General features: G+C 38.7%; 27 protein-coding genes (2 of these 27 cut by a window edge). 5 read left to right on the top strand and 22 right to left on the bottom strand.

What is annotated here, in order from left to right:
* The 8 genes from QE450_RS07960 to QE450_RS07925 all read right to left on the bottom strand — a co-directional run.
* Window positions 1–2,845 carry the beginning of an SDR family NAD(P)-dependent oxidoreductase gene (locus QE450_RS07960; RefSeq protein WP_307298326.1) on the bottom strand. It extends 7,790 nt beyond the left edge of the window, so only the first 2,845 of its 10,635 coding nucleotides appear in the window; its start codon is at window positions 2,843–2,845; its stop codon lies beyond the left edge, outside the window.
* A 27-nt stretch (window positions 2,846–2,872) separates the two neighbouring features.
* Window positions 2,873–18,445: an SDR family NAD(P)-dependent oxidoreductase gene (locus QE450_RS07955; protein WP_307298324.1), complete on the bottom strand. Its 15,573-nt coding sequence runs from the start codon at window positions 18,443–18,445 to the stop codon at window positions 2,873–2,875.
* A gap of 41 nt (window positions 18,446–18,486) precedes the next feature.
* A complete protein-coding gene (locus QE450_RS07950) occupies window positions 18,487–20,244 on the bottom strand; it encodes a methyltransferase (RefSeq protein ID WP_307298322.1) in 1,758 nt (585 codons plus the stop codon).
* Between the two features lie 39 nt (window positions 20,245–20,283).
* Window positions 20,284–26,055 carry a type I polyketide synthase gene (locus QE450_RS07945; RefSeq protein ID WP_307298321.1) on the bottom strand — a complete coding sequence of 1,924 codons (5,772 nt, stop codon included), beginning with the start codon at window positions 26,053–26,055 and terminating at the stop codon, window positions 20,284–20,286.
* Window positions 26,056–26,074: 19 nt separating this feature from the next.
* Complete coding sequence (locus QE450_RS07940; protein ID WP_307298320.1) at window positions 26,075–31,222, bottom strand: SDR family NAD(P)-dependent oxidoreductase; 5,148 nt, start codon at window positions 31,220–31,222, stop codon at window positions 26,075–26,077.
* Between the two features lie 20 nt (window positions 31,223–31,242).
* Window positions 31,243–32,484 carry an FAD-dependent oxidoreductase gene (locus tag QE450_RS07935; protein WP_307298318.1) on the bottom strand — a complete coding sequence of 414 codons (1,242 nt, stop codon included), beginning with the start codon at window positions 32,482–32,484 and terminating at the stop codon, window positions 31,243–31,245.
* 34 nt (window positions 32,485–32,518) lie between these two features.
* A complete protein-coding gene (gene fabD / locus QE450_RS07930; protein WP_307298316.1) occupies window positions 32,519–35,779 on the bottom strand; it encodes an ACP S-malonyltransferase in 3,261 nt (1,086 codons plus the stop codon).
* Window positions 35,780–36,234: 455 nt separating this feature from the next.
* On the bottom strand, window positions 36,235–36,474 hold the full coding sequence (locus QE450_RS07925; protein WP_273616142.1) for a YkuS family protein: 240 nt from the start codon (window positions 36,472–36,474) through the stop codon (window positions 36,235–36,237).
* Window positions 36,475–36,644: 170 nt separating this feature from the next.
* Here QE450_RS07925 and QE450_RS07920 point away from each other — a divergent pair, with 170 nt between their 5' ends.
* Window positions 36,645–37,376, top strand: coding sequence for a spermidine synthase (locus QE450_RS07920; RefSeq protein ID WP_307298314.1), 732 nt, complete (start codon window positions 36,645–36,647; stop codon window positions 37,374–37,376).
* A gap of 145 nt (window positions 37,377–37,521) precedes the next feature.
* Here the strand turns inward: QE450_RS07920 and QE450_RS07915 are convergent, their stop codons facing one another.
* From QE450_RS07915 to QE450_RS07900, 4 genes are all read right to left on the bottom strand, one after another.
* Window positions 37,522–38,649: a 5-methyltetrahydropteroyltriglutamate--homocysteine S-methyltransferase gene (locus QE450_RS07915; RefSeq protein WP_307298313.1), complete on the bottom strand. Its 1,128-nt coding sequence runs from the start codon at window positions 38,647–38,649 to the stop codon at window positions 37,522–37,524.
* Between the two features lie 23 nt (window positions 38,650–38,672).
* The gene (locus tag QE450_RS07910) at window positions 38,673–39,605 is read right to left on the bottom strand and encodes a LysR family transcriptional regulator (RefSeq protein ID WP_307298311.1); all 933 of its coding nucleotides are present in this window, start codon (window positions 39,603–39,605) and stop codon (window positions 38,673–38,675) included.
* Between the two features lie 194 nt (window positions 39,606–39,799).
* A complete protein-coding gene (locus QE450_RS07905; RefSeq protein ID WP_307298310.1) occupies window positions 39,800–42,205 on the bottom strand; it encodes a putative bifunctional diguanylate cyclase/phosphodiesterase in 2,406 nt (801 codons plus the stop codon).
* A 261-nt stretch (window positions 42,206–42,466) separates the two neighbouring features.
* Window positions 42,467–43,201, bottom strand: coding sequence for an SDR family oxidoreductase (locus QE450_RS07900; RefSeq protein ID WP_307298307.1), 735 nt, complete (start codon window positions 43,199–43,201; stop codon window positions 42,467–42,469).
* Between the two features lie 136 nt (window positions 43,202–43,337).
* Here QE450_RS07900 and QE450_RS07895 point away from each other — a divergent pair, with 136 nt between their 5' ends.
* On the top strand, window positions 43,338–44,174 hold the full coding sequence (locus tag QE450_RS07895) for a helix-turn-helix transcriptional regulator (protein ID WP_307298306.1): 837 nt from the start codon (window positions 43,338–43,340) through the stop codon (window positions 44,172–44,174).
* Window positions 44,175–44,497: 323 nt separating this feature from the next.
* On the opposite strand, the gene QE450_RS07890 is transcribed toward QE450_RS07895, so the two are convergent.
* A complete protein-coding gene (locus QE450_RS07890) occupies window positions 44,498–46,036 on the bottom strand; it encodes an acetate--CoA ligase (RefSeq protein ID WP_307302628.1) in 1,539 nt (512 codons plus the stop codon).
* A gap of 212 nt (window positions 46,037–46,248) precedes the next feature.
* On the opposite strand from QE450_RS07890, the gene QE450_RS07885 reads away from it, so the two are divergent.
* From QE450_RS07885 to QE450_RS07875, 3 genes are all read left to right on the top strand, one after another.
* Window positions 46,249–46,563: an ArsR/SmtB family transcription factor gene (locus tag QE450_RS07885; protein WP_273616134.1), complete on the top strand. Its 315-nt coding sequence runs from the start codon at window positions 46,249–46,251 to the stop codon at window positions 46,561–46,563.
* Between the two features lie 69 nt (window positions 46,564–46,632).
* Complete coding sequence (locus QE450_RS07880) at window positions 46,633–47,064, top strand: DMT family transporter (RefSeq protein ID WP_273616133.1); 432 nt, start codon at window positions 46,633–46,635, stop codon at window positions 47,062–47,064.
* 12 nt (window positions 47,065–47,076) lie between these two features.
* The gene (locus QE450_RS07875) at window positions 47,077–47,535 is read left to right on the top strand and encodes a DMT family transporter (RefSeq protein WP_273616132.1); all 459 of its coding nucleotides are present in this window, start codon (window positions 47,077–47,079) and stop codon (window positions 47,533–47,535) included.
* Window positions 47,536–47,635: 100 nt separating this feature from the next.
* Here the strand turns inward: QE450_RS07875 and QE450_RS07870 are convergent, their stop codons facing one another.
* The 9 genes from QE450_RS07870 to QE450_RS07830 form a co-directional block, all read right to left on the bottom strand.
* A complete protein-coding gene (locus QE450_RS07870; protein WP_274170038.1) occupies window positions 47,636–50,038 on the bottom strand; it encodes a bifunctional diguanylate cyclase/phosphodiesterase in 2,403 nt (800 codons plus the stop codon).
* A gap of 314 nt (window positions 50,039–50,352) precedes the next feature.
* Complete coding sequence (gene rhaD, locus QE450_RS07865) at window positions 50,353–51,204, bottom strand: rhamnulose-1-phosphate aldolase (protein WP_307298303.1); 852 nt, start codon at window positions 51,202–51,204, stop codon at window positions 50,353–50,355.
* 202 nt (window positions 51,205–51,406) lie between these two features.
* Window positions 51,407–52,042, bottom strand: a complete 636-nt coding sequence (locus QE450_RS07860; RefSeq protein ID WP_307298301.1) for an RraA family protein — start codon at window positions 52,040–52,042, stop codon at window positions 51,407–51,409.
* Between the two features lie 92 nt (window positions 52,043–52,134).
* The gene (locus tag QE450_RS07855; RefSeq protein WP_307298299.1) at window positions 52,135–52,950 is read right to left on the bottom strand and encodes an IucA/IucC family C-terminal-domain containing protein; all 816 of its coding nucleotides are present in this window, start codon (window positions 52,948–52,950) and stop codon (window positions 52,135–52,137) included.
* Window positions 52,931–53,740 carry an ABC transporter ATP-binding protein gene (locus QE450_RS07850; RefSeq protein WP_307302626.1) on the bottom strand — a complete coding sequence of 270 codons (810 nt, stop codon included), beginning with the start codon at window positions 53,738–53,740 and terminating at the stop codon, window positions 52,931–52,933. The genes QE450_RS07855 and QE450_RS07850 overlap by 20 nt, the downstream gene beginning before the upstream one ends.
* Before the next feature lie 55 nt (window positions 53,741–53,795).
* Entirely contained in the window at window positions 53,796–54,851 is a 1,056-nt protein-coding gene (locus tag QE450_RS07845; RefSeq protein WP_307298298.1) for a FecCD family ABC transporter permease, read from the bottom strand.
* On the bottom strand, window positions 54,848–55,858 hold the full coding sequence (locus QE450_RS07840) for a FecCD family ABC transporter permease (protein ID WP_307298296.1): 1,011 nt from the start codon (window positions 55,856–55,858) through the stop codon (window positions 54,848–54,850). Before QE450_RS07840 ends, QE450_RS07845 begins: the two co-directional genes overlap by 4 nt.
* A gap of 165 nt (window positions 55,859–56,023) precedes the next feature.
* Window positions 56,024–57,028, bottom strand: coding sequence for an ABC transporter substrate-binding protein (locus QE450_RS07835; protein ID WP_307298294.1), 1,005 nt, complete (start codon window positions 57,026–57,028; stop codon window positions 56,024–56,026).
* 114 nt (window positions 57,029–57,142) lie between these two features.
* A protein-coding gene (locus QE450_RS07830) for an AraC family transcriptional regulator (RefSeq protein ID WP_274170045.1) crosses the window boundary here: on the bottom strand, window positions 57,143–57,671 show its final stretch. The gene runs 1,088 nt beyond the window's last position; 529 of the gene's 1,617 nt are visible here — the last part of the coding sequence; its start codon lies beyond the right edge, outside the window; the stop codon is at window positions 57,143–57,145.

The following is a 57,671-nucleotide window of genomic DNA, read 5'->3' as shown; positions in this document are numbered from 1 at the left end:
CGATGCCTTCACAATGAATAATCGGTTCGGCTAAATCATCAGATTGCGTGTATATTTCATAATGGATAGCATTTTCTTGCTCTGGAAATAAAACAATGTGTACAGCAGTAGATTCTTGTTCAATTACAAATGGATGTTTCCAGACGGTTTGTTGCAAAGATATCGATTGTCCTTGTACTGGTGTTCCTGTAAGAGCTTGTTCCACAGCCGCTCTTGCCATTTCTAAATAGGTTACTGCTGGTAAAAGATGTTCGTCTCCTATGCGATGATCTGCTATAAAAAATTCATCACCTTCAAAAACAGTTGTATATTTTTGTACATTTATATTTGAAGTATTCGTATGAACTAAAGGATGAAGAATAGATTGAGAATGAAACTTCGGTTCTATTTCTGATATGTGCGTCTCTTCCACTTCGGGAACCCAGTAACGATCACGAGCAAAAGGATACGTAGGTAAGCTGATTTTTTGAAATGTACCAGCTGAATATACATTATCCCAATTCAATTCGATTCCATTCACCCATAATTCAAGCAATTTAGAATACTTTCTTTTCTCTACCCATTGCTGAATAGTAGCTGTCATATCTTCATCTGTAGACAAAAAAGGTAATGCAGGCAGATCATTTTGAACTTTGCCGTAGTATACAGATGAAGGTATATCATCAGATTCGATATACTCTTGAAGCTGACTAATAAGACTCGTTACCGAAGAAGCCACGATGCCTAATCGAATATCCATCGCTTCTCTACCTGTGCATAACGTATATGCTATATCAGCCAAATCCTGATCAGTATACGTGTGTTCTGTTAGGTGATGAATGAAGTGAAGAACGACTTGTTTTAATCGTTCTTCATTTTTGGCAGATAATATAATCATTACAGGTTGTACAGGTGTAGCTAATTGTTTGGCTACGATTGGAGACCTATATTCTTGGATCACTATATGCGCATTAGATCCACCTGCACCGAACGAAGACACACCAGCAGTCAAAGGAACCTCGGTCATTACATGATCTATAGCGATCACAGGACGTTGCCATTCACTTAATTGATGCTGAACTGTAAAAGGCGTTTTTGCAAAGTCGATATTAGGATTAGCTGGTTGTGAATGAATAGAAGGAGCTAGTTTCTGATGCTTCATTTGAAATAATACTTTGGTTATACCTGCAATCCCTGCTGCACTTTCGCAATGTCCGATATTGGATTTGGCAGAACCGATCGCGCAAAATGATCGATCAGATGTGTAGCGATCAAACATTTTGGTAAGACCTGCAATCTCAATCGGATCTCCTAACGATGTGCCTGTACCATGAGCTTCGATATAACTAATACTTCTAGGGTCGATAGCTGATTCTTGGATTGCTTGGTCAATAACTTCTGCTTGTTGATTAGGATTAGGAACCGTATAGCCGTTAGTTTTACCTCCATGATTGATCGCTGTTCCTTTGATCACTCCATAAATGTGATCGCCATCGGCTATAGCTTGGGCTAACGGCTTGAGGATAGCGGCTCCTACGCCTTCACCAGGAACATATCCATCTCCGCCTTCGCCAAAACTTTCACATCTTCCTTTACTGGATAAAAAGTGCCCCTGTGTTAGCATGACATATTTATTAGGATGGACAGAGACGTTAACTCCACCTGCTATCGCTACTTCACATTCTTGCTTTTGCAGACTCTGGCATGCGAGATGAATCGCTGTTAATGATGAAGAACACATCGTATCCACAACCATACTTGGCCCATGAAAATTAAAGTAATACGATACCCGATTCGCAATCGATGCGGGATTACCGTTCAAGGCAAAAGGTTCGTTATGGCGTTTTTGAGATTCTACTCCATACAATTGATATTCTTGATACATTACCCCGACATATACGCCTACTTTGTTGACTTTTGACTGCGCTGTTGATCGGACTAAATTAGCACGAGTATATCCAGCATCTTCTATAGCAGTATATACACTTTCTAGAAATAGTCGTTCTTGCGGATCAATACGTTCCGCTTCTCTCGGAGAAATATTAAAAAAGAGTGCATCAAAACGATCCACTCCTTCTATAAATCCGCCCCATTTTCCAGAAACTGTCGCATCATTAGTAGAACGTTTCATCTCTGTGTGCACTTTGTAATTCCATCGTTCTTGAGGGATCTCGGTAATGCAGTCTTTGCCGTTTTTAAGATTTTCCCAATACTGTGAAATGTTTTCGGCTTCAGGATAACGACCTGCTAATCCAATAATAGCAATATCTAATGCTTGTGAAGATGAAGATTTTGTTGCAGTTGTAGAATCATTAGCAGGTTCAGCTATGCGATTAATATTAGTAGAACCTTTTGAAGACCTTGTATTTCTCATGTTTCTTTGTATTGTCGACGCATTAAGGGATTGTTTTGGCTGGGGTTGTATCTGTGTATGCTGTTCTTTGCCAGTATCCAAAAGTTCAACCAATTGCTTACGATGTGATTTCAAAAAGTATTCTGTTAATTCTTCTAGATTATGATATTCAAAAAATAGTGTTTTGGACAATGAACCAAAAACAGTTTCCAACTGATCTGTTAATTTCATCACCATAATAGAGTCTATTCCATATTTTTCGAGCGGTGCATCGGCTTCAATCTGTCGTTCAGGCATCATTAACACCGAAGATAATAACTTTTTGAGGTACTGAACAGCTTGATCTTGAAGCTCATTATCGTTTAGCACATTTTCATCGATAGAATGTTCGATAGGTGGTGTAGAAGATTCAGTCTTTGTAGAAAGTAATTGCTGTAATTGCTTAGCACCTTCTACCTTATCGATCTTTCCTTGTTCAATCTGGTTGTACAGATGTGATAATGACTCATTCAATAGTAACACCTCATTTCGTTATTCTTTTTAAAATGGCTTTGTCTGATTATGCTGTTCTACTAATTGTTCTAACGAATATTGCCCGCTTTGAATATGATCAAATAGTTCTAAAAAATATTTATCTTGTACATCCATCTCTCTTCCTTTATCCACATCCATAAAACTGCGAATTTGTGCACCATTGCCGTACATCACTACGATTTGAGATTGTTCATGTTCTAACGCTTGCTGTAGTGCATGTATAGCAGTGGAATGATCGATAGGAAGCATGCCAGACATTTGCTTCATCGAAGAAGTACTTTGTGTATCCATCTGCATTCCTCCTTCTTCCCAAAGAGGCCAATTTACAGATAGTGTATGACCTGTTCGCTTAGCGGTATAGACCAATTTATTCCGGTAATGAGCATATTGATCCATAAAAGCATTCGCTGTTGCATAATCGCTCTGTCCTATATTGCCGAGAACACCTGCCAGAGAGGAGAAAAGAACAAAGAAATCCAACTCAAATGATTGACTGTATTGATCTAAATATAGAGTTCCATTTACTTTGGCTGCTAACACATGATTCCATTCTTCAGGCGTTTTTCTAATCATAAAGCTATCTTTTAACACACCTGCACTGTGTATGATTCCATGTAATTGACCGAATTTCATGCGAATCATGTTCATCAATGCAGATACTTCTTCTTTATTAGCAATATCAGATACATAATAAAAAGCTTGAGCACCATACGCTTGCAATGTATCTAATTTGATCTGAATATCTTTATCTAATCTAGAGCGACCTGTCATAATCAAAATCGGCTCTGTAACTGTTTGTGCTATATCTTGCGCTATCAGATAACCGATTCCTCCCATTCCGCCTGTAATTAAGTAGACATTTCGATCTTTCCATGCCTGTTTTACAGAGGTGGCGTTAGGAACAAATTCTTGCCATGTTGAAATATATCTTTGATGATTATGATAAGAAATATGCGTATCTCCTGCACTATCTCTACATTCACATAATTTGTCTACTGGATGAAAAGCAGCAGCTAAAGCGTCTAATTCTATCATCTGTACAATCAACTGCGGCTTTTCTAACTCTGCTGTTTTTAACATAGCTGAAAGCGCAGTATACAGTTGATAGTCCTGGTCATTCACAACCACTAGCTGTACCAAAATAGAACCTTCTGGCTTGGACTGTAACAGTTGTTGAACTTGAGTAAATGCTTCTAAAGCTGTTTTCCCAAATCGTTGTTCTAACGGTAGGCTTTCATTGCAACCAAGCTGTATGCATAATGCTTCAGGAAGTTCTTGTCGAACCTGTTCAGCTATATGTGCAGAAGGACTACAGATCATAATCATATGCTGCTGAAATGAAATTTCAGGTACTGTGACGATATCTTGCTCCAACCATTCGGGTACTAACATTACAGTTTCTTTAGGATATGATGAAGCTTCCGAATATTCTAAACGTTTGCTGGTAAATCCTTTTAGACTGGCACAGATTTCTCCATTTTCATGACAAATATCAATATCTAATTTCTGTACTTTATCCATCGGATCACTTCCTTCGCTATAACGAATATAAGACCACATCGATGTAGAACATGCACTAAATATCCGAATCTGTTCCAATGCAAATGGCAATCGTGGACGATTTGGCATAGATGCTGACGTATTATCACTAAAGATCAGACCGATCGAAGCTTGCAATGCTCCATCCATCATACTTGGATGCAGAAGATAAGAAGAAAAAGAATCTTCCAGCGTTGCAGGTAGATTCAATCTGGCTAGAACACCTTTTGTACCTAGTTGTAAAGAAGTAATACTTTGCAATCGATCTCCATAATGCAGACCCATCTGCTCAAACTGCTTATAACATGTAGATGGTAGAATCTCTTCTGTCATAGACTGTTGAATATGCGATAGATCAAGTCCAGGTGCATCTATTAAAGATGATTTCACAGCTCTACCCTGACTATGAATCGTTCTTGCAGTATCTTTTTCTGTATACACTTCATATTGAATATGATTTTCATCTTCTGCATATAACGCAACATGCACAGCTAACTCTGTTTCTTCTATACGAATTGGTGTTGCCCAGATTATATTTTCTAACGACCACATACTATGATCTAATGATGCACTTGTTGATTGTGCAATCGCTTCGCGAACCATTTCCAAATAAGCCACTCCTGGCAAAATGGAGGCTTCGTTCACTATATGATCTGCAAAGAAAAACTCTTGACCACTGAAAATAGATGTAAATCGTTGCTCTGATAATTGAGAAGTATTGCGATGTAACAAAGGATGCAAAGCCGTATGATGCATTACTTTCACTTCATTTAAAAGCCCCTTTTGCTCTGGTAGCAATGTATTCATCTGTTCAGGCGCTAACCAATATTTTTCTTTTGCAAAAGGATACGCAGGTAAATGAATGATATGGCTTGTGACAGAACGATTGAGCTTGTTCCATCTAATCGGTGCACCTTGTATCCATAATTTTAAAAGAACATCATACTGACCATTTACATAATGCTCATTTACGATCTGTTGCATATGTTCTTCAGAGTCAAAAACAGACGTAATATCAAATAAACGTTTCACAGTCCCTTGATAATTATGAATACTAGAATCCTCAGGTTGTTGAATAAAAGATGATAATTTTTCTTTCAAATCCGCTATTGAGTGTACAATCCAAGCTATACGCTCTTCCATCGCTTCTCTACCTACTTGCAAAGTATAAGCAATATCTGTTAAGGAAACCTCAGACGATACAGTGCTCTCTACAAAAGCAAGTAATTGACGAGCACGTTCAATCAATTGCTCTGACTGACGAGCAGACATTACAATCATTGTTGGCTGAATATCAATAGGTTCAGACTGTGGTTTTTGCTCAGTCTGCTGTGCGATATATTCTTCTAAAATGACATGCGCGTTAGATCCACCTGCACCAAAAGAAGAAATTCCAGCAATACGTGGCACTTCTTTTAATTGACCGTTGATATGAATATGCGGTCTTTTCCAATCTGACAAATGTTGCTGAACAACAAAAGGCGTCTGCGCAAATGGAATCTCTGGATTAAGTGTACTGGCATGTAATGTAGGCACTATTTTTTGATGTTTCATTTGCAAAATAATTTTGGTAACTCCTGCAATACCTGCCGCTGATTCAAGATGTCCCATATTGCTTTTGACAGAACCGATTGCACAATATTGTTGTTCTTGAGTATCTATACGGAATGCTTTGGTTAAGCCGGCTACTTCAATAGGATCACCTAACGATGTACCTGTACCATGAGCTTCAATATAACTAATCTCCTCGGCATGAATGCCTGCTTGATCCATCGTATCGCGAATCAGATTAGCTTGAGCTGTCGGATTAGGAACCATATAGCCATTGGTTTTGCCACCATGATTAATACCTGTTCCGCGAATAATAGCGTGAATCGCATCTCCATCTGCTATAGCTTTTGAAAGTGGCTTGAGTAGCAATACCCCTACACCTTCGCCCGGTACAAATCCATCTGCTTGTTCTGCAAAACTTTTGCATTTATGATCTGCTGCCAGCATCTGTTGAGCACATAGACCAATATAATTAGATGGATGTAAATATAGGTTCACCCCTCCAGCAATCGCTAATTCGCAAGCTCCACTACGTATACTTTCACAAGCTTCGTGAATTGCTGTTAACGAAGAAGAACACATCGTATCTACTGGCTTACTAGGCCCATGTAGATCAAGCAAATATGATACCCGATTCGCTACCGAGCTAAATGAAGTCATTGGAAATAAATCACTTCCCTGCTTCCATAGCTCTGGCCCGTACAAGTTATAGCCTGTTTTGGTAATACCCGCAAATACACCAACTTTGCTGTGATAGTGTTCTGCCAGCTTTTGCCTAGTATGCCCGGCGTCTTCTAACGATTCCCATACAGATTGTAGAAAAATGCGCTCCTGTGGGTCCATATTGATTGCTTCTCGTGGCGATAGCTTGAAAAACAAAGGATCAAAATCTGCAAATCCATTGATAAATCCGCCCCATTTGCTATAACTTTGTCCTTGAGCTGCTGCACGCTTACGATCAGCATTATAAAATCCTTCAATAGACCAGCGTTCTTCAGGTATTTCACTAATACAATCTATTCCATGTTCAAGGTTGTACCAATATTGCTCCAAATTATCTGCTTGTGGATAGCGTCCACTCATACCAATAATCGCTATCGGCTCTTGTTGCGATATCGGTGGAGTGGGTTGAACTGAAACCACTGATTGGGCTATAGGTGATACTTTTGATTCCGATACTGTTGGTTCTGGTGCTACTGATTCTGATACTTTTACTTCTTGTACAGGCATTTTTAATGGACGATACTTTTTATCCGAGATCACTTGAGAGCTATCGTTAGTGAACGATGCAGTTGCAGATACGGTTGTTGCAGGAGAATGCTTAATCTCTAATAATTCAATCAGTTGTTGCTGATGTTCTTTTATAAAATACTGGATAAGCGCTGCCAAAGACTGATGTTCAAAAAACAAAGTGCTACTAATCGGATCAAAATGTTTACGAAGCTTATTGGTTAACTGCACTATCAATATAGAATCAATCCCGTATTTTTCTAGCGGTTCTGAGATATCAATCTGTTCATAAGGAAGCTTGACCAGTTCCCCGATTAATTGTTGAAAATAAGGCTTACTGTGCTGCAGTAGCATTTCTTCAGTAATCGGTTCTGGAGTAGCTGGCTTAGCGCTCACATAAATCTTTTCTTGCTTTGGTTCTTGTTCTTGTTCTTGTGAGTGATAAATATCTTTGGCTGTAGATGTCGTATCTATGGTCTGGACTCGTTCCTCTGTCTTGTAATTTTCACTGTCATATATAGGATTACTTGATTGAGATCGTGGTAACCGAATCAATCCATGACTAGCTGCTACAACAATTTGTTGCCCTAACGGTTCAGCATATTGCGCAGGGAATGTCACTGTATGAAATCCTGTATATTCAAGGGTGTTACGCCAGTGATGTTGATCTAGTATAGGTGATCCTGGAATACGTATAGAAGCATCTTCATACATCCACCAGCCTTCTAACAATCCAAAAGTAAGATGACTAAACAATGTGCTACGATTGAGTTCATTTAACAATAACAATCCATTCTGTTTTAGAAGAGAATGAATATGTTTGGATGTACGTTTAATATTTTGTGTAGCATGTAGCACATTTGCAGCAATAACGATATCATAGCTACCTATCGCTAGTGATTGTTCTTGCGCTGGTTTTTCAACATTAAAGAGCTGATAGTTAAGATAAGGATAATCTTGACCAAACATCATTTCTGCTCGATTCAAAAAAGCCTTCGACAGATCTGTATATGCATATTCTGCAATAGAGTCTGTATAAGGCTTTAATTTTTTCAAGACGATAGCACTTGTTCCTCCGGTACCTGCTCCTGCTTCCAAGATACGAATAGACGCAGATGGATCATTTTGCAATCTTGCTTGAATATAAGACACAATAGTATCTGCTAGCTTTTCGTTAAAATAATCTGCAACCGCATTGTTTTTATACAAATTCTCAAGTAAAGACATCGAAGCATCTGGGAACATAATATCTGTAGCTAACACCTTACCCTGAATAATATCAGGAAGATGCTTCAACATCGTATCTACCAATACCACTTGTGCTTGTAGATCAGGATGCTGACTCCAGACTTCTTTTCTCTGTTGCCATTGATTCCACATCTGTTCAGTAGCTCCATAGGAATCATCTATATTTTTTTGTTTTAATATCCATCGACTGCTTTCTAGCCAGCGTTCATATACAGGCACAATATTATTATTATGCTCCAAGCACTGTGCCTGTTGTAACTGAATATACAATAGATGCGCTAACAATGTTTCTAATTCTCGATCAAATATTTGCATCGTTTGTATCAGAGAATTCACTTTAGAATCATCCGTATGACCACGTTGTAATGATTCTATAGCAACAGCTTCCACTTTCGGTGCAATCCATAATTTCTCATCTGAATGTGTATTGAGGACTGCATCCGGTTGAGTCGTATGAATAAAAGCCATATGATCGATAGGATTACCAACTAAATATTCAACAGCTTGCATAGCCTCAGACGGCTCTATAAATCCTATTCCTGATTGTATTAATCGTTGCTTGAAAGCAGAAGGCACTTTCTCCGCAATTCCGATATCGCCCCAGTATCCCCAACTTATAACTTTGATCGGAAATTCAAATACTCTTCTCATCTCGTTCGCAAATGTATCTGTAAAAGTACAACCCGCCGCATAACTACTCTGACCGATCGGCTTACTAAATGAACTCATCGAAGAAAAGAATAATACAATGTCCAATGGTTCTTTTGCAAATACTTGCATCATAGCAAGACTGATATCTATTTTGGCAGACAGACTGTTTTGAAAATGATCTTCTTCCATATGACTCAGGCTAGTATCCATAATTCCTACTGCTGAATGGATAATCCCATTAATCGACGAATACGATTGTTTAATCATTCGGTAAGCTTCTGTCAGACTTTGTAGATCAGATGCATCAGCAGCGATATAAAGAGGTGCGATTCCCTGCTGACCTAAGCGATCGATCTTGTCTTGAATTTGTGAATTTAATGGTCGTCTGCCTATCCAGATCATTCTTGCGTTATACGTCTGAATCATATACTGACTCCATACTTCACCAATTCCACCTGCTCCACCAATAACAACATAGACTCCATTCTGTTGAAAATAAGTGGATGATTCGTCTTTGCCATCAACTACCATTAACTGTTGACGATACCACTGATGTTCACGATACATCCATGTATTGCCTTCCTGATCAACAGGTAAAGTCAATATATCATGAGCAACTACATTCATATTCTCTTCCAAATCCACATGATGGATATTCCAATTTGAATATTCTTTGGCCATAGAACCGACCAGACCTGCAATCCCTGCATGTTCTGCATATGCCTCTTCTACTATCGATAAGGATTGTGTCTGTACAGTCACAATAGTCCATGATAAATCTTTTTCTCCATATCCTAACTGCAACAATGATTTCAATATACGGAACACTTGTAATATTCCTTTGGCAGGTTGCTGTACAGGCACATGTAAAAGATCAAGTTGAACAGTATTAGATACAGACCATACGATATGATCGATTGCAGGTTCTTTTTCTAACAGAGCAACGATCTGCTCGACATCGGCATCTATTGCTAATTGTGCATAGCGAATATGTGGATAATCCTGAATCAGATTCAACCACAATGCTGGACTCTCTCCTATGCATAGAATATGTGTTGAAGACTCCATATGAGAGGCTGTATATTCAGGAATAACACTATCCCATACAGGATATTGCATCAATGCACCGACAGGTGGAGCGCTATCAGTATGCTGTAGCTGATCTTGATTAGGGCTTAAATGAATAATATTCAGACCTTTGATCTCAATACAGATCTGTCCGTGTTCATTGCAGATATCGATATCTACTTTGTCCAAAGAACTCTGATGTTCTACCGTATCTTGATAACGTACCCAGACCCACATTGTAGATGTGCAAGGTTGATATATGTTCATTTGATCCAAAGCAAATGGAGTCACCGATTCATATCCTAGCGAAGGTAATCCGATACATGCTTGAATAGCGGCATCCATCATACTTGGATGTAATATATATTGTTCTGCTGTATGTGATACGGTTGATGGCAATAACAATTGAGCAATCGCTTGCTGATGCCCGGTATAGATATTTTGTATAGCTTGTTGAGCAGGGCCATACGAGAGTCCTACTTGTTGGAAAGAAGCATAACATTCTGCTGCTGTAATCATGTGCTGATCACAACTTTCAACAAGAGAAGCGATATTGATTTCTTTGTATTCTTTTTCCGTTGGTACAACTGTTGCTGTTCCCTGACTATACAGAGTAGTTAGCATATCCTCTTGCTGACTATAAATCTCATAATTCAGTAGCTGATTCTCTTGTGGGATCAACTGAATATGAATCTGTACAGGTTGCTGATCTACAGCTATCGGACGTACCCAGGTGACATTTTGCAAAACAATCATCGATGGATCGTGCTTAGTAAGCTCCATCGCTTGTACGACAGAAGCCCGTACCATTTCCAAGTAAGCAACACCCGGTAAGATCTTCTGACCTTTAATCATATGATCCTTTAGGAAAAATTCTTCCCCTGTAAATGTAGATGTGAATCTCTGCTGAGTCAGTGTAGATGTATTATGATGAAGCAATGGATGGATCATATGCATATGGGATGAATTGGCTATCGCATATGAATTAGAATCTACTTTTGATCGGTTAGGAATCCAATACCGTGTACGTTCAAAAGCATAGGTCGGTAAACTAATTCGTTGTAATGAACGATGGGTATATAAGGTTGACCAATCAATATCCATCCCTTTTACCCATAGTTTTAACAACTTATGATATTTGCCTTTTTCGAGCCAGCGTTGCACTGTTTCTTGCATATCTTCATCTGCTGTTAGAAATTCAAGCACTTCCTGATCTCGTTTAACTTGTCCAGCATAAATATCATCGTTCCATGAAGAATCATCTTGCTCAATATATTTATTTAATAGAGTGACAAGTTCGTTGATCGAAGAGACACGCATAGCCAACCTTTCTTCCATCGCTTCTCTACCGACTTGCAATGTGTACGCAATCCGCTCTAACTCATGATCAGTATATTGATCAGACTGCATAGCTGTTCGTAATTGCTTGGCTTGTTCTCGTAAACGTTGTTCAGTTCGTGCAGATAATACAATACATACCGGTTCTTCATGTCTAATTGCTATAGCTTGATCTGTAGAAGAAGGTATATACTCTTCCACCAATACATGAGTATTCACACCGCCAAATCCAAACGAACTGACTCCTGCTCGACGTGGCAATATATTCCCTTCTTGATCCTCTAAAGATGTCCACGGTCGGTTTGTATCCACCACATAAAATGGACTCTGATCTAGTTGGATATAAGGATTTAGCTGTTCAAAATGTACTGTTTTTACCAATGTTTTATATTTCATTTGCAATAACACTTTAATGATTCCTGCAATACCGGCTGCTAATTCCAAATGTCCAATATTGGTCTTGATAGATCCTAATCCGCATGTTGCTGTATTCAGCGTAGCATCATAACCTAATTCATTGAATGCCATTTTCAGACCATTGATCTCAATCGGATCACCTAGTGGAGTACCTGTTCCATGAGCTTCAATATAGCTGATCGTTGCCGGATCAATATGAGCACGACTATAGACTGATTTGATCAAATCGGCTTGAGCTCTTGGATTAGGTGCAGTCAACGAGGTAGCTCTTCCACCATGATTTTCATTTGTACCACGAATCAATCCATAGATATGATCGCCTGCTTGCTCGGCATCTTTTAAGCGTTTGACAAAAATCATTCCTACGCCTTCTCCGCGCACATAACCGTTAACTTGATCCGAAAACGTTTTGCAACGACCATCCTGACTTAACATGCCTGCTTTGTTAAAGCTAATATGGTAATCAGGATCAAGAATAGTGTTGACTCCACCTACTACTGCGGTATCACAATCTCCGTTATGAATCGCTTGTACCGCTCGATGAAGAGCTACAAGAGAACTTGAACATGCTGTTTCGATAGGTTCACTCGGGCCATTTACATTTAGAAAAAAGCTCATTCGATTCGGTCCTACAGATGATACACTACCTGTCGATGAATATCCTTCAATCTCTGTATCTGCTTGAGACAAAAGATGACTATACCCACTATTAGCAGTACCTACAAAAATCCCCATTTTGCTACCGGACAGACTAGAAGGCGCATAACCTGCATCTTCTATCGCTTTCCAGATATACATCATCATTAGACGCTGTTGTGGGTCCATTAATTCTGCTTCACGAGGAGAAATGCCAAAAAACATCGGATCAAAATCGGCTACTCCGTCTATAAAACTTCCCCATTTGATATTCGTTTTGTTCTTTTCTTGATACGGGTCACCATAATAAGCTTTCCAATCCCAACGATCCGCAGGAATCTCGGAAATGCAATCTTTACCTTCTATTAAATTTTCCCAGAGTTCATGAATATCTTCTGCCATCGGAAATCTACCGCTTATCCCTATAATCGCTACAGGGTCTGGACTTTGATCTGTTTCTGTAGAAGATACAGGTTCATGTACTGGCTCTACTGCCTTTTGAAAACGTGAGCGTGCTTGAGCAATTGCCTCACTCTTGGTCGATTTCACTTCTTGGTCAAGTTCGGTATTTACTACTTTCGCCGAATCCGAAGCAACAGACGTTTTTCTTTGAACATTTGGCATCAATATAGATGTTAACTGTTCTGAATACGCAGTTATCAAATGTCTGGCTAATGTATAAATAGTTGAATACTCGAAAAAGACAGTTGGCGTTAAGTCCAATTGATATTTATCATTTAACTGGTTCGAGAAGTCTGTAAATGAGATCGAATCAAATCCATATTCACTTAACTCGACATCAGGATAAATGTCTTTTGGACTTACTTTCAGCATATGAGAAACGATATGAATCAAAGCAGACTGCATTTTCTCGATCAGTATAGTCTGATTGGTTTCAGCTTTTTTATTGATTGATTGCTCTTGTATCGATGTATCTTGATCATTATGCAGAACAGTAGACGGATTCTGCTTCGTTAATCGTTTTGATCTAACAGGTTGTAATAGCGATTGAAACTTATCCGTATTACCATGCATCACGACAACCTGATCTTGTTGACTTTGCATCGCTTGATAAAATAACTGCATACCTGTAGTGGTATCCATAGGGATCATACCTAGTTGATTTTGAATTCGTGTACGTTCTGCGGTATTTACCTGCATACCTCCATCTTCCCAGAGCGGAAAGTTAAGCGACAATGTCTTACCTGAACGCTGTTGATAGCTCACTTTGCGATTACGCTCGGAAGCAAATAGATCTATAAAAGCATTCGCCGCTGCATAATCAGCTTGACCGGTATTGCCTATCACTGAAGCTAAAGAAGAGAACAACACAAAAAAATCAAGTTGCATCTCTGCGCTGACTTGATCTAGTAATAATGTTCCTTTAACTTTAGGAGCCAATACTTCTTCGATTTCTTCGTTTACTTTGTGCTGAATATAATGATCTCGATGGACACCTGCACTATGAATAATGCCATGTAGATTTCCACAGATCGAGCGAATTTGATACATCATAGTATTCACATCTTCTGCTACCGTAATGTCTGCTACGATATAGTGAATTTGAGCTTGATGATCTTGTAATTGGTCTAACTTTTCTTGCATCACATGATCTAGCGGTGAACGCCCTACAATAATAATGGTTGCTTGATGCGTCTGTTGAATAATCTCCTGCGCAAAAATAAAGCCAAGACCTCCCAGGCCTCCTGTAATTAAATAATGACCCTGATCTTTCCATAGGAGCTGTGGAGAGTTGGATAATGGAGATTCCCACTTCTTCCAATCACGTACATAACGAATCTGATCTTCATAACGTACAATTGCAACCGACTCATGCTGATTTTGTTTGATTTTGTTTATTATGCCTGTAGCTTTTTCTTGAAGGTTCATTTGAATACAATGTGCTTGCAACTTGCTGTATTCTTGTTGAGCCGTCTGTAGTGTCGCAGCTAACCCAAGTAACATCTGATACTTTCCTTTATTAGGTACGATCAGTTGAAGCAATATCTTTTCGGAAGCAGTAGACAGCGATTGTTTGAGCAGGTCTATCAGTTGCACAGTACAACTTGTAAATAAATGAGCACTCTGTTCTTCTTCGGTGAGATAGGCAACCTCTTCTTCTTGTAAAATAACACAGTGCACATCTGGCAGCTGTGTACGAATCTCCTCATATCTAGCAGCAAAAGGTGGAGATAATACTACGATATGATGAATATTTTTATCATTATGCACAGAATCTTGTAAGTCGGATATGACTGGATATTCTGTCCAAGTTGGTGTTAGCAATACAGAATCATGATGATGTGAAGAAGCTGTTACTGTATGCTCTAATGTTCTAGCCGTAAATCCATGAAAACGAACACAGATATTACCTTCATCATCGCAAAGATCAATATCCAATTTATGAACTTTATCATTCGCTGTACTGCCAGCACTGTATCTTGCCAATACCCACATTTCTGGAAGACATGGCTGAAATATCTCTAACTTCTGCAATGTAAATGGAAGTGTAGATTTGCCTTGATATGCCGGGTTGCTTACCGTTCCTATCGTATAGCCTATCGCTACTTGTAAAGCTGAATCCATCATACTAGGATGCAATTGATATGATTCTTGATCAGGTAACTGACTCACAGGCATTTTAAGGCACGCCAATACGTCATGATCATTTGTTGCTTTTGTATAGACGACTTCTATTCCTTTTAAGCTGTCCCCTAATGCTATTCCATTTTTCTGTGATTGCTCATAAAATTGATTAGCACTTATAGGACTGATTGAATACTGATGTTGCAGATTAACAATGTCTATACCTACAGGCTGTGTATTGTCTATAATAGATGCTGATCCTTGACTATATACAAGGCGCTTTCTATTGGCTGTAGCATCGCTATAAATCTCAAAAGACAGTTCGCCATTGGATTCAACATATAGATCAATATGAGCTATGAATGGCTCGGCTTCCAGACGTAAAGGACTGGCCCACACGATATTTTTAAGTTGTATCATTTGATCTTCAGCAATTCCACCTACTGCTTCTGTAACCGCTATGCGTATCCATTCCAGATGCGCAACGCCTGGTAATACTTTATCACCTTGTACAATATGATCCCGGAAAAAGAACTCATTACCTGTAAAGGTAGAACTATATTTTTGTTTTTGCAAGTCTGACGTATTTCGGTGCATCAATGGATGAATAGATTCAACAACTACTGCTTGAGAAGAGGTGAATCCTTTTTGTTGTGCAGGCGTAGTCGGAACCCAGTATTGATTTTTGGCAAACGGATATGTTGGAAGCGGGATTCGCTGTTGTTCTTTTTTTGCAAAAATATCGCCCATATTACCGTCATATCCTTGTATAAATACTTCTTTTACAGCGAATAGATATTCAAGATAAGAAGGATCTTGTCTACCTTGTTGACACTTCTGAATACAGTCTTCTGCATACTTTTTGAATGACAGTTGTTCACGATTTTCACTTCGGTTCACTTGCCCAACAGTTACTTGAGGAGATTGTCCTTGCTCCAACCATTGCTGTAGACATGTAGTCAATTCTTGCTGATTGCGTACAATACAAGCCAAACGGTGATTCAAATGCTGTCTACCACTCAATAACGTGTAACTGATCGCAGCACAATCTGCTGTATGATTCATATTCCAATATAGTAATTGTTGTGCTTGTAAGCGTAATTGTTGCTCGGTACGCGCAGATAATACGATCAGATATCCAGCTTTGGATACTGGAGAAGGTTGCAAATGCTGTGGTGCTTCTTCGATCACCATATGAGCATTCGTTCCACTAAATCCAAATGAGCTAATCGCTGCACGTCGCACTTGACCGCTCGGAACTTCCCAATCTTTGGTCTCCGTATTTACATAAAAAGGGCTGTCTGCAAAAGAGATACCCGGATTACCATGTTCCAAATGTAAAGAAGCTGGAATTTGTTTGTTTTTCAGTGATAGCACTATTTTGAGAACACCGGCAATACCTGCTGCTGTCGCCAAATGTCCAATATTGGTTTTGATAGAACCGATTGCGCAATATTGTTGTTCATTGGTATAGGCGCTAAAAGCTTTTGTTAATGCTTGATATTCAATAGGATCGCCTAACTTAGTTCCAGTACCATGAGCTTCTACCATTTGAATATGAGCTGGATTAATAGCGAAAGAATCATAGACTTGTTGTTCTAATCTAGTCTGAGATTTGGCACTTGGTGCTGTTATTCCATTGGTTGTACCATCTTGATTAATACCACTTCCCTGTATTACACCATAGATATGATCTCCATCATCTATCGCTTCTTGCAGACGTTTTAATACTATCGTGCCTGCTCCTTCTCCGGGAACAAACCCGTCTGCTCTCTCATCAAATGTGTGACATTTTCCTTGAAGAGATAACATACCTGCCCGATTAGAATCGAGGTAAAATTGAGGTGTAGATTGGAGAAACACACCACCGGCTAACGCCATATTAATTTCATTTCCCCATAACGCCTGACAAGCCAAATGAATCGCAACTAATGAGCTAGAACAAGCTGTATCTACAGCAATAGCAGGCCCTTGCAAATCCAAGTAATAAGCAATACGGGCAGGGATAATAGACCCTGCTTTGCCCCAAAACGATTGAGGTGGTGGATTTTCACCGACTAATGTCTGATAATCACTGCTAGTGCAACCTACATAAACACCGCATTTTTGCCCTTTGATCGAATGACCTGCATAACCGGCATCTTCTAAAGCTTTCCATGATTCTTCTAAAAAAATACGTTGCTGCGGGTCCATATAGATTGCTTCTTGCCCTGAAATATTAAAAAATAGCGGATCAAATGTACTGATATCATCCAAAAAGCTACCTTGATCACAATATTGTTTATCCTTATCGTAATAGTTGGATAAATCCCAACGAGATACAGTTTGAATCAGATCTGTTCCTTGTTGTAAATGTTCCCACAATTCATCAGGAGTATTACAACCTGCAAAACGTCCACTGATCCCTATAATAGCTATAGGCTCATGCGAACCTCTATCCTGATTGGAAGACGGCACTGGATCATTCTGTGGTGAACCTTGATATTGCCATTCTTCTGGAATCGTAACTACAATTTTGCCGATATTTTCGCGATTTTCAATATTCCGATAAGCTTCTTGCAATTGATCAAATCTAAATAGTTGACCGATATGAGGAACAATTACTCCTTTTTCGATCCAATCTACCATTTCCTGATAATAATCTACTAATCGTTCAGGTTGCTCCAAGCTTAATTTTCTCAAGTCTAAGCTATAAAAAGATTGATTCGATCCCATCTGAGAAAGATCAATCGCTTTGGCACTTTTCAAAGCAGTCATCGCGATTTCGATATAACTTCCATTAGAAGCCAGACTATTTAATCCTTTTTGCAAAGCATCGCCTGATAAAGTATTCAGGATCATATCAACGCCTTGACCATTGGTAAGCTGTCTAATCTGTTGTTCAAAATCAACTTCTCTATAATTGATCACATGATCTACACCAATCGATAACAAATAGTCCAACTTGTGCTGTGAACCTGCTGTGGCATAGATTTCAGCTCCATAGTGTTTAGCTAGCTGAATAGCGATCAATCCGACTCCGCCAGTAGCAGTCTGAATTAATATCCGTTGTTTTGGCTTGATCTGTACTTTACGGAAAGCTGCAATAACTGTCATCGCTACAACGGGTAAAGAACAAGCTTCAGCAAAAGAAAGAGCAGATGGTTTGACAAATACTTGAGATGCTTTGCATGTAATAGCTGTTGCATGTGCGCCCATATGTTCACTCGCAAAAAAGACAACTTCTTCTCCAGCATGAATATGTGTAACACGATCACCAACATCAACCACAATTCCAGATGCTTCAAAGCCAGGAGTAAATGGATAAGGAGGCATCGTAGGATACATCCCTTTTACACTTAATAAATCACCAAAATTTAAAGAAAACGCGCGCGTACAGCGATACGAACTTCATCTTCTTTAAGTGCTGGTACTTCCTGTGCTTGAATAGATAATTCTTGGATATCGGACGGTCGGTGAAGTACAACTTGATAAAAAGATGAAGCAGAAACATTCTGAGCTTTGGTATAATTGTCTGAAAATGTATGATGTTCAGACGAAAAATGATCGGTATTGGAATCTTTTAACGTTTCGATAGACGTATCCAATTTTTGAGGTGTTGTATTCTTTTCAATCGTTGGTACCTGTTTATTCTCTTCAGACGATTCTTTTATAGTCTGAAGCATTTGTTTGAAATGAGCCGAATATTCTTCTAGCAAATACTCTACTAACAAATCAACATTGTTATAGTCAAATAATACCGTAGTCTGTAGAGATAATTGTCCTCGCTTATTGATTACATTCACCAAATGCACAGCAATAATAGAATCAACACCATATTCAGCAAAACTACTATTATTCTGGATGCGATCAGTACTTATTTTGAGATCTTCTGCTATACTTCCACGCACGATATCACTAACGAAATCGTATACAGACTGATCGGTTACAGCGTTAATATCAGCATGTTCTCCAGATTGTTGTGTTGGCGTATGTTGTGGTGGTGGAGTTAGAGGTACATCCACCTCTGGTATTGTATGTTTAGCATGAATAACAATTCCATCGCTTTGAGAAGCAATCACCTGTTGCTTGAACATAAGAGCTTCTGAGGCAGGATATGTAATCGAATGAAAACCTTCGCGTTTTAATATTTTTTTCCAGGAATCCGTGGATAATGCAGGTGAACCGCTAATACGCAAAGCTTCATCTTCATAAGCCCACCAACCTTCCAGTAATCCAAATGTGAGATGATTGATTAACGATTTATCTGTGATTTCATTCACAAGTAACATGCCATTTTTCTTAAGCGCTGTTTTCACAGTTTGTAACGTATGACGGATATTTTTTGTCGTATGCAGAACATTGCTCGCAATAATAAGATCATATGCGCCTAGATCTACATCCTGACTAGCAAATGACTTTTTCAAATCAATAATTTGATAGTTCAAATAAGGAACAGATGGGCCATATTTTTGTTCTGCATGCATCAAAAATGCTTTTGAAATATCACTGTAAACATATTCTTGGATATGATGTTCCCATACTTTTAAATGTTCAAACACCACTTCACTTGTTCCGCCTGTACCTGCCCCGATTTCTAAAATGCGTACTTTTTTGCCAGCTTGTGCACATTTCTCAACATAGGTAGACACAGACTCTGCCAGTACAGTATTAAAATAATCCGCAGTCGAATGATATTTGTAGATCCCTTCTACCAGATGCATAGATGATTCAGGAAACATAATTTCTGTAGCTAGTTTTTCTCCATGTAAAATCGAAGGCAAACTGCGTAACATGCGATCTACTAGCTTCACTTGCGCTTGAAGATCAGGATTTTGTAACCAGCTTGTCAGCTGTTGATCCCATTTCTCCCAATAGGTATTGACCATCTGTTTATATAAGTTCGTATCGATTAAACGATCGGTATCAACAGGTAAAAATTGAACTTGCGCTTGAAGCATAGCGATACTTTCGACTAACCATTTAGGATAAAACGATAGTATTCCTTTTTTCCAGACAAAATCTTTATCCAAGCAACCTACAGCATGCAATTGACACCATAATAATTGGATTAAAAGCTCATTGACAGCTTCCATTTGTTGATTCGCTGATTCCATCATCTTGAAGTTTTTCATGTCTGAGCACTCCTTTTTATTGCAACCCAAACAAAACGATTATTGATATACCATAATCGTTTTGTTGTTGTTCCATAATGGCAACTCTGGTTGTCCTATCGTCTCAATCATTACAAGTTGATCTAACGTATTGGTCAAAAGCAACTCAAGCGCTTGATTGGCTTCTGGTGGCTCAATAGATCCAATGCCTTTACTTGCCATACTTTGCTGTACTTCTGGAGATACAACCGATCCAACATTTCCCCAATAGCCCCAGTTCATCACTTTGACTGCACATGAACAAGACTGTGATAATTGGCGGGCAAACGCATCAATATACGTGCAACCAGCAACATAATTACTTTGTCCTGGTAATTTCATAAATGAATTCAAAGAAGAAAAGAATACAATAAAATCTAAAGATTCTTGAGTAAATACCTGTGCCATATTCACACTAATATTTAATTTAGGTGCAAGCCCTGTGCAAAATTGGTGTTCATCCATATTGGCTAGACTACGATCAGACAAGACTAGTGCAGAATGAATCACTCCATCAATATGATCATAGTGTTGCTTGATCTGTTGATATGCACGTTGCAATTGGTTCAGATCGGTAGCGTCTGCTGAAATGTATACTGGTGGTCTGCCTAATCGAGCCAAGCGATCTAGCTGAGCTTGAATCTGTGGATTTTGTTCTTTTCGACCTATCCATACAATATTTGCCTTGTACGTACGAATCATATATTCGCTCCATACTTCGCCTATTCCGCCCGCTCCACCGATGATGACATATACTCCGCCTTGACGATAGAGCGTAGATGTCTGGTTTTGCTCATATTCAACAGCAAGTAATTGTTGATGATACCATTCTTGATCACGAAATAGATAAGCGTTCCCTTGTGGATCAGGGGCAATTGATACTATATCTGCAACTGGAATATGTGCTTCGTTTTCTATATCCACAAGGCGAATCTGCCAGTGACTATACTCTTTGGCAAGTGATCCAATATATCCATGTAATGCAGCTTGTGCTGGATATATACTGTCAAATGGATCAAGCTGTTGTGCTTGATAAGTAATGACTGTTAGATGTAGCGACCGGCTTCCATAACCAAGTGCTAACAAACTTTTGACAAACCGAAAAAATAAAAGAATTTCTTTTTGTTGAGAAGCAATACTTTGTTGCTCCTGTGCATCTGATATCGATTCAGGTGAAGCAGACCAGATCACATGATCTATTTCGCTGAATATCGATAAACGATCGGTTATCTGATCGATCGATTGACCCGCATCTATATTGACTATATTCATATTGGGCATAAAGTCTGACCAGATTTCTGGCACATTATATTCAGTATTAATGTACACGATTGTTTCTATCGATTCAGACACATTGGTTGTAGGAATACTATCCATTAGCTCCCACACTGGAGTAAACATCATTGTTTCTGTATTTCTTGTAGCCAAAGTATCTATAGCATCAGCAGGCTGAATTGGAGCATGATGAGATTGCATACGACGTGTCACAAATTCTTTTAATCGTATACATACCATTCCTTGTCGATTACAAATATCAATATCTAACCTAGGCATAGAATCATTAGAATGACTACCTGCACTATATTGAATATGTGCCCACATCTCTGTATCACAATCCCCTAACACGTCAAGCCTTTGCAGAGCAAAAGGAAGCGATGGTGAGGTGATAGATCCATCAAACCCAGTCGTTAATCCTATAGAAGCTTGTAATGCCCCATCAAGCAATGCAGGATGAAGAATATACGGTTGAATAGTAGATTCAAATACATCTGGCAACGATAATTTGGCGATCAATTGATCGGTACCTACAGACACATATTGTATCGTCTGATGAGCTACACCATAAGATAATCCCATCGCTGCAAAAGCTTTATAACATTCAGCAGCAGACCATTTTTTTAACTGACAAGCTTGTTGAATAGACTGAATATCTAGCACTTGTTTGTGTAATGCGATATCGAATGTTGCTCTACCCTGACTACATAACAGCGGTTCTTGATGATCTTGTTCACTATAAATCTCATAACTCATGTCTTGTGCATGTTCTAATTGCAGATGAATATGCACTGATTTAGAAGCATGTTCAATAGACACAGGATTCGCCCACACGATATGAGTTAATGCAAAAGGCACAGGTATCTCTGTATCTAATCCCTTTGATAATGGCATAGAATGTCTGATCGCTTGCAAAGCCATTTCCAAATGAGCAGCTCCTGGTAATATCGGTACACCTTGTACTTGATGATGTTCTAAGAAAAATTCTGTTCCATTAAATATAGAAGTAAATGTTTGTTCTTGTAATCTTGAATGATTACGGTGTAATAAAGGATGAATATAGTCAGCTATCGAAGCAACTTGAGATTGTACTGATACATCCATATCAGATTGTATTGTTGCTGGCGTATACCAATATTTTTCTTTGGCAAATGGATAAACAGGTAAAGACATTCGCTGTGGTAATACATCATTCTCGTTATAAGCTAACGACCAATGGATATCTATACCTTGCACCCATAGTTCTAACAATTGAGGATATTTTCTTTTGCGAATCCATGTTGTGATCGTAGCTTGCATATCTTCGTCCGACCATTGCGCTTGGATTTGCTTGCTATTTGATGTGTCGCCTTTATACATGTTTGTAGATTTGTCGATAGAATGCAGACTTTGCTTCAATTCATCCTTCAATTTGTCTATAGATGACACGATAATAGCCAGACGATAATCCATTGCTTCACGCCCGACCTGCAAAGTATAAGCTATATCCGGTAATTGTTTTTCATTTATAGACGAACGTTCTAAGTATTGAAGTAACCGCTCCATAATTACCTGTAATCGTTCTTCTGTACGAGCAGACAATACAATAGCTACAGGAGGACTGTTGTAATCTTGCTGATCATGTAGTTGCTGGTGAACAAAGGCAGGCATATACTCTGCCACAATCAGATGAGCATTGGCTCCGCCTGCACCAAAAGAAGAAATACCTGCTATTCTCGGTATTTCTTCTTCATAACCATCCTGTTCAATTTGTGGTCTATTCCATGCTGTTAACTGTTGTTGAACATGAAAAGGAGTCTGTTCAAACTGAATATTAGGGTTCAATCGATTAGAATGAAGCGATGGTACTAATTGCTGATGTTGAAATTGTAATAAGATTTTACTTAATCCGGCTATCCCTGCTGCACTTTCGCAATGACCGATATTAGACTTGATAGAACCGATCGCACAAAATTGCGTATCTGTAGTATCCTGTGCAAATGCTCTTCTTAACCCTTCGATTTCGATAGGATCGCCTAAAGCTGTCCCTGTACCATGAGCTTCAATATAACTAATCATACGTGCATCTATACCCGATGTTTGTATAGCATCAGCAACCACTTTCGACTGAAGCGCTGGATTAGGAACCGTATAGCCTTTGGTTTTGCCACCTGCATTGATCATACTGCCTTTAATCACTCCATAGATATGATCCCCATCTTGTATCGCTTGCTGAAGAGGCTTTAATACGATAGCGCCTACCCCTTCTCCGTCTACAAATCCATCAGCAGATTCGCCAAAGGAACGACATTGTTCTCCAGGAGAAAGCATATTTTTTTCACATAATCGTGCATAGTGTACAGGATCTACAATCAGATTTACCCCGCCAGCAATTGCACAGTCACTGGTGCCACTGTACAAACTATCTAATGCTAAATGAATAGCTGTTAGCGATGATGAACATGCTGTATCCACAGCCAGACTAGGTCCTACAAAATTAAAACTATATGAGACTCGATTGGCTATAGACCAGTAAGATGATCCAGTAGGATAATTTCCGTTCATTACACCTACAAATACACCTACTTTTTGCGAATCACTTAATTGTTGCGGAATATAGCCGGCATCTTCAATACAAGAATAAGCAATTTGTAAAAATTGTCGTTCTTGCGGGTCCATTTGTTCTGCTTCTTTGGGAGAAATATAAAAAAATAAAGGATCAAACGTATCAATGCCTTTGATAAATCCTCCCCACTTGCTATAAGAAAATCCAGTTTGCCCTTTTTCAGAACGGTAATGATTTTGCCATTGCCAGCGCTCGGTAGGTATTTCGGTAATAGCGCTTTTACCTTGTTGTAGTTGATTCCAGAATTCATCCATATCATCGGCTTGCGCATATCGACCTGCTAGTCCAATAATAGCGATATCTGGTTGGCGTGAATCTGTTGATGCAGTTGATGTTATAGATTCAGTTTCAGGTTCAACTACTGACTCTGTGGTCACTGTAGAAGTATAAGGAATAACCTCTTCTAGCACATTTGCAGTTTCTATAGGATCAGTACTTTCTTCGGGATCTGACTCTACTTTCTCTCCCAACATCTTCATCAATGCTTGATAACGATTGGTAATAAAATACTCCACTAACGAGGCTATAGTAGAGTATTCAAAAAAGAGCACACTACTCACATGCTCTTCCATGACTTTATTCAGTTCATCTGTTAATTGAATAATTAAAATAGAATCCATACCGTACATTTCAAGTTCTTCACTAACATCTATACTATCGGGTTCCACTTCCAAAATCTGTCCAATGACTACTTTGAAGTGCTCCATACTTTTCTGTTTTACTAACTCTTCGGATTGTTGTGTTGTTGATGTCACAGTGACTTTGTTAGATACTTCTTGTGTTATTGCAGGTTGTTGGATCATTTTTGCTGCATCATGATGTTTAGGAATAGCAATCTCTTTTTTCTGACGAATAATTCCATCACTTACAGCAGTGATTACCTGTTGCCCTAGAAATTCAGTCTCTACCGTTGGATACGTAATCTGCTGATATCCTTCTTGTTCCAGTACATTGCTCCATTGCTTAGGAGTCAGCAACGGACAACCGGGAATACGCAATACGGGATCTTCATACAACCACCATCCTTGAAGCAGACCAAAAGTGACATGATTGAACAAAGAATATTCGATAATTTCATTAATGATGATTTGACCGTCTTTTTTCAATAATGCTTTGGCATTACGTAAAGTTAAACGAATATCTCGTGTAGCGTGCAATACATTCGTCGCTAAGACTATATCGTAACCACCTATATCAATCTGCTGATTCAGCATAGATTCTTCAATATTCAGAAGATGGTATGTTAAATAGTCGTAGTGAACTCCATAATGTTTGCGAGCATGGTTGAGAAAAGATTTGGAAATATCAGTATACGCATACTCTTCTATATATGCTGTATACGGTTCTAATCTGGAAAATAATAACGCACTTGTTCCACCTGTGCCTGCTCCTATTTCCAAAATACGCAATGATTTGGAATTGCTTTGCTGATTTACTTTCTGAATCTGAGCAATGACCTGATCTGCAACCATATGATTAAAATGATCTGCTATCTTATTATGCTTGTAGATTCCTTCTACCAAATCCATTGAAGCATGTGAAAACATCAAGTCAGTTGCTGGCTTATCACCATGTAAAATATCAGGTAAAGACAAGAGCATTGTTTCAGCTAAAATTACTTTGGCACGCATATTATCATCTTTTAACCATTGTTCTTTGTGTCCTGTCCAGTTGTGCCATACTTCATCAGCATGTAGCAAAGGAAACGAATTCTGATTAAAAACAGTTACCGTTTGTTGTAGCCATTTCATATACATTTGATTTGTTTTAGGAAGTAAATCTAATAGCTCTGCTATAGGCATATCTGCTGTATAGCCTATTTTTTGCATCTGCACATACAATAATTGAACAAGCCATTGATTTAGTTCATCTAACTGTTGCTGTTGATCATGTAGTTGTTCATTATCAGACATAAAGATCTCCCTTTTCTGATCATTGTACAATCATTAGTTCTTCTTCATTGATATGATACACATTGCGTTCATCTACTTGTTTGATTAGCCCTATCTGTTGACATGGAGAAACAAGCAACCATTCTAATGCTTGCATCGCTTCTTGAGGTTCGATCGAACCAATTCCTTGTTTGAGCATACGTTCACGATAGTTTCTTGATGCTACTGTGCCTACACTTCCCCAATATCCCCAATTCATGACTTTGACAGCACATGTCCAGCGAGTGGCTAGATATTGCGCAAAGGTATCTTTAAACGTACATCCTGCTGCATAATTACTTTGACCTGCTGGCTTAGCAAATGCATTGATCGAAGAAAAAAACAACACAAAATCAAGATTCGTTTTTTGAAATACGTGTTCTATACTGGCACACACATTCACTTTGGCTGTCAACGCCCCGCGAAACCGCTCTTCATCCATCTGCATCAGTGTATTGTCTAATAAAGAAATTGCTGCATGGATAACACCGTTAATCTGAGGATAACGCTTGATGATTTCTTGATAGACTCTTTCTAGATCATCTGGATCAGCGGCATCTGCACTGATATATTCAGGTGCTGTGCCATACTGTGCTAATTGATGTAAGCTGGCTTCAATCTGTTCATTGATATCACGTCTACCGATCCAAATGATCTTTGCTTGATAATGGCGTATCATGTACTCGCTCCATACTTCGCCGATCCCTCCTGCACCACCGATCACTATATACACACCATTTTTACGATAAGCAGTGTGTTGAATAGCTGTATACTGTACCGGAATAAGTTGCTGTTGATGCCACTGTGATCTACGATAACTAATCACATCGCCATCAGGATGAGGTAATAATGAAAAAACAAGTTGCCAGTCTATCGTCTCGGTCTCTTCAAGATCAACTACACGAAAATGCCAATTTTTTATTTCTTTAGCCAGTGAACCTATTAAGCCGTAAATGCTACTATGAATAGGTTTAATAGGTTCAGCAGGCGATACCCGTTGCGTATTCATAGTGACTATCGTCCATTCCAATACATGACGATCATCATGGTGTTGAAATAAACTTTTGATTAGACGAAAAAGCTGAATCACACCTTGTTCTTGTCCATATATAATCGCTTCACTATGAGTCACATCTGATGGAAGATCAGAAGCTATCCATACTATATGATCGATCTGACCATAAAGAAGTAACGACTGATAGATAGACTCAATATTCTGATCTGTTTTCCATTCCCAGCGTATAGCGTTCGGATAATTAGAAGAAAGAGCCGTCCACTGCATATCAGAACTTCCTATCACCAGCATTTTTTGTTGGTTTATTGCAGTATGATCTAGGCTTACAATTTCATCTACTGATAAGGTATCCCATACCGGTGCAAACATTGTTACCTGTTCAGGTAATTCAGTCAGTGCTGGTACTCGGGATGACTCTAATAATTGTCCTTCTAATGTTCTAGCTGTATATTTTGATATGCGTATACATAATTGACCCGAATCATTATAAAGATCTATATCTAACTTTGGCACTTTGTCTTGAGCACTACTGCCTTCGCTCCAACGAATACATACCCACATTGTCGTCGTACAAGCTTGAATATACTCTAACTCTTCCAAAGCAAAAGGTAACTGAGGTTTTCCTTTCAAATGTGTATCCTGTTGAGACATTGTAAATAAAATAGCAACTTGTAATGCCGAGTCGAGCATCGCCGGATGCAATATATAATCGGATAGCGTAGTTTCTATCTTCGCTGGCAGATTTATTTTGGCTACGGCTTGTTGCTTATCTATCCATACATGATCAATACCTTGATGACTATCACCATAATTCAGACCCCATTGATCCAGTTGGTGATAGCAAGTTGTAGCATCCCATTGTTGTTGTGTAGATAACTGCTGAAGTTCTTCAGGATCAATAGTGAATAGCTGAGATTCCGAATAGTTCTTCAGCGTAACCATGCCATGACCACATACAGAAAGACTAGAATCCTGATGCTTTACAGCAATCTCATAGCGTAATTGTTCCTGTGTTGCTGAATACAGATAGATGTGTACATCAATTGCTTGGTCTGTAACATAGATAGGTTGCGTCCATGTTACATGGTTCAAGACAAAGCCAGTTTGAACTTTCGTTAACATCCCGCTCGCTTTTTGAAGGGCGACAACAGCCATTTCCAAGTAAGCTACACCAGGTAGCACAGCAACCCCTTGTACCCGATGATCCCACAAAAAGAATTCTTCTCCTGTAAATGTAGATTGAAAAGCAATACGATCTGTTGTCGATTGATTTTGTTGTACCATCGGATGTGAAGTCATCTCATTTTGTATCGATTTTTGCTTTGTTTTGGTATTGGCTTGCAGTCGAAATGTAGTACGTTGAAAGGCATATAAAGGTAAGCTCACTTTGGTGTAAGATTGATTTTTGTAAAATACATCCCAGCGAATATCAATACCATGTAGCCACAATTGTAATAACTGTTCTGTATAAGAACCGTTTAAATGGATAACACATTGTTTGTTAGTTATCATGTGATCTGCAAATAGTTCTTCTCCCAATGCAGATGACTCATCCTCTGTATACAACAGGTGTGACAACCAGTCAAAAGGATGATCTATTTCAATAAGCGTATGATTATGCGCATAAAGTATAGAATAATCATGTTGCTTATTGATTTGATTTGGTTGTTGCGACAATGAATGGGCTATACGCTCAGCATCCAGATTAGTATGCATAATAAGTTCCAATGCTTCTTGCTTGCTAAGCATCTCATCATCTAATAAATCTATACATTCTTGCCAAGCTTTATGATCAAAAGTATATTGCTCGGATAAATTCCATTTTTGTTTCAATTTGCGTAAGGAATACACAATACTTAACAGTATTATCATATTAATCGGAGCGATTGGATAATCACATGTCATTGGTTTATCTTGAATCATCCATTTTATAATATCGATTTTATATTTTTCTTGTATAATCTTATTCCATTCTTCTAGCAATGATCTAAACGTGTACTGATGACTGTATAACGTTTTAGCTTTGCTGATATGTTCTTGTTGAATAAGTGATATCTGCTCATATTGCGCAAGTTCTGATAATTGATTAGATAGATATTGAACATATGCAGCATCCCATACTAAAGGTGCGATATAGGTATGATTCCCTGTATATAAAGGAATAGAAGGACGCTTAAGCACCATCTCTTCTTGATTTGCTTGATGAAGTAACAGATTCATAATCGTTGTAATAGGTAAAACCTTACTAATAGCAAGACCGATCCATGTTCCTTTTCCAAATGCAGTCACGAGTTCTGGTAATGTACTTAATTCGATTAACGTACATGCATAACTGTATCCGCTTATAAATGTATATAATTCGATATCTTTATCAAGCCATACTTCTTGATAATAACCTTCAGTTTGATTAGGATCTTGGGTAATCTGTCGAAGAATATTTAACGTTTCTTCTTGTTTTTGCTTATACAGAGAACTATAGATAGAACTTGATTGAATATCAGCATAACCTCTCCAAGATAAGCATGTTGTATCCAAGCTCCAATACGGTTGATCTGCTTTGATAATATGAGAAGCAGCCGTTTGTAGCCATTTTTTGATATCACTGATAGAAGATACGATACTGCCTACTCGATAAGCAAAAGATTCTCTGCCATGTAAAAGTGTTCTACATATATCGTGAAATGAATACTCTTTTTCCTCGATATGCTCGATCCAGTTTTTCCAATGGTCAATCAATTGCTGAAGACTTTGAATCGTTTTGGCAGATAATACAATGAATTGAGTGACAGGTGTAGGGAGTGATGATTCTACAACCTCATGAACAGGAACAGGTATATATTCTTCCAACAAAATATGAGAATTAACACCGCCAAATCCAAAAGAACTTACTCCTGCTCGCAAAGGTTGATCTGTATCGATTCGTTCCCATACACTACATTTTGTAGTGACTTGAAATGGAGTAGAGTCAAAATCGATCATCGGGTTCAGTGTTTGGATATTTAGAGAAGCTGGTATCTTTTGGTGCTTCATCATCATTAACACTTTAATGATCCCAGCCATTCCAGCTGCACTTTCCAGATGTCCGATATTGGTTTTGACCGAACCAATCTGACAATATCCATTATCTGAAGTATCTGTACGAAAAGCTTGAGTTAAAGCTTCGATCTCTATCGGATCGCCTAGCGATGTACCAGTACCATGAGCTTCAACATAATTGATAGTCGATGCTTTTACACCAGCAGATTGATAAGCGGCTTGAATAACTTGTTGTTGAGATTCCATTTTGGGAGCAGTTAAAGAAACGCTTTTCCCGACATGATTTACAGCCGATCCCCGAATCACTCCATAGATATGATTCTCATCTGCTATCGCTTGATCTAGTCGTTGTAACAAAAGGACTGCAACCCCATCGCCAGGCACATACCCATTCGCTTGTTGATCAAATGTTTTGCATTGACCATCTGAACTAAGCATTCGAGATTGAGCAAAAGAAACATATTTCATAGGATGAAGATTTAGATTCACAGCCGAAGCGATAGCATAATCACAATCACCATGAATTAATGCACGTCTGGCTTCATGGACAGCCACCAGTGATGAAGCACAAGCTGCATTAATAGGCATACTTATCCCTTTTAAATTCAAAATGTATGATATTCGGTTGGTTAACAGACTTTCATATGTACCTAGACAAGCGTAACTATCGATGTCTTGCTGATCCAGACTGCTGATCTCTTGTAAATAATCAGCCGACATAATACCTGCATAGACCGAAGTGATTTGTTGTTGCAATAGTGACAATGAAATACCTGAATCTTCAATACAATGCCATGTTTCCTCTAGCAATAATCGTTGCTGAGGGTCCATGTTGTTTGCCTCACGTGGCGAAATATTGAAAAACCGATGATCAAAATCATACACATCATCGATCGCTCCACACCATTTACTATTGGTTTTGCCTGCTTCCAGTACATCGGCAGAGTAATAGTCTTGAATATTCCAACGATCCGCGGGGATTTCTTGAATAGAATTGACTCCTGCTTCGAGATTGTTCCAAAATTCCTCATACCCATTCGCACCAGGAAAACGACAAGATATCCCTACAATAGCAATATCGGCTCTTTTCGATTCCATTACTCTTCACCTCCGTCAAATTAAGGTTTCATAATACCTGCAAAACGAAGCAAATAGGAAAACGATGGTGACTTATCACTATATCCCGATGTTGTTAGCATTTGAGCTTCTAGAAGATTGGGACAACGACCCATCCGGCGAAAAGCCGCATTGCGTAATTTGATAAACGAACTATTTTTAACAAACCAGCAGAACGTGTGGGCTGTACTATTTTGCTGAATTAATTTTACATATTTACGTCTTTTCTTTTCATAAGAACGCAACATCGACTCCGAATAATTTTCAGTCGATAATGCTGTAGTCAACGTTTCACTAAGCTCCATAGCACCTTGAATCGCCAGATTCATTCCTTGCCCCAGTGCAGGACTTAATGCATGACAAGCATCCCCCAACAGAACAGCTCCATCTACCGCCCATTTATCTGTATCTAGATAAAATGCCGGAATCGACTGAACTTGTTTAAAATCTTTTATCTGTGTTAATTCTTGCTGAAGATGCGGACAAAGCGATAGCAGTAATTGGCGTAACGAATCAATCCCATCATCTTTGATACTCTGCCACAGCTCTTTACGAAGTGCGAGATATACACGTGTACGCTTATTAGGCAATGGAAATACTCCACAGCTTACGCCACTTCCAAAAAAGAAACTGGCTTCTGCTGGTGGATCTTCGTCCATATGAAAAGTAAAAGCAAACATTTTAGCTTTTTTCTCTTCGTAAGGATATAAATGGTGTTTGAGCCCTAACTGTTCTCGAATCTTCGACTTAATGCCATCTGATCCTACTACAACTTTGCTATGAATAGTCATTGGTTCTCCATCGGTTGTTGCTTCTAGCCCGATGACTTTTCCATTATCGTATAATAGCTGTTGAGCATTCACTCCAGCATAGAAGTGAACATTAGGAAGCGCGATTGCTGCATTAAATATACTTTCATGAATTTTATGATGATCTCCATTTAGTGCGTATTGAATAGGAATATCCATCGTACTGTAATCTCCTGAAAAGCAGCGTATTCCGCCTACTGTTCCATAATGAACTTTGGTGACTAGCGCGCAGTGTTTACGAATTTCCGGAAGAACATCCAATCCTTTTAACAACTCTATCGTCACCGGCTGTAGAAAATCTCCTTTAGGGATAGGCTTAAATTGTTTTACCCGTTCTACTAGAGTCACATCATGACCTTTTTTGCCCATCGCCAGAGCTAATGAGACACCTGCTATTCCACCACCGACAATCAATACATCTGTATTTATCTGCATTCATTTGGCTCCTTCGCGCTAGAATAAGTTGTAGTTAAAAGCTATGAAGCAAGCGATGATTTAATAAATCGGCAGTCTCTTTCATTAACTTGTCTGCGATTTGGTCTACATGTCTTTGTTGCCAGTGCTCTAGCAGAGTACCTTGTACCCACTGATTAAAAGCACCTAATGCCGGTCCGCAATAGACTTGATAATCTACTTTGGAGTCCCGATCACCACGTAATGCCAATTCGGTAGAATACGTAAAATACCATTTGAATAATAACGCCATTTTGGCTTTTGGATTACGCTCTGCACGCTCAATCTCTTGTGCACTGTACGTTTGTTTAACATCAGCATAAATATCGGTAAAACTCTTTTTGAAATATTGTTCTTGTAACCTTGTTTTCGTCTTCTCATCTATCTCTTCAATGGCATTATACTGGCGATATAATTCATACAATTTGTTTGCACGTGCCGGGAAATACAATCCCTTTTTTAGCACCTGCACTTTAGCTCCCAATTCGAACATTTCTCCAGCAGGTGCATATTCGGTATCCTGGACATTGATCTGCTGAAGCAATTCTTTGACCATCGCACTGGTTCCGGCTTCGACCGTGCATTGATTAATCGATCCTGTCAAAATAAAGTCGGCTCCCATCACGAACACCGCCGCTGCTGCTTCAGGTGTACCGATCCCTCCAGCAGCACCTATTCTTATTTTTCGGCGATAGGAGTACTGCTTCATGATTGCTGTTCGAAGGCTTAACAACGATGGCAACAACGTCATCATGACTGCACTATCGGTATAACCCCCTGAATCTGCTTCTGCACAGATATCATCTGCCATCGGGATCTGTTTTGCTAAATGAGCTTGTTCTGCTGTAATATGTCGGCTTTGTACCAATTGATCGAGTATATGTTGAGGCGGCGGGCTCATAAATAAAGTCGCTATCTCTGGACGTGAGCATTTAGCAATAATGCGATGAGCTGTTTTTATTTCACTGTTCGAACCAAGTGATAATCCAGATACACGATAATACACAAGCGCTGGTGTTATCGTTAAAAATCCTTTGGCTTCTATAATATTCACTTGATGTTTTAACAAAAGTTCAACCAATTGTTGTTCCATATCTGGTTGAACTTGATTATGTAAAAAGTTAACCCCGTATGACTCTCTATGCTGAAGAGTTTGCTGGATAGCAATAATGTCTGCTTCAATCCGTTCCATCGTTAATCCACCGGTTCCTAGAAAAGCAAGGCAACCGTAGCTAGCCAATGTACTCACCATAGATACAGACGCTATGCCGCCATACATTCCCCCTGCAATATAAGCCAATTTAAGATTGTATTCCTTTTTAAATTCATTACAACCCAGTGTAGAAGCATCATAACGAGGTGCTGTTGATGCATGTACTTTGTCTGGTTGTTCTACCGTATCTTCTTCTACAATTAATGGGCTGGCATCCCGCTGAATCGCTGCCACCATATTAGTGACTGCTTTTCCAGGGCCGACTTGGATAATTTCGTTTACTTCTTTTCCCATCAGATAACGTATACTATCTGTCCACTGTACTGACGAAGTGATTTGTTGAACCATACATTCATGCAGATTGTTGGATTGATAAGGTCTAGCATATACATTTGAAATAACAGGAATAGTAGGCATATTGAAATCAAATTGATCCAGATACGCTGCAAATTTTTGCTGTACATTTGCCATATATCTAGAGTGAAATGCTGCACTGACTTTGAGCATTACATAGTTCGTAGCCCCCTGTTGTTCAAATATCGCTTGTGCTTGTACCAGATCATCTTTAGGACCAGAGATCACAATCTGTGAAGGAGTATTGAGATTCGCTATATCGATAGTATGGAATCTGTGCTCTTTGACAATTCGTTCGATATTGCTCTGATCTAATCCGACAATCGCTGCCATTGCGCCACCGCTAGCTTCTCCCATAAGTGCGCCCCGGTATTGTACGATTTTTAGACCTGTTGCAAAATCAAACACCTCTGCTGCTAGTAACGCATTAAATTCGCCTAGACTATGTCCAGCCACGTAATCAGGAATGTTATTCTTTTTGATCATGTTGTAATACATCAGTGCATTTACGACATATAGTGCAGGTTGAGTAAAAGCGGTATGTCCGATTTGTTTTTGAGGATCGTTCAGACAAAGTTCTTCAATCGAATAACCAAGAATTTGATCAGCTTGAGCAACCAAATCTGGAAATTCAGCAAAATATTCTTTGCCCATACCTTTAAATTGTGAACCCTGCCCTGGAAATACATATGCTCTCATAAGCTTTTCTCCTCCTTGTGATTGAGACGGTACAGATGAATAAGGTGTTGAATCATCATCACTATTTATTTGATTGCACAGACGCTCTATATTCACCATCTCATCTCCAGCAGGTGCTAGTATGCTTGATGTAGACGATAACGAATAAGTATCTAGATTGCGTTTGACCAGAGCTGATAATGTACCACCAGGGCTACTGTCGATATACAGATGTGACCCTAAAGATTCACTCTCTCGAACAGTTTGTTGAAATAAAATAGGTTGCCTTGCTACTTGCCAGAAATGATCAGGTTGAATCGCTGTAACGAGACCTCCTTGCATACAAGACAAATAAGGCAATGTTGGCTTTTGAAATGATATCGTTTTTAAAAATGATAAATAAGATGGCTCTGCTGAATCAATCGCAGATGAATGAAAAGCAAACGATACAGGTAATAGCTGACAAGCAATCGATTGCTGAGCCAGATAGTTCTGAATAGATGCTAATTTCTCTACAGGTCCAGAAATAACAAAATGCCCATCATAGCTGACGGACACCAGTGTACAATATTGTATTTGTGGTAGTTGATCATAGATAGCAACAGAAGATAACACAGTTAACATAGACCCGGACGAACTATATTGTTCAAAGCATTTTGCTTGCTGAATAACACATGTAAGAGCGGTAGGAGCATCGAATACACCTGCAATAGTAGCCGCTGCAAATTCACCCAGGCTACTGCCTAACACATAATCGACTTGGATACCGCGTGTGATTAATACTTGTGCCAATGCATATTCAACCATAAAAATAGCGGGATGAGTTAGCAACGTACGTGTGAATTGCGGACTATTCCGAAACTCATTATTGTAAATCGTATGTACAATAGAAATATCTATCATATCTATCACTATTTTGTCCAAATCAAGCATGATCTGACGATACTGCTGATCTTGATCAAATAACTTTTTTCCCATTTGATAATATTGAGAACCTTGACCAGAAAACATAAGTACGTTTTTTTTATTCATCTGCTACCTCCCGTCTATGTTGGTTGATTGGCTTGATTTTGAGACCAAAACGCCCTCGAAGGCATAGCTCTCCCAGGTCGTCTACTGTTATGTACACTACGAAATTTTTTACATATTTTCTTTTGATTTTATGTAACGTGCCGAAACAACGATTAGATATCATCAAAAGATTCGCTATAATTAAAGATAAAATAACTTGCCTGTTAAGTAAATGTCTTTTTGTGTAAAATGGGTAACTTAAAGCGATTTAACATTTGATGTAAACTTAATAATACCTAAATAAAATTCGATATTTTCTATATCCATTTATTTGCATATTATGAAAAAATAATAGTTTTAGTATGTTAGTTAACAATATAAGACAAACGATTGTACGTGTCAATAAGCAGCAAAAGTGAACAAAAAAACTGACCCTTTGTATAAAGGATCAGTTGGTTATCAAATCTATTGATTGCTTATTTAGATAGTTCGAGATAGCGTTCTACTTGTGCAACTACTTCATCGATAGATGAACCTTCTACACTAACGATCGGGAAATCATACAATCCTGTATCGCCATCATTTTGGACACGAACTACACCAACATCGTATCCTTTAAGTTCTTGATCACTATTTACAAGATCAACTTGATGACCTTTTCCTTCCAATACTTCTTTAATATCGTCAAATGGTTTTTCGACAGCAATTTTAGCCATGATGGTAACCTCCAAAAATGTATTTTTTAATGTTAGCTTGTTCTATTCTATGATTCACCAACTATATGTATAATGAACCATATTGCACAATTTGTTATGATTATAGAGTGTTTATTTATCCTTTTTCCGCCATACATTTGATCACTTAATTCAGTAAGGAGCATACTATCTTGCAACTATTATTTCAAAAAGAAAATCAACTTTCTGTATATGAGACTAATGAATTTTATAATGAAAAAGGATGTTTTCGGATTCTTCAATTTGCTAATGAAGACATACAAGGTGCGATTGATCTTCAGCATCCTGATCGGATTCTATTTGAGTATCCGCGTGCTATGATTCATCTAATGGAGCTTAACAATTCAGAGTTTCAAGATGTCTTTGTTATCGGGCATGGCATAGGAACGATTGCGAGTCACTATCCGACCAAGTCATTTCGCATTGCTGAAATAGATCCGCTGGTGCTTGAGCTAAGTCAGACTTATTTTCATTACACACTGGATAATGTCCAGATCGGAGACGGAAGAGTATTATTATCGGCTGAAAATGATCACCAGTATGATTATATTATTTTAGACGCTTTTACGACAGCAGGCACTCCTCAACATTTAATCTCTAGAGCGTTTTTTCAAATGACCGCTACCAAGTTACATGATACAGGATATTTGATGATTAATCTGATTGGTAAAGCTAATCATGATCGGATCATTAATGCGATATACACTACATTGTGTGAAGTGTATACGTATATCGAATGTTTTGCTCTTCCGGCTGAAGGAACATCTGATACGCAAAATATGATTATTATAGCCGGTCATCAACCTATAAGTTATCAAGGTCGTCATATGGCTGGTTTTGAGAGCAAGTCACTTGGACAGGGTTATATTATTGAAGATGAATAAAAGTGATAGATACACCAAAAAAGGACCTGCTCAATTTATGATAGCAAGTCCTTTTTATTTATTTCTACCCTACTGATAGTCATGTTAATATGAGCCTAAATCTTAGCATGCTGAGTTTCACTACAATCTTCCGTTACCCTTCAAATTAAGAACTAGGCTGTGTCCATACTTCATTAGCTGTTTCAATCACTAAGCGAATCTTATCCCATTGTTCTTCTTCGGTTAACATATTACCTTCCTCTGTGGAAGCAAATCCACACTGGGTGCTTAGACAGAGTTGGTTAAGATTAACTACTTGCGCGGCTTCGGCTATTCTGGTTTTGAGCATTTCTTTACTTTCAAGTCCTCCATGCTTGGTCGTGACCAGGCCGAGTACTACAAATTGATCTTGAATAAAGCGCAATGGCTCAAATCCTCCAGAACGTTCATTATCATATTCAAGAAAAAAAGCATCGACTTGTGCCTGAGCAAATAAAGTCTCAGCAATCGGTTCATAACCACCTGCAGCAAACCATGTTGAGCGCAGATTGCCCCGACATACATGAAGTGCAATCACCATATCATCTGGACGATAAGCTATACTTTCATTGATTAAGCGTACATAGTCTTCGGCTAATTGATCTGGATCAAGTCCTCGACTACGCAAGTGTACCCGATGTCTACCACTACACAGTGTTCCCCATGTAGTATCATCTAATTGTAAATAACGACAACCTGCATCATAAAACGCTTGAATCGCTTGTTGATAAACTTTGATAATATCAGCAAACAACTCTTCTTGATCAGAATACACATCATTGCCGTTATAATGCTCTACAAAATGAAATAATGCCGGCGAAGGAATCGTCATTTTGGCAATATGATCTCCTGCTAATTGTTGCAATTCACGAAAGTGCGCTAACATGGGATGATGTGCAAAAGAGATTTTATCTACAATTTGAAAACTTTCTGTGCGTGTTTTGCTATCTTGTCCACCTGTCCCCTGATTGAGATAGATCTTCTGAGTACCTTGAATACCGAGAAAGAAATCTAGATGCCACCATGAACGATGAAATTCTCCATCTGTAATCACTTGCAATCCCAAAGCTTTTTGCTTGTCTACCAATTGAGCAATTTCTGCATATTCGATAACCGATAATTGCTCGGCATTCATTTCACCTTGTTCATACTGTAGACGAGCATCTTTCAGATCGTCCGGTCTTAAAAAGCTTCCAACAATATCATAGCGAAAAGGAGGCTTGTTTCGTTTGGTACCAATGACTGGATTGAGCATAGAATCCTCCTGTATAAGTGTAATCATAATAAGAACTGGTTCAGATCAAGTAAGTTCTGAGAAATCATATCATTAAGTAATTCGATATATTGAGCTGTTATTTCACTAGGTTGTCGATCTTTATGAGCAATCCAGCCAATCGTTACTGTTTCATTGGTTTCAACAGGTATCGAGATTAACTGATGTCCATTAAGTTCAGACACAAGAATACCTGTCCCGATCGTATATCCATCTGTACCCATTAATAGATTAGACAATGTAGCGCGGTCGCTTACTTTAATACTTTTTTCATTGCTTCGAATACTGAGCATTTCTTCAGAAAAGTGTAATGAATTGTTAACTCCCTGTTCAAACGTAATATACGGAAAGCCAAGCAAGTCCTCCATCTTCACTGTTTCTTGATTAGCTAATGGATGTCTGCTATGAATCAGAATATGTGGACTCGTGTTAAACAAAGGGGTGAATTTCAGATTACCATCACTAAAAAGCTTATTCATCACTTTGAAGTTACGTTCATTAATATACAAAATGCCGATATCACTACGCAGAGAACGCACATCTTCAATAATCGGATACGTCTGTGTTTCTCGTAAATGAAAACTGTATTCATTTACATCACTTTGCTTCATCAATTTGACAAACGCATCTACCACAAACGCATAATGTTGTGTAGATACCGAAAAATGAATTTGTGTACGATTTTTACCATGATACCGGTTTTCGATCAGTTCTGTCTGCTCAATGATCTGACGCGCATAACCGAGAAACTCCATTCCATCGATAGAAATACTAATTCCTCGATTGGTACGATCAAAGATAGTAATGCCTAACTCATTTTCAAGTTCTTTAATCGCGTTGGAAAGGCTCGGTTGAGAAATAAAAAGACGTTTGGCTGCTTCATTCATCGAACCGCAATTCGCAATTTCGATCGCATACCGTAGCTGCTGCAATGTCAACCGTATTCCTCCTTATCCATCCTTTTTCAATATAATGATACGTTACTTTGATTCAGATGTTATATTTCAATCTAATCGTAGCATATATGTTCAACTCCAAAAAATCAAAACTTTTGGTTATCCGATAATCTATGTATTTCAGAATATAACAAAAAGCAGTTCTTCCTCATGACAGGCGAACTGCTTTTCTATCGTTATAAAGCTTGATCAATACGTGTATTTTCTTCCAAATCACGATATAACTTGCGTTCGATATCTTTGGCTCTCATTGGTTTGCCATAATAATATCCTTGAATTTGAAAACAACCTAGTTGAGATAACATTTCTACTTGCTCTGCCATCTCTGCACCTTCGGCAATCACGTTCATATTCAATTGCTGAGCTAATTCGATAACTGAACGAACTACTGCTACATTTCGTGGATTGGTTCCGATATCATAGATCAATGAACGATCGATTTTTATAAATTGGAATGGAAAACGGGTGATTGTTCGTAATGATGAATATCCTGTACCAAAATCATCGACAGCCAACACGACGCCCATATCTACAATCGATTTGCACACTTTCAAGATTTGCTCTTCTTCTCGAATCGCTTCGCTTTCTGTAAACTCTAGACATAACAGATGAGCTGGTAATCCGGTTTCTTTAAGGATAGCCTCTACTTTGTTAGCAAAGTTAGGATCGCTTAATTGACTAGCGGAGACATTAACAGATATTTGTAAATCTGTATGCCCTGCTTGAATCCATGCGGCGGCTTGATAAGCAGCTTCTCTCATCACCCATTCTCCAATTTGACGAATCGTTCCATTTTGTTCTGCAATCGGAATAAAATCGACAGGTGAGACAATCCCCAGATCAGGTGAACTCCATCGTAACAACGCTTCTACTCCAAATACTTGTTGAGTACGACTATCGACTTGAGGTTGATACACAAGAGAGAACTCTCCAAGACTTAGTGCATTTTCTAAACCTTGTTGTAATAATAGATGCTTTTCAGCTAATCTTTTGAGCTGTTTGGTAAATATATGATATTGGTTGCGACCGGAACGTTTGGCTACATACATCGCTGTATCTGCATGACGCAGTAACGTTTCCGAATCTTCCCCATCATCAGGAGAAATACTAATACCGATACTACAAGAAACTCTATAATATTTGCCTACGATAACGACCTGTTGTTCAAAAGCATGTATAATCTGATTCGCAATATCGATCGCCAACTGCTCACCTTCTCCTGGAGCGAGTTCAATCATAATAGAGAACTCATCCCCACCCATACGAGCTACAACAGCATGAGGAGGTACATATTCTTGTAAAAGCTGAGCGACGTGTCGTAACAAAATATCTCCAGCAGAATGACCCATCGTATCATTAATCCATTTGAAATGATCCAAATCAATCTGCATCACAACCACTTTAGTGCCATCTTCATTTGCTTTATCGACAGCCATCCATAATTTGCGATTAAATTGAAAGCGATTAGACAGTCCTGTTAGTGGATCATTGTAAGCTAATTCGATCAACTGGGCTTCATTCAATTGTTGCGCTGTAATATCACGCACTAATAGATAACAATACAGTTCCCCATCAATCTCCAAAAAATCATTATTCACTTCAACAATATAGGTCATCCCTGTTAAATTACGTATTTGTACTTGAGAGTTCTGCAATATCGTACGATTCTCAAATGCTTTTTTTAACCGTTCCCGGTAATTATGTTTATCTTCATGCTGAATCATAGCAAAAATATCAATCTCGCCTTCCGATTCATCGACAGCCGCCAATAAGCGAAAAGCAGGATTAGCTTCCACTGCAATTCCATTTCGATTCATCAGAGCAATCCCGCTACTCGATAATGTAAATAAAAGCTTATAGCGGCGTTCTGCTGCTGCCAAAAAGTTATATTTATGCATGGCAATATGCAATGTTACAGCTAAGATCACACCTGAATAAGCCGGTAGACTTGCAATTGGAAAATAGGGGGTTTCTTTATAAATCGAAGTAATTACGAAAGTGATCACTAACCATAATGCGGCTAGAATACTTCCTCGCATAATGGTACCCATCATGCGCTTCTCACGCTGATACATTAAAGAGCCATTCATTTTGCGATAAGTAAGTGCGACAAATGTAATAAGGGTAGTTAGACTATAAAGAGCAATAACAATAAACATCAAATCAAACGAGAGTGAACGATCTTCCACTCGCCAGTATTTACTTTGAGTAATCGTAATATTAAAAAGGTACGGATACACATTAAGTAAAGGAATACCTATTAACGGAATACAAGCCATAATATGAACCATATATCTAGGAATACGCAAGTGACTCAAATTAGCAAAAAAATAAATCAGCAATGTCATCGCTAAAAATGAAAGATTATATCCTAGAAAAGTAAAGGTAAGTTGTCCGTATTGAAATTCTAAGGTATGCATAAGAAAATCGCTTAAAAATATTAAACCTAATGTAAACATAACCATCATCGTTAATCGATGCAAAGAATGTTTGGGATTTCTCAAAATAACATTGATCGCTAAAGTAGTAAGAAATAAAAAGGGTACAAACAAACTGATTACACTAATCACAAAAATAAACATAATCGTATCCTCCAACCTAACGTCACTTATAACGTTATATCTTAAATATCGAACAATTTAGACAAAAAGATTAGTGTTAAAAGTGATCTTCGAATAACTTTTAGATTATTCTTAATGATTCATATCCTTATTTTCTAAATAAGTAAATTTATGTATAATATTTTTGTGATTTGTATGATCAATCTAAAAAAAGCTACCTCCTTATATAGAGGCAACTTTTTTAGATTATGAATTTAAAATAGTGCGTTATTGTACTTTAGTTTATGAAGTAGCGGTTGGTCTTATAATGATTTCATTGATATCTACTTCTTGAGGTTGCTCAATCGCATACAAGATCGCATTAGCAATAGCGCTAGCCGGGATCGAAATACGGCGGTATTCTTTCATTTCGGCACGAGCTTGCTCATCCGATATATGATCAGCTAATTCAGATTCAGTGACACCTGGAGATACAAGAGTGACTTGAATATGTCCACCTGATTCTTGACGCAATCCTTCTGTAATAGCTCGTACTGCAAATTTGGTAGCGCAATAGACTGCTGCTGTTGGACTTACTTGATAAGCCCCTACAGAAGCGATATTAATAAAATGCCCTGTCTGTTGCTTTTCCATAACAGGTAATCCTGAAACAATACCATGTAAAACACCGCGAATATTCACATCAATCATTTGATTCCATTCTTCCACTTTGTAACTGTGAAGTGGAGATAATGGCATAACTCCAGCATTATTGATAAACACATCTACTCGTCCGAATTTTTGCTGGGCAAAAGCTACAAACTCGTGCATCTGTTCAAGGTTAGTGACATCCAACGTACAATATTCTGCTTGTCCGCCTTCTTCTTTTAATTCTTGGACTACCTTTTGTAAACGTTCTGTTCGTCTTGCTCCGAGAACTACCGACGCTCCTGCTCTACATAATACACGTGCTGTCGCTTCTCCTATTCCGCTACTTGCTCCCGTAATCAATACTACTTTATTCAAGATTGTATCCATTTTGTGATCCTCTCCTTTGCTTGATCCTAGTGTATAATGAAAGAATTCTATGACATAGATGGGCGTTTATCCTAGGATTCATTATCCCTGTCTCATCTGGACAGATATTTATAAATATGCTTGGTAGGAGGTCACTATGTTAGAAGTGGATCGTCAATCAGAATTAGGAGATTTTCTAAAAAATCGTCGTGCCCGAATATTGCCTGCACATGTTGGATTACCGGAAAATGGACGTAGACGGACTCCAGGGTTGCGTCGTGCGGAAGTGGCTATGCTCGCTGGAGTAAGTGTAGATTGGTATACGTATCTGGAACAGGGACGCGATATACAAGTCTCTATTCAAGTGCTAGAAAGTATCGCTCGCGTTTTACAACTAGACGAATTTGAGCGTAAACATCTTTTTGTGTTAGCCCATTGCCAATTACCACCTTATATACATCCACCTCAATTGCAAGTTAGCGATACAGTGCAACGCTTTTTAGATCAATTAGGTCATGCACCTGCTTGTGCTATTGATCCAAAGTTAAATGTCCTATCGTGGAATAAAGCTTTTTCAGTCGTATATGGAGACTATAGCTATTTGAACGAACAGGATCGGAATCTACTATGGCGAACCTTTACTTCTACTGAATTTATTGCTCTCAAAGGATCACAGTGGAAAGAACACGCCCTTCGCCTTGTCGCTCAATTTCGTGCCAGATATGCTCGTTTTATCGAAGATCCCTGGTATACCGACTTTGTGATGAATTTGCAAAAAGTAAGTGAACCTTTTCGCGAGTTATGGGAATTGCATGAAGTATTAGATGCGCCAGAAGGTCGCAAAATTATTCTTCATCCTCTTGTCAAAGAACTTGCATTTGAACATATTTCTTTTCAATCTTTAGATTCTCCTGATATACAAATTCTTGTTAATATAGCTTTACCTGAATTTGATACTGCTCGTAAACTGGCAATACTTATAGATCAGAAGTAGTATCAGACTGCTTCTGATCTATGGTATAGTCGGTTATTTTTGTTGTTGTATAATTGTAGAGGGTGTGTTTTTCTTTTTTTCGATTAAGCGTCGAAAGTATGGTTTTTTGAGTATGATGCGATAACATTTCTGGTTTTCTATCGTGAATTTTTCATATGTTGAAATATTTATTTAGGTAGTTTTATAAAGTTATTATTGTCCAAAAAGTTTTGAATTTTGCCAATCGTTCCTTCATTGTAGAAAAAAGAAAAAGCAACGGAAATAGCTTATATTTAGCCATTTTCGTTGCTTTTTGAGCAATAATATTCATTTTCCTTTAATTTTTAAAGACTACTGTTCTTTTTCTCTTGTTCTCTCAATTCTATTCTGCGGATTTTGCCAGAGTTGGTTTTTGGGAGATCCGTCACAAACTCGATTTTGCGTGGATATTTGTATGGTGCGGTCCACTCTTTAACATGGGTTTGTAATTCTTTTATTAATTCAGGTGTACCTTCTACTCCGTCTTGCAATACGATAAATGCTTTAACCACATGTCCACGAACTTCATCAGGACTCGCTACAGCTGCACATTCTTTGACAGCTTGATGTTTCATTAATGCTTCTTCTACTTCAAAAGGTCCGATTGTATAACCAGAGCTAATAATAATATCGTCGCCCCGTCCTTCAAACCAGAAATAGCCATCTTCATCTTTCCAAGCGCGATCTCCAGTCACAAAGTAATCACCATGCACATTAACCTGCTTGCGTTCTGGATTCAGATAATACGTCTGGAATAACGCAGGCATATCAATACGAACAGCGATATCTCCTACCTGACCAGCCGGTACAGGAACACCTTCTTCGTCTACCACTTCTACCAATCCAGGAGACATCGATTTCCCCATAGAGCCCAAGCGAATTTCAGTATCAATCAAATTACCGATCAATAGTGTACTTTCTGTCTGTCCATACCCATCACGAATCGTAATATCGAAGTGACGTTTGAACGTATGAATTACTTCTTGATTTAGTGGCTCGCCGGCAGACACAGCACTACGTAAGTTAGGCAATTGATATTCGTCTAATCCTTCGATTTTGGCCATAATCCGGTATTCTGTCGGTGTACAACACAGCACTTGAATATTGTAATCATCAAGCAAATGCAAATACCGTTTAGGATGGAATGATCCATTATATACAAATCCAGTTGCACCATTTCCTAGAACCGATAAGAACGGGCTCCAGATCCATTTCTGCCAGCCAGGTGCCGCAGTTGCCCACACGGTATCACTCTCACGGATATCAAGCCATGGTGAGGTAATACGAAGGTGAGCATACGCCCAACCATGAGTATGGACAACACCTTTTGGATTGCCGGTTGTTCCTGATGTATAGGCGAGAATCGCTGTATCATCTCGCTTCGTATCTACTGCTGTGAATTCTTCAGACTGTGCATCTAGCAATGAGTCTAATCCAACCCAGTTCTCTGATAAAGTAACTGCTTCATTAGAAACAGCGATCCGATGTTCCCATGATGGCAATTCATCTTGAATTTTATCCACTTCGCCCATTACATCAGACCAGGCAATAACAGCTTTGGCTTGAGAATGATCCAGACGATATGCTAAGTCTTTCGCACGCAACATTTCAGAAGAAGGGATAATAACCAGTCCACTTTTCAGACAAGCCAGATAAATAACATAAGCAATAATCTGTCTTGGTACCATGACCAATACCCGATCTCCTTTTTGAAGTCCTAACTTCACCAATCCATTTGCTAGACGATTAGCCTTTTTCAATAAATCACCATAAGTGATCTCAGCATAATCGTCATGCTCGCTTAGCCATTTTAAAGCAATCTTATCAGCATCATGACGTTCCATCTCTGACGTCAGATTATATTGTTCGGGTGCAATCCATTTTTGATAATCCAAATGAGTAATCTCCTTTATTCAACCATAATATAAGTGTTATCACTTCTGCATAGTATAGCACGTCTTAAGACCAGGTTCTAATATCAAAAGTCATAATTCTATCTATACTAACAGAAAAGATCTAATTTGACATATCGCTATTATTCGATATAATAGCCTGTATGACAGAAATCGATATTTTTAAAGCTCTTTCAAATGAGACGCGTTTAAATATTTTGAAATGGTTGAGAGAACCTGAGAAAAACTTTCCCCAGCAACAAGCGCATTTGCCTAAGGAGGTAAGTATCAAAGGTGGCGTATGCGTAGGCGATATCCACGATAAGGTGAATTTATCTCAGTCAACAGTTTCACATTATTTATCTATTATGCAAAAAGCGGGTCTTCTTGAAGCGGTACGTTATGGACAATGGACGTATTATCGTCGTAATGAAGATACAATTAAGAAAATAGCTAAGTTCTTAGATGAAGAAATTTGAACAAAGCTAGTTTCTTTTTTTGAAGATATATCGATTATTCGAGATATTTATATAAAAGGAGTGAATAATGTGAGTAAAATACTGATTTATCTAGCGGCTATTATCGCAGGTATGTCTCTAAGTATCGAAGCTGCTATCGGCGGTGCGCTAGGTGAACATGTAGGAGAATTAGAAAGTACGTATTACATTTTTATTATCGGAGCTATGGCGACCTTTTTGGTCACGTTGTTTTTCGGTAAAGGAAACTTGGGCGCAATATTTACAGTTCCCAAATGGAATCTGCTTGGCGGTCTGCTCGGTGTTGTCTACCTTGCTCTACTCGTAATCAGTGTGACGTTAATCGGTGTAGGTATATCGATCACAGCCGTTATTATCGGGCAAATTGTGATTAGTATTATTATTGAACACTTTGGACTTCTCGGTTCACCCAAAATCAAATTTAATGTCAATCGATTGGTAGCTGTTGTTTTGCTTACTGTGTCGTTTTTCTTAGTCTTGTAGGAGGTCAACATTATGAATATAGCTATGTTAATTATTCCTTTACTGGCAGGTATCGGCTTAGGTATTCAATCTGCAATCAACGGTACACTTGGTAACAAAATTGGAACGATCGAAAGTGCCTTTTTCACCTTTTTCACAGGTGCTATTTTTTTGACTATTATTGTAAACTTCTTTGGACAAGGCAATATTTTAAATATCCACGAAGTTCCTAAATGGCAATTGCTTTGTGCTATTTTCGGTGTCGTCTATCTTTCATTAATGGTATTAGCTGTTCCTAAGATTGGTGTAACGGCTGCGGTGATCTCTGTGATTGTCGGTCAATTGGTAGCCAGTATGGCGATCGATCACTTTGGTTGGTTTGAAAGTGCAACGATTCATTTTGGGATCAAGCGTCTGATTGGAGTCATTTTGATGCTTGTTGCTTTGTTCTTTGTATTCCGCGAGAAAACAGTTACGAAGACGGCTTCTTAACAAGATTAGTAATTGTCTATTATAAAAGACCCTGAGTGCTGGATCATACAGCGTACTCAGGGTCTTTATTTTGGTATTTATTGATACTACTCGGCGTTCATTACGACACACGACTATGAATTGCATTTTCTGGTGCAAGTGGACGACTGTAATAGAATCCTTGTACGTTATAACATTTCCACTCTTTGAGTAACGCTACTTGTTCTTCTGTCTCTACGCCTTCAGCAATAATTTTTAGTCCTAATTGCTTCGCCATAGAGATAATCATCTCAGCGATCGCACGACTATCTTTATCTACTGTAATTTTGCGGATAAAAGAGCGGTCGATTTTGAGACAACCGATTGGCAAATTATGCAAATAACTAAGTGAGCTATAACCTGTACCAAAATCATCCATCGACACCGAAATGCCGGATTGTTTTAATTTACTCAAAATATCAATGACATGCTCTTCATTATGCATCATTGCACTTTCTGTAATCTCAATTTCCAACAAGGTAGGATCGAAATCTAATTCTTGTAGCGTTTTGATAATAGTCTCATAAATGTCTGGCTTCATTAAGTGAATAGGAGATACGTTCACAGCAATCGGTACTGCATCATAACCTTCACATTGCCATTTTTTACTTTGTAAACACGCCGTACGTAACACCCATTGTTCTAAAGCAATAATCATGCCGGACTTTTCTGCTAACGGGATAAACGAAAGTGGCGGAATTTCACCCAAAATAGGATGATACCAGCGAACAAGTGCTTCATAGCCGATAATAAGTCCGGTACGAATATCGAACTTGGGTTGATATACCAATTTTAATTGATTATTATCGATCGCTTGTTCTAGATCATTTTCTAGCATAATCTGTTCTAGACTGCTCTGATCAGATACTGCGTCATAGAACTGATACTGAGAACTGCCGTTTTCTTTGGCTGTATACATCGCTGTATCGGCACGCTGAGTCAGTACACCTGCGGATGCCCCATCTTCCGGAAAGCGGGCAATCCCAATCGAAGCTGATAATTTTACCGCATGCTTTTCAATATGAAACGGTTGTACAAATCGTTCTACCACTTTGCCAGCTATTTTTTTGATTTCTTCGATATCTGATAAGCCCGGGATAATCACTGTAAATTCGTCCCCACCCATTCGAGCAACAAAGCTATCTTTGGGCAGGCAACTTTTCAGTACAAGACCAGAGTGACGAATAACAGCATCTCCAAAAGCATGACCGAATAAATCGTTAATACGTTTGAATCGATCCAGATCGATAAAAAATAAAGTGAACGGTGAATGATGATTATCTACCATCGTATACATCGATAAACGAGTTTCAAAAGAACGGCGATTCGCTAACCCTGTCAATTCATCATGATAGGCAAGATGACGGATCGTTTCTTGATCTCGTTTACGTTTGGTAATATTTTTGACAATAGTATAAGCACCTTCGATTTTGCCATGTACAAAGATAGGAATAGACGTTAACGCTATCGATAACGTACGATCTTTTTGATATTTTAATTCCAGGTCAATCGTACTTGAATGTCCGCTTAACACTAATTTCAGATGATCTTGAGCAAGAATTTTCTGTTCGCCTTCTAACAGGTCTGTAGCACGTACTCCAATCAATGTTTTGCCCAGTTCACTAGACATTTTCTGAGCACGGCGATTAATCCCTGTAATAACACCATTGATATCAAATTCAATCACACTATCAGGATTCTGTTCATACAAGGAACTGTAATACTGTTCTCGCTGAATCATTGCACGATTTTCTTTTTGTTCACGGACAAAGATAAAACTATCTGGAATAGCATACAGACTAGCTGTAACAAAAATCATATAAATATAAGGAACAAGATAAGATTTTTCAGTCAATCCCATTTGATCAAACGGTAATACGGAATATGCACAAAGTAACGGAATACCTGCTAGCCCCATTCCTGAAGTGATGATACCAAAAATCATTGTAGGCGAACGTAGACCGTGTTCCCGATTACGACTAGATAGTGAAAATAAGCGCATAACTGCTAAACAAATAGAAATAGCGATAGGAATCGTCATTAAAATCAGTTCAGGTTGCCAGATCAAAAATCCTCGAAATAAATATAATGTATTCGCATAATCAAATACTAAAATCGTAACTGCTACCGTCATACTCGTTACAAAAAATTGCATAGATCCACGCCATGATGAGAAAGCATAGCGGGAAGCGGCAAACACTGCTCCATAACAACCAATAATCGTAAAAACAAGATGAAATCCATAATATTTCATTGTGATCGGAACATTCATTGATATGGGGATCAAGATATGAGAAGTACTAAAAGCTAGTACGCCAATGAGAGCTATTATCCGCTGTCTTTTTTTCACATATTGATTACGCAACGAAGAGTTAGACCACGCAGAACCAATAACTATGACAGCACAACCTACCATAGAAGCTAAGGCGGCTATAAACACATATAGCCAGTGGACGGGTATCGTTGTTTCCAAAATCGTATTCATTTTTCTGCCTCTTTCGTTACGTTTCTATATATATCCTCTTATTAGTTCTTTAGACTACTTACTATGAGTCTTTTATCATATAAATTTAAACAAAAAGTAAAGACTTTAAACTCATTTTACATAAAAATTGTTAATAAAGTATGAATATTTTTTATTTTTCGCTAATTTTCGTAAAAAAATTCAATATTTTTTCCTTTTATTCTATTTTTAAGTTAAAAAGTAAATCAAAAGACCTATTTTTAGACATAAAAAAAGTAGATCGTTAATTCATTGATCTACTTTTGTAAATGTAATAATCGCTATTTGTAAACTGGTTATGATGTTTGGATTTGTAAAATGCCGGCACGTGGAGTCACGCCAAAAGCTATGGCTAGATCGGCTAATTGTTGATCGGTTATTTTCTGACGAACCGAATGATGAGCTGTCAGCATATAAATCTGAGCTGCTTTTTCTATCGTTTCGATAAGTCCAAAAGCTTCATCTATCGAGTGCCCTGTCCCAAATATACCATGATGTGGCCATAATACCGCATGATGATCTCTCATCTTCTGCGCAGTGGCTTGACCGATGGTATTAGACCCTGGCACCATCCATGGGATAACGCCAATTCCATCTGGAAACACTACAATACATTCGGTACACATTTCCCATAATGTTTTGGTAAATGTATTTTCATCAAGATCATGGATAAAGCTCATCGCGATCACATTTGTTGCGTGATTGTGTATGACGACCCGGTGCTGAGGATCTACTTTTAACCTTTCAATATGACTCATAAAATGAGAAGGCAATTCACTTGTCGGTACAGCTCCATTTTTGAATCCCCATAATACTTCCAATTGTTCTCCATTCGCAGATACACGCAAAAGACCCAAGTTGGCTTCAGGATCATCAATTACATTTTTAAAATATTTCCCTGATCCTGTTACGATAAAGTATTTGCCTGCTAATTCATGTACAGGAAAAGCAGGTTGGATATTATATTGTACTTGCTGAATATCAATATAAGGCGAGACTTCTTCTTCATCAAGTATACAGCTCACATTTCCACCATTACGCTCATCCCAACCGAACTTCCACATATTATAGGTCGTCTCTGCCATTTCACGTACAAAAGGAATATGCATTCCTGCTTTGATAGGTTGAGCTACTGTTGAGGTGTTCATGTTACATCTCTCCTATTCAATATGGGTTAGGATGATACACAAATGATCATTTACATTTATACTTTGTGAAAATAATTACTTGATCTATAATGCTATATTAGTCCTACTTAAAAATAAAGTCAACAAAAAAAGACATAAATAAAACAAAATAAAGATTTCATCTATCTTTTATTGTTTGTTTATGTCTTTTTGTAAATCATTATTATATTTTAGGTGTTGGATACGGCTTTATAAGATCATAGCCGTATTTTTGACGATTAAGTTCTTCTTGTTGTTGTTTGGCTAAAGCTTGCTCACCTAATATCTGTGCATAATCTGGATGAACAGCAAATACGCCATCATCATCGCCAATAATCAAGTCTCCTGGCTGTACGGTTACACCACATACACTAATCGGTGTATTTACTTCGCCTTGCATGTCTAAGCTTCGAGTAGTTAATGCACTGGTTCCTGTCGCAAATACCGGAAAATTCAATTCTCGAATCACTTTCACATCGGTTGCACAACCAGAGATCACTACACCTGCTACTTCTTTTTTCATCGCTACATATGTACGAAATTCTCCCCAACATGCTCGAAAATCATCTCCAGACATATCCACCACAATCACATCGCCAGGCATTACTTGTTGTAACGCATGTCGGATCGCTGTGGAATCAAGATGAGGAATACGTACAGTCACTGCATTGCCAAGCATTCGAATCGGACGAAACAAAGGCTGTATCCCTCGTAAAAATCCAAAATCTGTCAGATGACCTAATGTAGAAGGCTGAAGTTGACTGTACAATGTTATTAATTCTGCTGTAACACCCTGAACGCGCGGTTCGATACGCAACATCTGCTGTACTCCTTCTCTATTGAATATACAAATGAGTTCAATCATGATTTTGATATAGGATTTACTCTATAGACCCTGTCTGTACTGATACTTTAACTTTTGCAAATTTTAGGGCAGGTTGGACAATAATCCGATGGAGCCGGTAACTCGTAATGAGCACAGCACGTTTTGCGTACACGTTGCGGTTGTTCTGAAAGAGGTACTACGCGCTTTTTAGTATAAAATTGTGTCAACGGATTACGCTTTTCTCCAAAGCAATCATTCGGCGCTTCTTGAGTCAGATAATAGAGATCCTGCTGTATCCGTTGACGTTGTTCTTCGTTTGCTTCTTTCAATAACCGATTTTCGTACAGTACATATACATAGATCGCTATATTTTCCCATAAAATAGTTCGTGAGATCGAAGACACTTCCGAGATATTTTGTAAAATAGGTTGAAGATGTTCTGCAAATACACGTCGTACAATATCTTCCCGCTGTTGGGCGTATAATTCATTATTGGCTACATCCGCAGACTGAAGCTCATATACACTTGGATCACGCAACAGTAGATTAGGCATCCATGTTTTGCGAGTCGGTAATTGGAAATACGCTGATTCTAACTGACAATTATCAATATTCAGCGAAAATGTTTTGCGATACATACTCATCGCATACAATATAGGACAGATCATCATAAAAGCATAACGTTTGGAAAACATCGAAGCTGTAAGTGCACGTGAAGATGAACGATACAATGGTTGCAACCGATCCAAATAGCCTGCACATTGCTGAGGGTCTAACAAGGCAGAAGAAGTGACACTATACTCATCATCTTCTGCAATCTGATCGGTTAATCTTAATTCTTGATTCAGATACTCCCATTCATATGATTCCCAAGATGTAAGATTAGACAGAGAGCGGTTCATGTAAGACTCTCCCCTTTCCATAAGGTATAAGCATTGGTGTACCAAATAAAGGATCGCGCGCAATCTGACAACGCATTTCAAATACCGATTGTACATTTTCTACTGTCATAATATCTTCAGGTCTTCCTTGAGCGTAAATCCCTCGATTGTGTACAGCGATCATATGATGAGCATACCGACAAGCCAGATTGAGATCATGCAGTACCATAACAATCGTACGCCCTTCACGTTCATTCAAATCAAACAGCAAATCCAAAATCTCAACTTGATGCGTCATATCAAGATACGTTGTCGGTTCATCTAACAATAAAGTGTCTGTTCCTTGTGCTAGGGTCATCGCTATCCATGCACGTTGACGTTGTCCACCAGATAATGAATCTACTGCTCGATCAGCTAGTTCCACCATATGTGTTAATTCCAGTGCTCGCTGAACAGCTTGCTCGTCTTGAATAGACCATTGTTTGAGCCAGCTCTGATGCGGATATCTTCCTTGCTTAACTAATTGTTCTACGGTTAATCCTTCAGGAGCATTCGGGCCTTGCGGTAAAATAGACATCCGGCGAGCAATCTCTTTGGTGGAAATATGAGCGATTTCTTCTCCTGCTAACAATATCGATCCATTGTTCGGCTTGAGTAGGCGTGCCAATGTACGTAAAATCGTCGATTTACCACACCCGTTGCTTCCAATCAGAACCGTTATTTCACCTTTAGGAATATGCAGATTCAGATTTTCGATAATAGGATATGTTCCATACGAGATCGTCATATTTTTTGCTTCGATTTGATCCATCATCTTCCTCCTCCTTGTATGCTCCATGTATTCATATTAGTGAATATGCTTTTTTTCAAAACCGATTCCGATGTTGATATAACAAATAGATAAAAAAAGGAGCACCGATCGCCGCTGTAAATATACCTGCTGGAATATCAATCGGATAAAAAGCTGTTCGTGCGATAACATCAGCTACAAATACCAGTAAAGCTCCGAGCAACCCCGAGGCAAGTGCAACACTGCCAAATGTACGACCAACCCATCTACGGGCAATATGTGGTGCAATTAATCCGACAAACCCAACTGCTCCAACTACAGCTACCGCACTTCCTGCCAAAATCACGCTTAATAGTAACAACATCAAGCGATGCTTCTGCACTCGTACACCTAGACCTAGCGCTACATCATCACCTAGCTCTTGCGAATTAAGACTACGGGCAAAGTACAAAAGTAATGGAATTGCTACTATACATACAGGCAAAATAGAATAAACTCCGCTCCACGTAGCCCCATATACACTACCTGTTAACCAGATATATACTTTGCTTGCTGTAAACGAAGAACTGATCACAAGCATAAAAGTAGTCAGTGCACTCATTCCTGCTGAGATTCCTATCCCAATCAATACCAGTCGCATCGGTGTCACACCATTTTGCCATGACAATAGATAGATAAGCCCCGATACAACCAGTGCTCCTGTAATAGCTGCCACAGGTAACCAGTCGATACTTAGATGAAATACACTATTTCCATATGAAAGAAATAAAACAGCCGCCACTGACGCTCCACCTGTAATACCGATAATATCTGGTGAAGCTAACGGATTACGAATCATTCCTTGTAAAATAGCACCCGACATGCCCAGCGCCGCTCCTGCTAGCAAACCTACAACAGCACGCGGTAAGCGCAAGCGATACAATACAAAATCATAGGTGCCTGAGCTGTGACCGAATGTAGCTCTAATCACTTCCCATGGATGTATCCATGTCTCTCCGATTCCTACACCTATAATGCCAATGATGATCACAAGCGCTGTCAGTATCGCCAAAGTACGAACAGATCTTTTTTCTACTTGCATATGAAATCTCGCAGAACGACTGCGTAATGTCCAATATCTATGTTTGTTCATTTCCATGTCACTCCTTTACGAGCGATATAGAGAAAGAACGGTACCCCGATAAATGCTGTCATTACACCTAATGGAATCTCTGCCGGTATAATCACTAATCGTGCCACCAGATCTGCTGTCATCAACAACAAACCTCCCAAAGCACCGGAAAATGGAATAATCCAGCGGTAATCAGCTCCTACAAGTGCACGTGCAATATGAGGAATAAATAACCCTACAAATCCGACAGCGCCAACTATAGCTACCGAACCACCTGCAAGAATAACAATGATCAAACCAATAACCAGTTTGAGTAATAACACACGTTGCCCCATGCCTTTGGCAATCTCTTCACCGGTGACAAATAAATTGATCGCTCGTCCCATACATAATGCAGTTATACCTGCAATCGTAAGCAACGGCAGAACCGGTTGTAACATCGCTAATGTTCGTCCACCAATCGCTCCAGCTAACCAGAATAATACATTTTGCATACCTGTTTCATTTAAAACAAGCATCGCCTGTGTAAATGAAGTAAATAACGCCAGAATCGCTGATCCTGCGAGTACAATCTTTATCGGTGTTAATCCGTCTCGTCCTATCGACCCCAATCCATAGACGATTACTGCCGCTACTAATGCCCCTGCAAAAGCAAACCACATCAGTTGCGTCATTTCGGTTATCGAAAATAGCAGACTAGCTATCACGACAAAAAAGATAGCTCCTGCATTAATCCCAAATGTACTCGGTGAAGCTAATGGATTGCGTGTCAGTGCTTGCATTAAAGCACCTGCAACTGCTAGACTGGCTCCTACTACTATTCCGATAATGGCACGTGGCAATCGCTCTGTATACACTACCACGTCTGCTATCGATTCAGGATTGTAATGAAGTATCGCCGCGATCACTTCTTTGAGCGGTACAAAAGTTCGTCCTAGCATCGGGCTAATCGCTAGAACAACGATACATAATAATAACGTAATAATTAATCCGCACCATTTGGCTGTATTGCTTTTGAATAAAACCAATAGACATTCACTCTTTCATGATTACGTTTTGTTAAATGATTGCAGTCACAGGACTACATCTATACTCCTATCCAGTAAATGTGATAAAAGGAGGAGCAGGTGATGTAAACTACCTGTTCTCCTCCTTTATCCTATTAAGAAATTCTAGGTTCTAGCCAATTGTACTTATTTGGTTTGAGGCTTTTCTAATTTGTAGATATCATACAGTTCATCTAACATTAGACCTGCTGAGATATAACCGCCTGCTAGATTCCAATTCACTTCGTTGACTTTATAGATTTGATTGTTTTTGTATGCTTTTAAGTTTTTCCATAATGGATGACTCGTCCATTGTTGATAATTTTTTTCGATAGCGGCTTTGTCTGTACCTGAATCGAATACAAAGATCACATCAGCATCCATATCAGGAATACTTTCTTTGGAATTTACTTTGATTCCCCACTCTTCTTGTTCTTGCGATGCTGGACGGGTAAATCCAAGCTCTTTCAATATCAAGCCTGCATAACCCATATAATAAATACGAGCATGATCAGCGCGGAAGTTTACGATAGAAGCTTGAATAGGCAAACGATCTCCCATTTTCTTTTTGAAATCAGCTACACGATCTTCCCACGCTTGCAGTAATTGTTTTCCTTTGTCCTGTTCATTTAAGACTTGACCGACCAGATCAAGCGTTTTTTTCCAATCATAGACTTGATCCACCATCACAGTAGGAGCAATCTCGGACAACTGAGCATATGTTGCTTCATTACGGAATTTGGAACCGATAATAAGATCCGGTTTTAAATTATAAATTTCTTCAAGATTTGGCTGTGTTTCAAGTCCAACTGTAGGCACACCTGCCAGATCAGTTTTCAAATAATCATAAGCAGGTTCTCCTGTATGCGCTTCTACTACACCTACAGGTTTTACACCATAAGCGACTAATACATCAGTTGCGCCTTGATATAATGTCACAATCCGTTTGGGTGTTCCTTTTATCTCTGTGCTACCCATTTCATGCTGAATTGTACGTGTTGCTGATTCTGCATTAGCATTTTCGCCTGCCGCTTGCGCTGTTGGATCAACTGCACTTTTATTGTTATTTGCACCACAACCCGCAAGGATAATCACGATGATCATCATGATGCACAACATATGTATACCTTTGAACGATTTGCCTTTCAACATGGTCTTTATTCTCCCTTTCTTTTCACTACAATTGATATTGATTCTCATTATTAATTATAGTGAACGTCTTTTCCTTTAACATGGACAATTCAGTCTAGTGCTTGGAATAATCCGTCATTTGTCGTTTTTATCCAAAAACAATTGACGTACTTTTTCTAATAACATCAGATGTGAAAAAGAGTTATAACAGGTATGCATATGTTGAGTGGTATACATTTCATAGACTGAATCGTGCTGTACAGCCTGGAGCTGTTGCCAGATCGGATGAGCACATAAACGGAAAATACCTTGCTCGATGCCAGCTTGCATTCCTACGGTACCATCATGCTGAAAAGGAGTAATCAATATACAATCTGCATCATAATGCAACAAGTCTTCTGGTTGAATTTCAAAATAATGAGCGATATTCTCTACTCCGGCAGGCATTGTAAATCCTAGATCGTTGTACAATACAGCGCCTAGATTGCGCTTGCCATAGATACAGATCTTGCTCTCTCCTACACCAAGAATTAGCAATGAACGTGAACCGAATGTATGTTTCAATTGTTGACGTAATAATTGGGCGATATCTGCATATTGTTCTAACCACACTTGAGCTTCTTGATCTTTACCTACAATTCGTGCAATCGTTTGAAAATGAACA

This window comes from Paenibacillus sp. SORGH_AS_0306, assembly GCF_030819345.1.
Lineage (GTDB): Bacteria > Bacillota > Bacilli > Paenibacillales > Paenibacillaceae > Saccharibacillus > Saccharibacillus kyungheensis.
The sequence above is the reverse complement of the archived record's forward strand: the minus strand, read 5'-3'. Positions and strand labels throughout refer to the sequence as shown.

Bases quoted from the DNA above. Each gene is read 5' to 3' on its own strand.
- QE450_RS07875 (WP_273616132.1), top strand. From the start codon at position 47,077: ATGAATATAGCTATGTTAATTATTCCTTTACTGGCAGGTATCGGCTTA.
- QE450_RS07850 (WP_307302626.1), bottom strand. From the start codon at position 53,740: ATGGATCAAATCGAAGCAAAAAATATGACGATCTCGTATGGAACATAT.
- rhaD (WP_307298303.1), bottom strand. From the start codon at position 51,204: ATGAACACCTCAACAGTAGCTCAACCTATCAAAGCAGGAATGCATATT.
- QE450_RS07945 (WP_307298321.1), bottom strand. From the start codon at position 26,055: ATGTCTGATAATGAACAACTACATGATCAACAGCAACAGTTAGATGAA.
- QE450_RS07950 (WP_307298322.1), bottom strand. From the start codon at position 20,244: ATGAAAAACTTCAAGATGATGGAATCAGCGAATCAACAAATGGAAGCT.
- QE450_RS07860 (WP_307298301.1), bottom strand. From the start codon at position 52,042: ATGTTGCGTATCGAACCGCGCGTTCAGGGTGTTACAGCAGAATTAATA.
- QE450_RS07905 (WP_307298310.1), bottom strand. From the start codon at position 42,205: ATGTTTATTTTTGTGATTAGTGTAATCAGTTTGTTTGTACCCTTTTTA.
- QE450_RS07855 (WP_307298299.1), bottom strand. From the start codon at position 52,950: ATGAACCGCTCTCTGTCTAATCTTACATCTTGGGAATCATATGAATGG.
- fabD (WP_307298316.1), bottom strand. From the start codon at position 35,779: ATGAATAAAAAAAACGTACTTATGTTTTCTGGTCAAGGTTCTCAATAT.
- QE450_RS07925 (WP_273616142.1), bottom strand. From the start codon at position 36,474: ATGGCTAAAATTGCTGTCGAAAAACCATTTGACGATATTAAAGAAGTA.
- QE450_RS07915 (WP_307298313.1), bottom strand. From the start codon at position 38,649: ATGCTCAATCCAGTCATTGGTACCAAACGAAACAAGCCTCCTTTTCGC.
- QE450_RS07890 (WP_307302628.1), bottom strand. From the start codon at position 46,036: ATGGAACGTCATGATGCTGATAAGATTGCTTTAAAATGGCTAAGCGAG.
- QE450_RS07845 (WP_307298298.1), bottom strand. From the start codon at position 54,851: ATGAACAAACATAGATATTGGACATTACGCAGTCGTTCTGCGAGATTT.
- QE450_RS07935 (WP_307298318.1), bottom strand. From the start codon at position 32,484: ATGCAGATAAATACAGATGTATTGATTGTCGGTGGTGGAATAGCAGGT.
- QE450_RS07895 (WP_307298306.1), top strand. From the start codon at position 43,338: ATGTTAGAAGTGGATCGTCAATCAGAATTAGGAGATTTTCTAAAAAAT.
- QE450_RS07870 (WP_274170038.1), bottom strand. From the start codon at position 50,038: ATGAATACGATTTTGGAAACAACGATACCCGTCCACTGGCTATATGTG.
- QE450_RS07900 (WP_307298307.1), bottom strand. From the start codon at position 43,201: ATGGATACAATCTTGAATAAAGTAGTATTGATTACGGGAGCAAGTAGC.
- QE450_RS07955 (WP_307298324.1), bottom strand. From the start codon at position 18,445: ATGCCTCCTTATCCATTTACTCCTGGCTTTGAAGCATCTGGAATTGTG.
- QE450_RS07835 (WP_307298294.1), bottom strand. From the start codon at position 57,028: ATGTTGAAAGGCAAATCGTTCAAAGGTATACATATGTTGTGCATCATG.
- QE450_RS07885 (WP_273616134.1), top strand. From the start codon at position 46,249: ATGACAGAAATCGATATTTTTAAAGCTCTTTCAAATGAGACGCGTTTA.
- QE450_RS07940 (WP_307298320.1), bottom strand. From the start codon at position 31,222: ATGGAATCGAAAAGAGCCGATATTGCTATTGTAGGGATATCTTGTCGT.